General features: G+C 68.4%; 41 protein-coding genes and 6 pseudogenes (1 of these 47 running past the window's edge). 31 read left to right on the plus strand and 16 right to left on the minus strand.

Translation table 11 applies throughout. From position 1 onward, the window contains the following. Nucleotides 1-359 precede the first annotated feature (359 nt). Nucleotides 360-7,979 carry a type I polyketide synthase gene (locus P2L57_RS31290; RefSeq protein WP_275820269.1) on the minus strand — a complete coding sequence of 2,540 codons (7,620 nt, stop codon included), beginning with the start codon at nucleotides 7,977-7,979 and terminating at the stop codon, nucleotides 360-362. 177 nt (nucleotides 7,980-8,156) lie between these two features. Between P2L57_RS31290 and P2L57_RS40920 the strand changes: the two are divergent. After that, nucleotides 8,157-8,819: pseudogene (locus tag P2L57_RS40920) on the plus strand (thioesterase II family protein); the annotation flags it as partial. 225 nt (nucleotides 8,820-9,044) lie between these two features. Here P2L57_RS40920 and P2L57_RS31295 read toward each other — a convergent pair. Then, nucleotides 9,045-9,389 carry a hypothetical protein gene (locus P2L57_RS31295; protein WP_275820272.1) on the minus strand — a complete coding sequence of 115 codons (345 nt, stop codon included), beginning with the start codon at nucleotides 9,387-9,389 and terminating at the stop codon, nucleotides 9,045-9,047. 1,296 nt (nucleotides 9,390-10,685) lie between these two features. On the opposite strand from P2L57_RS31295, the gene ctaD reads away from it, so the two are divergent. Together ctaD and ctaF are read left to right on the plus strand one after the other, a co-directional pair. Next, entirely contained in the window at nucleotides 10,686-12,374 is a 1,689-nt protein-coding gene (gene ctaD / locus P2L57_RS31300) for an aa3-type cytochrome oxidase subunit I (protein ID WP_275820376.1), read from the plus strand. Beyond that, a complete protein-coding gene (ctaF, locus tag P2L57_RS31305) occupies nucleotides 12,371-12,757 on the plus strand; it encodes an aa3-type cytochrome oxidase subunit IV (protein ID WP_275820274.1) in 387 nt (128 codons plus the stop codon). The genes ctaD and ctaF overlap by 4 nt, the downstream gene beginning before the upstream one ends. 25 nt (nucleotides 12,758-12,782) lie before the next feature. On the opposite strand, the gene qcrB is transcribed toward ctaF, so the two are convergent. Next, the gene (qcrB, locus tag P2L57_RS31310; protein ID WP_275820276.1) at nucleotides 12,783-14,411 is read right to left on the minus strand and encodes a cytochrome bc1 complex cytochrome b subunit; all 1,629 of its coding nucleotides are present in this window, start codon (nucleotides 14,409-14,411) and stop codon (nucleotides 12,783-12,785) included. Between the two features lie 502 nt (nucleotides 14,412-14,913). On the opposite strand from qcrB, the gene P2L57_RS31315 reads away from it, so the two are divergent. After that, a complete protein-coding gene (locus tag P2L57_RS31315; RefSeq protein WP_275820278.1) occupies nucleotides 14,914-15,753 on the plus strand; it encodes an SAM-dependent methyltransferase in 840 nt (279 codons plus the stop codon). A 78-nt stretch (nucleotides 15,754-15,831) separates the two neighbouring features. Here P2L57_RS31315 and P2L57_RS41195 read toward each other — a convergent pair. Beyond that, nucleotides 15,832-16,387, minus strand: a pseudogene (locus tag P2L57_RS41195) (transposase family protein); the annotation flags it as partial. Nucleotides 16,388-16,786: 399 nt separating this feature from the next. Then, the gene (locus P2L57_RS31325; RefSeq protein ID WP_275820282.1) at nucleotides 16,787-17,224 is read right to left on the minus strand and encodes a MerR family transcriptional regulator; all 438 of its coding nucleotides are present in this window, start codon (nucleotides 17,222-17,224) and stop codon (nucleotides 16,787-16,789) included. Nucleotides 17,225-17,397: 173 nt separating this feature from the next. Here P2L57_RS31325 and P2L57_RS31330 point away from each other — a divergent pair, with 173 nt between their 5' ends. After that, nucleotides 17,398-18,258 carry an SDR family oxidoreductase gene (locus P2L57_RS31330; protein WP_275820284.1) on the plus strand — a complete coding sequence of 287 codons (861 nt, stop codon included), beginning with the start codon at nucleotides 17,398-17,400 and terminating at the stop codon, nucleotides 18,256-18,258. A gap of 67 nt (nucleotides 18,259-18,325) precedes the next feature. Further along, the gene (locus P2L57_RS31335) at nucleotides 18,326-19,312 is read left to right on the plus strand and encodes an SMP-30/gluconolactonase/LRE family protein (RefSeq protein ID WP_275820286.1); all 987 of its coding nucleotides are present in this window, start codon (nucleotides 18,326-18,328) and stop codon (nucleotides 19,310-19,312) included. 465 nt (nucleotides 19,313-19,777) lie between these two features. Here P2L57_RS31335 and P2L57_RS31340 read toward each other — a convergent pair whose 3' ends face one another. Together P2L57_RS31340 and P2L57_RS31345 are read right to left on the minus strand one after the other, a co-directional pair. Next, nucleotides 19,778-21,073, minus strand: coding sequence for an IS701 family transposase (locus tag P2L57_RS31340; protein WP_425574873.1), 1,296 nt, complete (start codon nucleotides 21,071-21,073; stop codon nucleotides 19,778-19,780). 82 nt (nucleotides 21,074-21,155) lie between these two features. Further along, on the minus strand, nucleotides 21,156-21,656 hold the full coding sequence (locus tag P2L57_RS31345; RefSeq protein ID WP_275820288.1) for a GNAT family N-acetyltransferase: 501 nt from the start codon (nucleotides 21,654-21,656) through the stop codon (nucleotides 21,156-21,158). 175 nt (nucleotides 21,657-21,831) lie between these two features. Between P2L57_RS31345 and P2L57_RS31350 the strand changes: the two are divergent. The 6 genes and pseudogenes from P2L57_RS31350 to P2L57_RS31375 form a co-directional block, all read left to right on the plus strand. Further along, nucleotides 21,832-22,086: pseudogene (locus P2L57_RS31350) on the plus strand (transposase); the annotation flags it as partial. Between the two features lie 599 nt (nucleotides 22,087-22,685). Then, nucleotides 22,686-23,159 carry a carboxymuconolactone decarboxylase family protein gene (locus P2L57_RS31355; protein WP_275820290.1) on the plus strand — a complete coding sequence of 158 codons (474 nt, stop codon included), beginning with the start codon at nucleotides 22,686-22,688 and terminating at the stop codon, nucleotides 23,157-23,159. A gap of 178 nt (nucleotides 23,160-23,337) precedes the next feature. Then, a complete protein-coding gene (locus tag P2L57_RS31360) occupies nucleotides 23,338-24,261 on the plus strand; it encodes an RNA polymerase sigma-70 factor (protein WP_275820292.1) in 924 nt (307 codons plus the stop codon). A gap of 808 nt (nucleotides 24,262-25,069) precedes the next feature. Next, the gene (locus P2L57_RS31365; protein WP_275820294.1) at nucleotides 25,070-25,321 is read left to right on the plus strand and encodes a hypothetical protein; all 252 of its coding nucleotides are present in this window, start codon (nucleotides 25,070-25,072) and stop codon (nucleotides 25,319-25,321) included. 356 nt (nucleotides 25,322-25,677) lie between these two features. Continuing rightward, the gene (locus P2L57_RS31370; RefSeq protein ID WP_275820296.1) at nucleotides 25,678-25,854 is read left to right on the plus strand and encodes a hypothetical protein; all 177 of its coding nucleotides are present in this window, start codon (nucleotides 25,678-25,680) and stop codon (nucleotides 25,852-25,854) included. Nucleotides 25,855-25,995: 141 nt separating this feature from the next. Beyond that, nucleotides 25,996-27,801: an alkaline phosphatase family protein gene (locus P2L57_RS31375; RefSeq protein ID WP_275820298.1), complete on the plus strand. Its 1,806-nt coding sequence runs from the start codon at nucleotides 25,996-25,998 to the stop codon at nucleotides 27,799-27,801. Nucleotides 27,802-28,126: 325 nt separating this feature from the next. Here P2L57_RS31375 and P2L57_RS41260 read toward each other — a convergent pair whose 3' ends face one another. Continuing rightward, the gene (locus tag P2L57_RS41260) at nucleotides 28,127-28,327 is read right to left on the minus strand and encodes a DUF8825 domain-containing protein (RefSeq protein WP_504987674.1); all 201 of its coding nucleotides are present in this window, start codon (nucleotides 28,325-28,327) and stop codon (nucleotides 28,127-28,129) included. Nucleotides 28,328-28,329: 2 nt separating this feature from the next. Between P2L57_RS41260 and P2L57_RS40925 the strand changes: the two are divergent. Beyond that, nucleotides 28,330-28,650: pseudogene (locus P2L57_RS40925) on the plus strand (IS5 family transposase); the annotation flags it as partial. A gap of 73 nt (nucleotides 28,651-28,723) precedes the next feature. Here the strand turns inward: P2L57_RS40925 and P2L57_RS31385 are convergent. Further along, a complete protein-coding gene (locus P2L57_RS31385; RefSeq protein WP_275820300.1) occupies nucleotides 28,724-29,488 on the minus strand; it encodes a YqjF family protein in 765 nt (254 codons plus the stop codon). Between the two features lie 722 nt (nucleotides 29,489-30,210). Next, on the minus strand, nucleotides 30,211-30,504 hold the full coding sequence (locus P2L57_RS31390; RefSeq protein ID WP_275820302.1) for a DUF6087 family protein: 294 nt from the start codon (nucleotides 30,502-30,504) through the stop codon (nucleotides 30,211-30,213). A gap of 708 nt (nucleotides 30,505-31,212) precedes the next feature. Here P2L57_RS31390 and P2L57_RS31395 point away from each other — a divergent pair. The 7 genes from P2L57_RS31395 (at nucleotide 31,213) to P2L57_RS31425 (ending at nucleotide 36,045) form a co-directional block, all read left to right on the plus strand. Continuing rightward, complete coding sequence (locus tag P2L57_RS31395) at nucleotides 31,213-31,413, plus strand: hypothetical protein (protein ID WP_275820304.1); 201 nt, start codon at nucleotides 31,213-31,215, stop codon at nucleotides 31,411-31,413. 72 nt (nucleotides 31,414-31,485) lie between these two features. Beyond that, nucleotides 31,486-31,806 carry a hypothetical protein gene (locus tag P2L57_RS31400; RefSeq protein WP_275820306.1) on the plus strand — a complete coding sequence of 107 codons (321 nt, stop codon included), beginning with the start codon at nucleotides 31,486-31,488 and terminating at the stop codon, nucleotides 31,804-31,806. 665 nt (nucleotides 31,807-32,471) lie between these two features. Beyond that, nucleotides 32,472-33,992, plus strand: a complete 1,521-nt coding sequence (locus tag P2L57_RS31405) for a helix-turn-helix domain-containing protein (RefSeq protein ID WP_308292529.1) — start codon at nucleotides 32,472-32,474, stop codon at nucleotides 33,990-33,992. Between the two features lie 460 nt (nucleotides 33,993-34,452). Then, complete coding sequence (locus tag P2L57_RS31410; protein ID WP_275820308.1) at nucleotides 34,453-35,043, plus strand: isochorismatase family protein; 591 nt, start codon at nucleotides 34,453-34,455, stop codon at nucleotides 35,041-35,043. Nucleotides 35,044-35,134: 91 nt separating this feature from the next. Beyond that, nucleotides 35,135-35,395: a hypothetical protein gene (locus P2L57_RS31415; RefSeq protein WP_275820310.1), complete on the plus strand. Its 261-nt coding sequence runs from the start codon at nucleotides 35,135-35,137 to the stop codon at nucleotides 35,393-35,395. A 43-nt stretch (nucleotides 35,396-35,438) separates the two neighbouring features. Beyond that, the gene (locus tag P2L57_RS31420; RefSeq protein ID WP_275820312.1) at nucleotides 35,439-35,729 is read left to right on the plus strand and encodes a hypothetical protein; all 291 of its coding nucleotides are present in this window, start codon (nucleotides 35,439-35,441) and stop codon (nucleotides 35,727-35,729) included. A gap of 49 nt (nucleotides 35,730-35,778) precedes the next feature. After that, entirely contained in the window at nucleotides 35,779-36,045 is a 267-nt protein-coding gene (locus tag P2L57_RS31425; protein WP_275820315.1) for a hypothetical protein, read from the plus strand. A gap of 179 nt (nucleotides 36,046-36,224) precedes the next feature. Here the strand turns inward: P2L57_RS31425 and P2L57_RS31430 are convergent, their stop codons facing one another. Continuing rightward, entirely contained in the window at nucleotides 36,225-36,809 is a 585-nt protein-coding gene (locus P2L57_RS31430; protein WP_275820317.1) for a hypothetical protein, read from the minus strand. Nucleotides 36,810-37,013: 204 nt separating this feature from the next. On the opposite strand from P2L57_RS31430, the gene P2L57_RS40930 reads away from it, so the two are divergent. The 3 genes from P2L57_RS40930 to P2L57_RS31440 are packed head-to-tail and all read left to right on the plus strand — an operon-like array spanning nucleotide 37,014 to nucleotide 37,805. Beyond that, on the plus strand, nucleotides 37,014-37,259 hold the full coding sequence (locus P2L57_RS40930) for a CYTH domain-containing protein (RefSeq protein WP_344185402.1): 246 nt from the start codon (nucleotides 37,014-37,016) through the stop codon (nucleotides 37,257-37,259). Next, nucleotides 37,211-37,657, plus strand: coding sequence for a CYTH domain-containing protein (locus tag P2L57_RS31435; protein WP_344185404.1), 447 nt, complete (start codon nucleotides 37,211-37,213; stop codon nucleotides 37,655-37,657). Before P2L57_RS40930 ends, P2L57_RS31435 begins: the two co-directional genes overlap by 49 nt. Continuing rightward, entirely contained in the window at nucleotides 37,650-37,805 is a 156-nt protein-coding gene (locus P2L57_RS31440; protein ID WP_275820319.1) for a hypothetical protein, read from the plus strand. The genes P2L57_RS31435 and P2L57_RS31440 overlap by 8 nt, the downstream gene beginning before the upstream one ends. A gap of 217 nt (nucleotides 37,806-38,022) precedes the next feature. Here P2L57_RS31440 and P2L57_RS31445 read toward each other — a convergent pair whose 3' ends face one another. Beyond that, on the minus strand, nucleotides 38,023-38,445 hold the full coding sequence (locus P2L57_RS31445) for a hypothetical protein (RefSeq protein ID WP_275820321.1): 423 nt from the start codon (nucleotides 38,443-38,445) through the stop codon (nucleotides 38,023-38,025). Between the two features lie 288 nt (nucleotides 38,446-38,733). Here P2L57_RS31445 and P2L57_RS31450 point away from each other — a divergent pair, with 288 nt between their 5' ends. Continuing rightward, complete coding sequence (locus tag P2L57_RS31450) at nucleotides 38,734-38,874, plus strand: hypothetical protein (RefSeq protein ID WP_275820386.1); 141 nt, start codon at nucleotides 38,734-38,736, stop codon at nucleotides 38,872-38,874. A gap of 199 nt (nucleotides 38,875-39,073) precedes the next feature. On the opposite strand, the pseudogene P2L57_RS31455 reads toward P2L57_RS31450, so the two are convergent. Beyond that, nucleotides 39,074-39,199, minus strand: a pseudogene (locus P2L57_RS31455) (IS6 family transposase); the annotation flags it as partial. 141 nt (nucleotides 39,200-39,340) lie between these two features. Between P2L57_RS31455 and P2L57_RS31460 the strand changes: the two are divergent. The 3 genes from P2L57_RS31460 to P2L57_RS31470 are packed head-to-tail and all read left to right on the plus strand — an operon-like array spanning nucleotide 39,341 to nucleotide 50,444. Then, nucleotides 39,341-44,911 (plus strand): type I polyketide synthase, encoded by a 5,571-nt coding sequence (locus P2L57_RS31460; protein WP_275820323.1) that lies wholly within the window; start codon nucleotides 39,341-39,343, stop codon nucleotides 44,909-44,911. Beyond that, nucleotides 44,908-49,437 (plus strand): non-ribosomal peptide synthetase, encoded by a 4,530-nt coding sequence (locus P2L57_RS31465; protein WP_275820325.1) that lies wholly within the window; start codon nucleotides 44,908-44,910, stop codon nucleotides 49,435-49,437. The genes P2L57_RS31460 and P2L57_RS31465 overlap by 4 nt, the downstream gene beginning before the upstream one ends. Nucleotides 49,438-49,460: 23 nt before the next feature. After that, nucleotides 49,461-50,444, plus strand: coding sequence for a quinone oxidoreductase family protein (locus tag P2L57_RS31470; RefSeq protein ID WP_275820327.1), 984 nt, complete (start codon nucleotides 49,461-49,463; stop codon nucleotides 50,442-50,444). Between the two features lie 259 nt (nucleotides 50,445-50,703). Here the strand turns inward: P2L57_RS31470 and P2L57_RS31475 are convergent. Then, nucleotides 50,704-51,189: pseudogene (locus P2L57_RS31475) on the minus strand (integrase core domain-containing protein); the annotation flags it as partial. 420 nt (nucleotides 51,190-51,609) lie between these two features. Between P2L57_RS31475 and P2L57_RS31480 the strand changes: the two are divergent. Continuing rightward, complete coding sequence (locus P2L57_RS31480) at nucleotides 51,610-51,807, plus strand: hypothetical protein (RefSeq protein WP_275820329.1); 198 nt, start codon at nucleotides 51,610-51,612, stop codon at nucleotides 51,805-51,807. 228 nt (nucleotides 51,808-52,035) lie between these two features. On the opposite strand, the gene P2L57_RS31485 is transcribed toward P2L57_RS31480, so the two are convergent. Both P2L57_RS31485 and P2L57_RS31490 read right to left on the minus strand, forming a co-directional pair. Then, nucleotides 52,036-52,710, minus strand: coding sequence for a response regulator (locus P2L57_RS31485; RefSeq protein WP_275820331.1), 675 nt, complete (start codon nucleotides 52,708-52,710; stop codon nucleotides 52,036-52,038). Beyond that, nucleotides 52,707-53,867 carry a sensor histidine kinase gene (locus P2L57_RS31490; RefSeq protein WP_275820333.1) on the minus strand — a complete coding sequence of 387 codons (1,161 nt, stop codon included), beginning with the start codon at nucleotides 53,865-53,867 and terminating at the stop codon, nucleotides 52,707-52,709. The genes P2L57_RS31485 and P2L57_RS31490 overlap by 4 nt, the downstream gene beginning before the upstream one ends. A gap of 595 nt (nucleotides 53,868-54,462) precedes the next feature. Between P2L57_RS31490 and P2L57_RS31495 the strand changes: the two genes are divergently transcribed. The 3 genes from P2L57_RS31495 to P2L57_RS31505 form a co-directional block, all read left to right on the plus strand. After that, nucleotides 54,463-54,681, plus strand: coding sequence for a ferredoxin (locus P2L57_RS31495; RefSeq protein WP_275820335.1), 219 nt, complete (start codon nucleotides 54,463-54,465; stop codon nucleotides 54,679-54,681). 204 nt (nucleotides 54,682-54,885) lie between these two features. Then, a complete protein-coding gene (locus tag P2L57_RS31500) occupies nucleotides 54,886-56,127 on the plus strand; it encodes a hypothetical protein (RefSeq protein WP_275820337.1) in 1,242 nt (413 codons plus the stop codon). A 451-nt stretch (nucleotides 56,128-56,578) separates the two neighbouring features. Then, nucleotides 56,579-57,671: the 5' portion of a ricin-type beta-trefoil lectin domain protein gene (locus P2L57_RS31505; protein ID WP_275820339.1), read on the plus strand. 770 nt of this gene lie beyond the right edge of the window; 1,093 of the gene's 1,863 nt are visible here — the first part of the coding sequence; the start codon lies at nucleotides 56,579-56,581; its stop codon lies off the right edge, out of view.

Genomic DNA, 57,671 nt, shown 5'->3' on the forward strand with positions numbered 1-57,671 from the left:
GCACCGTCAACGCCGCTGCCCAACACCGCAACCGACACGCCGTCAGCGTCCTCGATCAGGTGACTGCTCTTCGTGTCCATCTGGGGTCCCTTCTGATCGGGTGCCCACCTGATTCATGACACTCCCATCCGATACGCGGACTGCGCACGGCAGCTTCCCCAAGGACATCAGCGCCAGCGTGGCGGCGTTCATGCCGATGCGGGGGTTTCGCAGCAGGCCGAGCGGCACCAAGGGGTGGCGGCAGCGGTTTTGGTGCAGGAGGAAGGCCAGCAGCGGTGCGAGTTCTGTCAGGTCGCGGCAGGAGTTGAGTTCGTCGACGGGCGCGCGACGGGGGCCTGTGTGGGGCGAGGGCGGGCTGGTTATGGGCGGGCGGTCGTGCTGAGGAGTGTCAGGATGCGGGTGGCGAGGCCGTCGATGCTGCCGGCGTTGATGACCTCCATGGTGGGGATCTCGTAGGCCAGCTCGCTTTGGATGCTGACGACCAGTTCGGTGGCCATGAGGGAGTCCAGGCCGAGTGAGTCCATGCCGCATGTGCGGTCGATGCGCTCGGGAGCGCGGTGGGTGATCCGGGAGACGAGCGTGACGAGCAGGTCCGCGAGTGCGTCCTTGCTGATGTTCGGGCCGCCGTCGGCCAGGAGGCGGCGGGCTTCGGTGGCCTGGTTGCCGCCGGGCGACTGGGCAGGCAGGAGCGCGGTGAACCGCGGCGTGCGCAGGCCCGGGAGGATCGCGGCCAGACGTGTGAAGTCGAGGTGACCCACCTGCACGACGCCCGGGCCGTCACCACCACCACCGGCGGCGGCGGTCGGATTGCCCGCATCGTCATCGGGGCCGCTTCCCGAGCAGGTCATCAGCTCTTCGAGAGCGGTGAGGATCTGGGTGGTGCTCATGGGAGCGATACCCATGCGTTCCAGCACCCGGCTGACCTCATCCACGGCCGCGATCCCGACCTCTCCGGACAGGCCCCAGCCGATGGCCAGGCCGGGGAGACCGGCCGCCCGGCGGGCGCGGACGATGCCTTCCATGGTGAGGTTGGCGGCGGCGTAGGCGGCCTGGGCGCGGTGGCCGACGGTGGCGGAGATGGACGAGTGGACGACGAAGAAGTCCAGTTGGGCGTCACGGGTCAGGCGGTCCAAGACCATGGTGCCGCTCAGCTTCGGCGCGAGTACCGCCTCGGCGGTCTCGTCGCTCAGCTCGGCCAGCAGCGCGTCTCCCACGACCATGGCCGAGTGGATGACACCACGCACGGGCCGCCCGGTGGCGGCGATGCTGTCGAGCACAGTGGCCATAGCAGCCGGGTTGGCCACGTCGGCGGCGTGGGCTGTGGCAGTGGCGCCCCTGCGGGCCAGGGCGGCCAGCAGGTCGTCCGCGCCCGGTGTGGCAGGGCCGCGGCGGGAGACGAGGGCGAGATGGCGGGCTCCCCGGTCGGCAAGGAAGCCCGCGTTGGCGGCTCCCAGGCCGGTGAGGCCCCCGGTGACCAGGTAGGTGGCGTCGGGGTCGCAGACAAGACGCTGGGGGAGTTCGGTGACGTGTGGCCGGGGGGTGAGGGTGATGACCACCTTGCCGACGTGGTGGGAGCGGCGCAGCAGCGCGAACGCGTCCATGATGTTGTCGGCAGGGTAGAGGTGGTATGGGAGCGGGCGGTAGATCCCCTGCTGGACGCGGCGGGTGAGTTCGTCGAAGTGGCGTGCCGACAGCGTTGTTTGCCGGTTGAGCATCTGGAGGGCGTCGACGGCGTGGAAGGACAGGTTGTTGCGGAAGGCCCGCAAGGGCAGGCGGCCGCCGGTGTGGATGTCGCGCTTGCCGAGTTCGACGCAGCGGCCTCCGGGCCGCAGCATGTCGAGGTTGCGGGCGATGGCCTCGCCCGCAAGGGAGTTGAGGACGACATCGACGCCGTCACCCCCGGTCAGCTCGAGCACCCGGTCGGCGAAGCCGAGCGTGCGGGAGTCCAGGACATGGTCGGCGCCCAGCAGGGTCAGCAGCGTGCGCTTGGCAGGACTGCCGGCGGTGGCGACGATCCGGGCACCGACATGGTGGGCGTACTGCAGGGCGGCGAGTCCCACCCCGCCGGCGGCGCCGTGCACGAGGAGCGTCTCCCCTTCCCCGAGGCGGGCCAAGTGCTCCAAGGAGTGCTGCACCGTGAAAAAGGCGACCGGCAGGGTCGCCGCCTCGGCGAACGACAAATGGCTCGGGACACGTCCGGTACATGCGGCGGGGACCACGACGTGCGAGGCCAGGGCGCCGGGTGCACAGGCGAAGACCCGCTCTCCCACCTTCAGCGTCGTGCCCTCGCCGACAGCGGTGACGACGCCCGCGCACTCCAGGCCCAGGCCGTGTTCCCCGGGGGCGGGGACTTCGGCGCCTGGTGGTAGGGAGTCGGTGGCCAGCAGGACGTCGCGGTAGTTGAGTCCGGCCGCCCGTACCTCGATGGTCACTTCGCCTGGGCCGGGGGCGGGCGGGGCGGGAGCGGGCACCCAGTCCAGGCCGAATCCGAGCCCCGGGCGACGTAGACGCAACCGATGCCAGCGTCCGTCGGCAGTGGCAGTGGCAGTGGCAGTGGCAGTGGCAGCGGCGGCGGCGGCGGATGGTTCGCGCAGTCGTGGGACGAATCGGCCGGCAGGCGTGAGCACGATCTCGTCCTCCGCTGTCGGGGTCAGCAGTTCGCGCGCCAGCCGGGGGGCGTCGTCCTCGGGCGACGGCCCGCGTTCGAAGGCCAGCCGTCTGATGGCAGGCCGGGGCTGTTCGTTGGTGAGGCTGCGGGCCACCGCCCATGGCACGCAGTCCGCCGGGGCCGGGCGGGCCCCCGCCTCGGGCACGGCTCCCGACGGGCGGGTGATCAGCCACAAGGAGGGGTCGACCGAGCGAGGAAGCTGTGCACAGGCCTGAGCCACGGCGCGCAGGACGGCGGTGCGGGTGACGGCCTGCTCAAGGATGGTCCGATCACGGCCTGGGTCTGTCAGGCTGTCGCCGTTCGTGTCCGTGCTCCCACCTGCCAGTAGGAGGACCAGGACGGGCCGGGACTGGTCGGACCGTAGATGAGCGGCCCACTGATGGGGATCGGTGGTGGCCTGGACGACGGTCACCGGTGCGTCGTCCGCAGAACCGAGGTCGGCCGCGAGGGCTTGGGCGAGTGGGTCGTCCGGTTGCTCGACGGCGACGATCCAACTGGTCGCAGGAGCGCGGACTGCCCTCTGACTCGCGAAGCCGGTCCCGTTCGGGGGCGTGGCGTCAATTGTGCTGCGGAGAAAGGCAGGTGCGTCGGATGTCTGGGCGTGCCGCTGACTGGTCCGTCCGGGCGCACGTCGCGCGATGAGTACGGAATAGTCGGCCTTGGTGACATCCCCATCCAGCTGAGCTGTCTCGTCGAAACCATGAGCGGCGAGCAACTCATGCCACCGTCTGGCCGTCAGGAGTGGGGAATGGGGGCGCAGATCGGGGTCGTCGGCGTTCCAGAAGCTCTTCAGCGGGCCGAAACAGGGAAGGAGACGGTCGAGGTTGTGGGTCTCGGCGGCCAGCAGGTGGCCGCCTTCGCCGAGCAGGTCGGCGAGGCGGGTAAGGCTCTCGCGCAGCCGGGTGGTGGCGTGCAGGACGTTGTCGGCCACGACGAGGTCGTACGTACCCCGGGCGAACCCCTGGGGTTCGGGGTCCCGGTTCAGGTCGAGCGGGCGGTAGACGATGTGGTCGTGGCCGGAGAAGCGGGCGCGGGCGCGGGGGAAGAACGTTGCGGAGATGTCGGTGAAGGTGTAATGCGTGCGCCCGGGCGGTAAGACGTCGAGCAGGGCCGTGGTCAGTGCTCCGGTGCCGCCTCCGACTTCCAGGACGCGCATTGGCCGGCCCTCGGGCCAGTGCCGGACCAACTCACGGACGAGGGCGGCCATCCGGGCTTTGTCGTGGCGGACCCCGGCGCTGGTGGAGTAGTAGTTCTCCACCCAGTGACGGTCGCTCTCCCCGAAGAGCATGGCGACGGCGTCGTGACGGCCGAGGAGCACCTCGGGCAGCAGAGTGCCGCAGTACGTGTGCAGCACCGCTTCCGTGGCGCACTCCGGGACCGCTCGCAGTAGCTGCGCCAGAACACCCTGGGGGTCGGGGCGGGCCGCCGGCGTCCAGCTCCCGTCACTGTCGCGGTGCAACAGCCCTGTGCGTTCGGCCTGGTCGAGTGCGGCGTGCAGCAGGTGCCGGTAGACGGGGAGTGCACCGGCGCCGATAAGGCTGTCGGGTGTGTACGCGGTGGCTTCGGGATCCAGAGTGCGGAGGGCGCGGAGAGTGAAGTGCGCGCTCAGCCGGTCGATCAGACCGGTGCCCTTGGCGTAACGCACTGCGTCCCAGTCTCCGTCCCAGATGCCCTCGGCCGCACGGACCAGTTGGTGCGGGGCGGGCAGCGGCGGGGCGGGCGCGACAGGGTCGAGATCGTGGGGCGCTGCGCGCAGGACCGTGACCAGGTGTCTCGGCGGGGCGTCGGCGGTATCGAAGCGGCGCAGCCTGCAGCCGTCGGCCTCGGCGGTGACGCGGCCCTGGTCGTCCAGGAGGCGGATGTCCCAGGACACCTCGCGAGGCGTGGCCTCGCGGCGGCGTACGTATACCCAGCCCTCCGCAGGAGCCTCACCCCATACCCGCAGGGCCGTGATGGCCGACGGAAGGTAGGGGGCGTCAGGCGAACGGCCTGGCTTGGTGCCGTCCTGGCCGAGGAGGGGAGCACCCGCCTGCAGCGCCGCGTCGAGGAGGGCGGGGTGCAGCACGTACTGCTCGGGCGTGGTCGACTCCGGAGTCTTGGGGAGTGCGTACCGGGCCAGGACCTCACCGTCCCCGACCTGCAAGCTGGTGAGGACGGTGAAGGCGGGTCCGTAGGTGATGCCTACGGCGGCGGCCCTGGTGTGGGTGTCTGCCGCAGAGACGGTCTGCGGCAGACGGGCGCGCAACGCCCGGATGTCCTCCGCCGCAGGCTGTTCGCGCAGCAGACGGCGTACGACGCCTCGGGCATGCGGGCGCCAGGGCCCAGTACCGTCGCGGCTGGCGATGCGCACCGTGCCGTCGCCCGCGTCGAGCGAGGTCTGAAGGCGGACATCCATGGCGGGGTCGTCGAAGGGCAGGGCCAGGGCCCGCTCGACGGCCAAGTCCTCAAGTTGGACGGCGCCTTGGAGGTGGAGACGGCCGGCGCCCAGGGCCGCCTCGGCGAAGACGGCGGCGGGGACGACGACCGCACCGGTGACGACGTGGTCGGCGAGCCACCGGTGGCGGGTAGGATCGATCCGCAGTTGCCAGAGGGGTTCGGCGTGGGCGGCGCGCTCGCCGAGAAGCGGATGGTGACGCCCGCCGTCGCCACAGCCCTGCCCGAACCACACGGGGGAGCCGTGCCAGTGGCGTTCCCGCTGCCAGGGGTAGGCGGGCAGGTCCTGGACCCGGCCCGGCACAGGGAAGAATCCGCTGACATCGGTGCGGGCGCCGGCGGCGAGCAGGGCGGCGACGGTCCGCTCCAGGGCCTGGGCTCCGTCCCGGTCCCGCGAAATGGTGGGCAGTACCGTGGTGGGCCCGATGCCGTCCGCGGCGAGGATGCGACGCAGGTAGTGGGAGAGAACCGGGTGCGGGCCGATCTCCACGAAGGCGTCGCAGCCCGCGGCCGCCAGTGCCTGGACCGCGTCCGGTAGTTGCACGGGGCGGCGGATGTTGTGCCACCAGTACTGCCCGGTCAGTGATTCTCCCGGCTGGAGGGCGCCAGTGACGGCCGAGGCGAATGGGAGCTTCCCGGCCTGCGGGTGCAACGCGGCCAAAGCGGCGCGCAGGTCCGCCTCGATGGGGTCCATGCGTGAGGTGTGAAAGGCGTGGTCGAGGTCGAGCATCCGGAAGAAGACACCCTGCCCGGCCAGCTTCTGGGCCAGCTTGTCGAGAGCGGCCTTGTCACCGGCGACCGTCACATCACGCGGGCTGTTGACGGCGGCCAGTTCCAACAGGCCTCCGAAGAAGGTCAGTTCCTCCAGCGCCTTCCCGGGAGGCAGACCTACCGCAGCCATCCGTCCAGAACCGGCAGTACGGGCCTGGGCGCGGCTGCGGTGGGTGATGACCTGGGCAGCGGAGGCGAGGTCGAGAGCGCCACAGGCGTGGGCGGCGGCGACCTCGCCCACGCTGTGTCCGGCCACCCCGGCCGGGCGCACTCCGTACGCCGCCAGGGCGGCGGTGAGCGCCACTTGTACCGCGAACAGCAGCGGCTGGGCGATCTCTGTCCGCGCCTGCCGGACCATGTCGGTGCCGTGGGCCAACTCCTCTCGTACGGACCAGCCGAGCAGGGGCGACAAGGCCGCGTCGACCTCGTCGACGGCGTCCCGAAACGCCGTCTGCCCGGACCGGGCACCGGAGGCGGAACCACGCTCGGGCGCGGTCAGCAACCGGCGTCCCATTCCCGTCCACTGAGCGCCATTGCCGCTGTAGACAAAGGCGATCACGCCACTGTCGAGCACGGGCGCGGGCGAGGCGTCGGCACTGGTGCGCAGGTGGGCGGCGGCGGCGCGGGCGTCGGCGGCCAGGACGACGGAGCGGTAGGGGTGTCCGCCGCGCCGCATGAGGGTGGTGTGGGCGATGTCGTAGAACGTGCCGGTGTCCGCGCCTGTGGTGTCGAGGTGGTCGGCGAGCACGGTGGCGGCCTCGGCCAGGGCGGCGGGAGTGCGCGCGGAGACCAGCACCGGACGAAGGCCCTCGGGCGGGTCCTGCCGGGGGGCAGGTGCGGGGGCAGGCGCGAGGACCGCATGGGCGTTGGAGCCGCCGAATCCGAAGGAGTTGACGCCCACCAGCCCGCCGGAGACCGACGCCAGCGGCGTGGCGGCGGTCACAGGGGCCAGGCCCAGGCGAGGGAAGTCGATGTCCGGATTGACCGGCACGCCGTGCAAGGAGGGCGGGATGACGCGATGGCGCAGGACGAGGACGGCTTTGACAAGCCCGGCCAGTCCCGAAGCGGACTCCAGGTGCCCGAGGTTGGTCTTGACCGACCCGATGGGCAGCGGCAGCTCCGCGGAACACCTGCCGACCAGAGCCGTCGAGATGGCCTCGCACTCCAGAGGGTCGCCCACGGGAGTCCCGGTGCCGTGCGCCTCCATGTACACCAGCGCGCGGGCGTCCGGCCCTGATGGACCGTACACCTGGCGCAGCAGGGCGGCCTGCGCCTGGGCACTGGGCTGGGCCAGGCCAGTGGTGCGGCCGTCGCTGTTGGTCCCGGTGGCCACGATCACAGCGTGGATGCGGTCACCGTCAGCGAGCGCCCGGCCGAGTGGCTTGAGGACGAGGACCACGCCTCCCTCGGCCCGTACGAACCCGTCGGCGGCCGCGGAGAAGGCGCGGCAGCGGCCGGTGGGTGAGAGCATCGATGCCTTGGCGAAGCCGACGAACTCATGGGGCCCGATGAGAACATTGACTCCGGCGGCCAGCGCCAGCTCCCCGCCGGAGCCGAGGAACGTGCACGCCTGGTGGAGGGCAACCAGACTCGACGAACAGGCGGTGTCCACGGCCAGGCTGGGACCGCGCAGGTCGAAGGCGTGGGAGAGGCGGCCCGCAGTGTTGCCGCTCGCAAGCCCGGTCATGGTGTGCTGGTCAACGGTCTCCAGCCGACTGAACTGAAGGTGGCCGTAGGCATGGTTGGAAACCCCGACGAAGACCCCGGTGCCGGAACCTGCCAGGCAAGCCGGATCGATACCGGCGTCGTCCACCCCCTCGGCGGCCAGCTCCAGCAGGATCCGCTGCTGCGGGTCCATGCGGCCGGCCTCGCGCGGGGAGAGTGAGAAGTACTCCGCGTCGAAGCCCGCGATGTCGTCGAGCACCCCCGCCGCCGCCGTATAACTCCGCCCGGGCCGACGCGGATCGGCATCGGTGAACTCCTGTGCATCGAACCGTTCGGCAGGCATCCGCGTGACCAGATCCCGGCCTTCGAGGAGCGCGGACCACAGCGTGTCCAGGCTGTTCAGGCCACCTGGGAGACGGCAAGCGATCCCGACGACTGCCACATCGCCTCCGCGGCGGGCTTCCCCCGCGAAGCTGTCAGCTGGACAATCCATATCCGCCCCCACCGCGGCACCCCCCTCGACCGACCCTCGGGAACTTGCCCATGCCGCGAGGGAGAAAAAGGACGGGCTCCGGCCATTCCCCCGAAAGAGTGATGCAGCCCCGTGCGGCGCCCGATGATGGGTGAGCTGGCCCTACAAGGAGAGACGCACGGCGGGACCGGGAAGCGGAGGGGGCACGTTCTGACAGCGAGGGCGCTTGGTGACGGACTGCTATGGGACCTGGCGCCCGAGCGGGGGTGGCGCAGCCCGGACGCCGCCGTACTGCTCCTCCCCGGAGTGGGGGGCAGCGCCGCGGACTTCGCGCACTGGCCCCGCCACCTCACCCCCGGATTCCGGATTCTGTCCGCTCGCTATCCGGGGCGGCAGAGCGGTGGAGCGGCTCCTGCCGCCGCCCTCAGCCCGGCAACTGGCCTTACGGGACTCGCCACCCAGCTTGCCGACAGGCTGGTGCACCACGTCACGGAACCCCTACTGATCTTCGGACACAGCATGGGAGCGGCCCTCGGCTACGAGACCGCATGGGAACTCGCCCGTCGACGTCAGCCGGCCCTCGCTCTCCACGCCTGCGCAGCCTTCTCACCACCCGAATACGCGAACTTCGACCTGAACAGCCGGGCCATGAGCGACGATACCCTGACCGCCCTCGCCACCACCTTGGCCATCGCCCTGCCCCGCGAAGAACGCACACAGCAGCGCCGAAAGGCACTACGGGCACTGCGTACCGACCTCGCCTTGATCGATGCGTACGACTATGGAACTTGCCCCAGACCGCTGGAGTACCCGATCACCGTTGAGCCGAAGCGCGATAGCTGTCACAGAGGCGGGCATGTTGTCACCGGGATTTGTTCCGGCGGCGGCAGGCTCGCCTCGCATATAAACCCAGAGTGCAAGCGAAAGGCGCGCACTCGGCGGACCGCGATCCGTCAAACGCGCGCCCATGTGACGCCCTGTCAATTTGGCATCAGGTTCTCGGTACTGTGGCCACGGGCACCGAGACCGTTCAACTCAGTTGCCGGTGAAGACGATCAAGGTCAGATTCGCCCCGTAAGTGGGTGTGCACGCGCCTCGGTAGAAGTTCCAATTGCGTCCCGAGGCGTCCCGCACGTATCCCGTGTAGCTGTCGGAGCACACCCAATGGGAATTCACGATGTTCATCCAGCCTTGGTTGGCGGGCCCGCCGTCCCAGACGTAGCAGTAGTTGCCGCCATTGCCGTAAGAGACGTTGACGACGGACGACAGGTTGCACGTGGAGTTCACGACCGTGGCGCTGGCCGGGGTCGCAGCGAGGACGCCGGCGGTGGTGAGGCCGGCCGCGATGGCTCCAGCTGCCAGCTTTCGGGTGAGATTCATGTAGTTCCCCCTGAGGATGCGTGCTTGGTGAGTTGTCTCCCATGCGAGCAGTGCCGCCGAGAGGCGTGCGAGCCCCCGTGACGCGCCTTAGTGCATGACTGCTCGTTACGGGGCCGTCGTGCAAGATCGAGGCTAAGAGCTGCTGTCCTAGATCCGTCCTAGGTCCGTCCTTGCGCAGTCCGTGCACATGAGCACATGTGACAAGTCGAATGCCTTGTTGGTGACAACCAGACTGCTTCGACCGGTCCGAATCGCCAGCTCCTCCCTGCCCGCTGGTGACAACTACGGTGCTTTGGCTCAACCGTATGGAGCGCCCGCGACGACACCGTCATCCCCGCTACCTCGGCACAACGGTGGCAGCCGATGACCCGTCACCCCCTCACATGCCATGCCCTCCCCGTGACTCACCGCTGTCTCAACACTCTTCAGGCGATCGAACCGATTACCCGGGCCCTGTGCCGTGAGGGCCTGTAACGCTCCTTCTGCAGTGGCCTCTACGGGACGAGCGCAGCTACACGTCGGACGTCGTCGAGGAGTTGTCCATTGTCGTCGGCCCTGCTGAGCGCCGACCGCTTCGCGGGGCGTTCCGTGCGGCCAAGTCGGCTCATCCGGGGGCGGCGAGTGGGTAGTCGCTGCCGCCCAGGACGGTCATGCGCAACGCCAGCGGTAGGCGCTGACGGTAGCTGTGCTCCGCGCCCAGCGGTACATCGGCCCGCACCCGTTCCCGTACCAGGCCGACGAACTCCGGGTCCTCGGCGGCCGCTGTCAGCTCGCCGCCGCAGCAGCGGCAGATACACGAGGGTGCTTCCGGGGTCGTCCGGGTCGACCGCCGGGCGGAATCCGCACTGGGGCGTCACCCGGCCGGAGACCATGAGCTCGTCGGGGTCGAGTGCGCGGGCAGGCCAGCGGCTGGGGTGCTTTCGCACATATACCGACGGGCATTCACGGTCCTGGACACCCAAGCGGTCCCTGACGTCACAGCGCCGACTCTGCCATCAAGCCCCTGCCCCTCACCGGCAGAGGACGCCACAGCCATGAAGATCACGATCTACGGCTGGAGTACCAGTAGCTTTGCTGAGCGGCGTCCCGAAGAGATGTTATTTGCAATATAGCTATATCTCGTCTTATTGGTGCGGCTATTCAGAGGTGGGTCATAGGGTGAGGGAAGCTCTTCCTCCAACACTTGCGATCATTTCACTGGTAGCATCCGCCAACGATTATCGAGGAAGGTGCCGTTCACTGGCGAGCGATGCACCCTCGCCAACTGGAGGGCACATGGCCCAGGTTGACCAGGAAATGACCGGCCAAACGGTCCGCACCAAGTCAATCCGCACCGGCGTCATGGTACGAAAATGGCTCACCACGACCGACCATAAGGTCATCGGGAACCTCTATATGGTGACCGCGTTCGGCTTCTTCCTGTTCGCCGGGCTGCTGGCAATGATGATGCGCGCCGAGCTGGCGCGCCCAGGGCTGCAGTTCTTCACCACGCTCCAGTACAACCAACTGTTCACGATTCACGGCACGATCATGATGTTGCTGTTCGCGACCCCCATGTTCGCCGGTTTCGCGAACGCCGTGATGCCCTTGCAAATCGGGGCTCCGGACGTCGCCTTCCCCCGACTGAACGCCCTGACGTACTGGCTTTTCCTCTTCGGTGGCCTGATGGTTCTGTCAGGGTTCCTCACTCCCCAGGGAGCCGCGCAGTTCGGCTGGTTCGCATACGCGCCGCTCAACGAGGCCATCCGCACGCCGGGGGCAGGTGGGGACCTGTGGGCCATGGGACTGGTGGTCGCCGGCCTGAGCACCACTTTGGGCTCCGTCAACTTCATCTCCACGATCATCTGCCTGCGCGCTCCGGGCATGACCATGTTCCGCATGCCGATCTTCACCTGGAACATCTTGTTCACCTCCATCCTGGCGCTGCTTGCCTTCCCGGTGCTCACGGCGGCACTGCTGGCCCTGGAGGCGGACCGAAAGTTCGGTGCGCACGTCTTCGACGCGGCCAACGGCGGAGCCATTCTGTGGCAGCATCTGTTCTGGTTCTTCGGACACCCCGAGGTGTACATCGTCGCGCTCCCCTTCTTCGGTGTGATCAGCGATATCATCCCGGTTTTCAGTAGAAAGCCGATGTTCGGTTACCTGGGAATGGTGGCGGCCACGGTCACCATCACCATGCTGTCAGCCTCCGTTTGGGCGCACCACATGTTCGCCACCGGTTCGGTGCTGCTGCCCTTCTTCTCGCTGATGTCGTTCTTCATCGCGGTACCGACAGGGGTGAAGTTCTTCAATTGGATCGGCACGATGTGGAACGGCAGCCTGTCGTTCGAGACTCCCATGTTGTGGGCGATCGGATTCCTGGTGAGCTTCCTCCTGGGTGGGCTCAGCGGGGTACTGATCGCTTCGCCGCCGTTGGATTTCCATGTCACGGACAGCTACTTCATCGTGGCGCATCTGCACTACGTACTGTTCGGGACCGTGGTCTTCGCGATGTTCGGCGGATTCTACTTCTGGTGGCCCAAGTGGACCGGGCGGATGCTTGATGAGCGGCTGGGGAAAATCCATTTCTGGACACTCTTCGTTGGCTTCCAGGGAACCTTTCTGGTGCAGCACTGGCTGGGGCTGGCTGGCATGCCTCGCCGCTATGCCGACTACCTCGCCGCGGACGGCTTCACCACGCTCAACACGATCTCGTCTACCGGAGCGTTTCTCCTCGGTCTGTCCACGCTGCCCTTCCTGTACAACGTGTGGCATACGGCCAGGTACGCACCGAAGGTCGAGGTCGACGACCCTTGGGGGTTCGGCCGTTCGCTCGAGTGGGCGACCTCGTGTCCACCGCCGCGGCACAACTTCAATTCCCTGCCACGGGTACGTTCTGACTCGCCCGCATTCGACGTGCACCATCCGGAGTTCATGAAGACCGAGGCCGCACGGACCGGAGAGAGTGAACCCACGCCCGACACCTTCGGAAAGCGGGGCAAATGAAGGTCGAAGCATACCTGTTCACTGGGGTCTCGCTCTTCTTCTTCGTCACGGACATCATCTACGCATGGCTCTCCGGGGATCCGACGGGGACGGCCGTGCTGACGGTCGCCTTCATCATGGCCGCGCTGATCGCATTCTTCTGCGCGATGAACCAGCGCAGAAAGGGAACCCGCCCCGAGGATCGGCGCGATGGCGACGTACGGGACCGTGCGGGTCTGCTGGACTTCTTTCCGCCGCAGAGTGCGTACCCGCCGCTGACCGCCCTGGGGTTCGCCCTCGGTGCCTTGGGCGTGGTGTTCGGCCTGTGGCTATTCCTGCTCGGGATCGGCATCCTCGCCACGGGGATTCTGGGTTTCGCATTCGAGTTCCTGGACCGAGGATGAAGTCCGACTCCCTCGCCCGGACCTGTCAGTCCTTCGTCTCCAGGGCGGGCGGTGCGGTGCGGGCGTTGATCTGGTCGCGTTGTTCGGCGGTGGTCGGCATCTCAACGCGGTCCCGGTAGTACCATTGGCTCGCCATGGCTTTGAAGCGACGGACACGTGAAACCCCGCCTGCTTTGTGCAACGGTTTCGGGATGTCGCGTAGCAGAATTCTGTAGCGTTCACGCGCGGACAGCGGCCGATTGCTCTCGATGAACTTCCCGTAGATCTCCTGGTGGATATTTCCTGTTTCCCGTCCTTCCACCAGCAACTGCCGATCGCGGGCCTGAAGCGCCAGGCAGATCCGCTTCGTGATCACGAACGCGAGCACCGGTGCGACGATCACGGCGACCCTGAACAGCCATGTCAAGCCGTTGACGGAAATCCTGAAGGAATAGGCGATCACATCATTTCCGCCGGCCATTAGGAGTACTCCGTAGCAGACCACTGCCGCCACGCCGAAGCCAGTCCTGGTGGGTCGGTCGCGCGGTCGATCGCATAGATGGTGCTCGGACCGTTCGTCGGAGATCCATTCTTCGAAGAACGGGTAGAGAAAAAGCAGAAGGAAGAGCACCCCGGGCAGGACGACCGCAGGTAGCAACACGTTCCACATGATCGTGTGGCCTACCACGTTGGTTTCCAGCGGCGGCATCAGGCGAAGCGCGCCCTCAAGGAACCCGACGTACCAGTCCGGTTGGGCGTCCGTAACCACCTGATCGGCGCGGTACGGCCCGTAGAGCCAGATCGGGTTGATCTGAGCCAGTGCACCGAGAGCGCCCAGTACGCCGGCGACCATGAAGAAAAAGCCGGACGATTTGGCCGTGAACTGGGGGAACATAGGCTGCCCGACGACGTTGCGGTTCGTTCGGCCGGGCAAGTTCCACTGAGTGTGCTTCAAGTAGACGACAAGGAAGAGGTGAACGGAGATGAGGGCCACCAACGCACCCGGAACCAGCAGGACATGCACGACGTACAACCTGGGAATGAGCGCGTGGCCAGGAAACGAGCCGCGGAACGTGAAGAAGCTCAAGTACGTTCCCACCAGCGGGATGGATCCGATGATGGTGTCGGCGGTTCGCAGGCCGGTCCCCGACAGAAGGTCATCCGGGAGAGAATATCCGCAGAAGCCTTCGAGCAGCCCCAGCAGGAAAAGCGTCACTCCCACAATCCAGTTGACCTCCCGCGGCCTTCGGAAGGCGCCGGTGAAGAAGATGCGCAGCATATGCACTCCGATGGCCGCGACGAACAGCAGCGCAGCCCAATGGTGAACCTGACGGATGAGCAACCCGCCCCGGACATCGAAGGTGATGTCAATCGTCGAGGAGTACGCCTGGGTCATACGCAAGCCGCGCAGCGGAGCGTACGCGCCGTGGTAAACGCCTTCGCTCATACTCGGGTCGAAGAACAGGGTCAGATAGACACCGGTCAGCAGCAGCACTACGAAGCTGTATAGGGCGATCTCGCCGAGCAGAAAGGACCAGTGGTCGGGGAAAGCCTTCCGCAGCAGTTGCCTGCCAGAAAACGCTGCCGGGAACCGCCGATCCAAGGCCACGAAGCCGCCCGCGGCGAGCTTGCCAGCCTTGGCCTTCAGCTCTTCCTTCCGCTTCTGAAACAGCATGCGGCCTATCTCCCCTCACCCATGGATGCACTTCGCGGTCAATCGCGGCTGATGGGTAACCCGTCACCGCAAGGCTCAACCCCACGCGTGGAGCAGATCGGCCAATCAAGTGAGCGGAGCTGTCGGCATGCCGGGCCTCTCTTCGCTGCGGGTTTCCGAGTCAGCCGCCGATGGTCAGTGGGGTGGAGAGGCCGCCACTGAGGTCGTCGCCGGTACGGGCCACGGCTACTGGCCGGGCCACGTTCCGCGCACACGTCGAAGCGCTACAGGCGATCGTCGACCAAGCACCTCGCCCTGCCGTCGAGGGCAAGACCGGCGGGTAGTAGCCGACCGGCCCGATGACCCGCACGGCGTGAACCGCCCGTCCGGGTATCCCTGGCGACAACTTCCGACAGCGTGCCGTGGGACGTCCTGCCGTCGTTGGCCTGGACCGCCCCCACGCGGTGAGTGACGTGACCGGGCCTGAGGTTTGCGCTCCCTGAGCCGTGCAGAGGATTGCGGTATGGGTGATGACGCGACCATGCACGCAGCGGATGCGGCCCGCGACTACTACAACTCCGCCGACGTCGACGGCTTCTACACTTCTGTGTGGGGCGGCGAGGACATCCACACCGGTATCTACGAACACCTCGACGAGCCGGTCGCCCGGGCAACCCGGCGGGCCGACGCCCAGGTGGCCGCCCGGGTGGCCGACCTCCTCGGGCCGGGCCGAACCGTCCTCGACCTCGGCTCGGGCTACGGCGGCGCGGCACGCCACCTCGCCCAAAGCTTCGGCTGCCGCGTCGTCGCGCTCAACATCAGCGACGTGCAGAACCGGCGGCACCGCGAGCTCAACGCCCGCCACGGACTCGACACGCTCATCGACGTCATCGCCGGATCCTTCCAGGACATCCCCGCGCCGGACGGACGGTTCGACGTCGTCTGGACCCAGGAAGCCCTCGTCCACAGCGGCGACCGGGCGCACATGCTCTCCGAGGCGGTCCGCGTCCTCGCCCCCGGCGGCGCCCTGGTCCTCACCGACGTCATGGCGGCCGACGACGCCCACCAGGACGCGCTGCGCCCGGTGTGCGAGCGGCTCAACGTCACCGACCTCGCCACGCCCAACTTCGTCCGTGAACAGCTCGCCCGCCTCGGACTGGGACAGGTGCGCTTCGACGACCTGAGCGAGAACCTGCTCCCGCACTACGCCCGCCTCACCGCGGAGGTGCAGCGGAACAGCGAGGAACTCACCGGCGCCGTCGGCGAGGAGTACTTGGACCGGCTGCGTACTAATCTGCCCCTGTGGGTTCATGCCTGCGAGAACGGCCTTCTCTCCTGGGGGATCTTTCACGGCCGCCGCTGAGCAACACACGGTGCGCACATTCGCGCGAGTACCCTTGGGCCCGCTCAAGACGTCGCCCGCACCAGGAAGGCAAGCGAACTACCTTACACACACCGACCGTTCACCGCTGGACGAGTCATTCCGATGTGATTGGTAGCCGTAGGCGATCAGAGATCGCATGACCGGCTGCCGGGTCTTGTGGTTGTGCCAGATCGCCGTCGCACAGCGCGAGGACGCGCTGCGCGACGCGGACGGCGACGCCCTCGAAGGTCCGGTCGGCGTGCTGTTCCAAGTCGAGCTGGCCCTTGAGGGTGTCGTTCACCGACTCGATCAGTCGTCGCTTGAACGATGGCCGTAGTATCTCCGCCCCGCGCAGGGCCAGATCGGCCTCGAACTCCTTGGAGGCAAGCCCTTGTCCGTGGTCAGTAGCAGGCCAGGCCGGTAGGTGCCCCCTTCCGGTTCGCGGTCCAGCAGCGCCATCAGCACCTCGTGCTCGTCCAGCTTCGGGTTCGCCAGGGCCCACAGGATTGGCATGCCGGTCGGGAGGCACACCAGATACTGCCGCAGGCCCCAGAAGAAGCGGGAGTGGGTCGGTGTCCGTTGCGAGGAGCCGTATGGTCCGCTTGATCAGCGGTAGCGCGGCCCGCAGCCGCTTGCGCCGCGAACGGGTGACGCACCCCTCGACGCCGACGCGGATCGGGCAACAGCCGCAACCGATCCACCAGCGACACCCCCGCCACACCCTTCAAAGCGGGCGACTTGATCACGCAGACGGTGGCAGACTGACGACACATCGAAGCTCCGGTGGTATGAGGCGACTTGGGAAGGTCACCCCGTTCAACCGGAGCTTCGCTGCGTTCGTGACGGCCTGACCTGCACTCCTTGCACCGCCGCGACATGCGGACTCACATGATCACCGGGACTCCGAAACGCCCCTGCAGCAGCCAAGCCGAGGCACGCAGTCTCAACCATCAGCTGGGACCGAAGTGTCAAGCATCTCCCGGGACCGGGCAGGCTCCTTGACGCGTCGTGAGGAACAACCTTCTCTACGGGTTCAAGGCGGCCCGCATGCGCTGCCGACTTGCCCGGGCAGAGAAGTCTCGTCGATTGTCACAGCCACACGAGTCCGCTGTTCCTGCGCCCGCCCGGCCTGGAGGGCGCGGGCCATGGCCGCGTCCAGCGCGTCGCGGGTGTTGATGAGGTCTGTGATGTGGGACGAGAGCTTCTCGCGTTCCTGAGCCATCCGCTCCACCGCAGCCCGGGAGTTTTCGAGACTCGGCGAGTCCACACAGGGCAACAGCTCCAAGATCGTGCGGCTGGACAGCCCTGCTCCGTAGAGACGCTGGAGGAACAGAACCCGCTCGACGTCCTCCTCCACGAAGTGGCGTTGCCCGCGTGGACTGCGCTCGCTCGCGAGCAGGCCCTGCTGTTCGTAGTAGCGCAGGGATCTGACGCTGACGCCGCTGCGTTGGGCGAGCTCTCCGATACGCATATCCGTTACTCCTTGCAGTGGCGTTGTCCCGTCCACGTGACCCTTGTCGCGCGACTTGCCTCTGACATCAATGTCAGGTTCTAGCGTAGCTCGCAGGCCCGGAACACGGGAATCGCGGGGCAACGGCTGGGTCCTTTGGAACGGCCATGCCATTGAGAATGGGGTTATAGGACATGTCAATTCTCGTCACCGGAGCGACTGGACAGCTCGGGCGCCTTGTCGTGGAAAGCTTGCTCGACGCCGGCACACCCGCCAACGACATCATCGCGACCGGTCGGGACATCACCGGGATCAAGGACCTGGCCGACCGCGGTGTCGTGACGCGCCGGGCCGATTTCGCCGACGCTGACAGCCTTACAGCCGCCTTTGAGGGAGCTGACAAGCTGCTGCTGATCTCGGCCTCGATCCCCGTGGACGAGCGCTTCGCCAACCACCGGCGTGTCATAGACGCCGCCATGGCTGCAGGTGTGTCGCTGGTGGCGTACACGAGCATGGTGCAGGCCGACACGGCGACCACGATCCTCGCCGCCACCCATCGCGTCACTGAGGAGTACCTGCACGAGCGCGGCATCCCCAGCGTGGTGCTGCGCAACGGCTGGTACCTGGAGAACTACACTGCCCAGTTGCCCATGGTCCTGCAGCACGGCACTGTCGTCGGGGCCGCGGGCCGGGGAAGGGTCAGCGCCGCCGCCCGCGCCGACTACGCCGAGGCGGCTGCGGTCGTGCTGACCACTGAGGGCCACACCAACGCGGTGTACGAGCTGGGCGGCGACGAGGCGTTCACCCTGGCCGAGCTTGCCGCGACGGTCTCCACCGCCACAGGGAAGCCGATCACCTACACCGATCTGCCGGTGGACAAGTTCCGCGAGGCGCTGATCGGCGCGGGCCTGCCCACCGCGATGGCGGATGCCGTCGCCGACACCGACCTCGGCCTGGGCCGCGGTGAGCTGTTCACCGACTCCGGTGACCTGAGCCGCCTGATCGGACGGCCGACCATGCGCCTGTCCGAAGCGGTCGCCGACGCGCTGCGCTGACACTGCTTCCTTATACCGAAACCACTCAGCCTGCCCTATCCCCAACCAGCCGGAAAGGCACTTCACGATGTCTACCCGCACAACCACACACGCCGCCCTGCGGCGGTCGCTGCTCACCATCACCGCGACGTCCACCGCCCTGGCAGCCCTCGCGCTTCCCGCCACCGCCGCGGCGACCCACGACCGTGACGACAGCGGCTATACGATCACGATCAACGGCAGCAACGCCTACCCTGAGAGCATCACGGCCGACGACCACTACATCTACACCGGCAGCATCGACGACGGCACTGTCTACCGCGGGCGTCTGGGCTCGAAGAGGCTCGACCCGTTCCTGCCTGGAGGCCAGGACGGCCGCACGCAGGTCACCGGGGTCAAGGTCACCGGCAACCGCCTGCTGCTCGCTGGCGCCTTCACCGGACAGTTCTTCATCTACACCACCGCCGGCAAGCTCGTTTCCAGCTACACCGTCCCTGACACCGGCGAGAAGACGCTCGTCAACGACGAGGCGATCGCCCCCAACGGGGATGTCTACATCACCGACTCCTTCCGCGCCGTGGTCTACCGGATCCCGGCCGACGAGGTGAACGCCCCCGCCACCGGCACCCACCGGACGCTGCAGGTGGCCTACCAACTGCCGGACTACGTGGCCGGAACCTCCAACAGCAATGGCATCGTTGCCACTCCTGACGGCAAGTCCCTCATCATCGGCTACTGGTACAGCGGCGCGCTCTACCGGCTCACCCTCGCCACCGGCGAAGTCCGCAAGATCGACGCACCAGCTCTGACCAGCGCCGACGGCATCGTCCAGCGTGGCCAGACCCTGTACATCGCCCGGTCGGTCAACAACGAAGTTGCCACGGTGCGGCTCTCCGACGACGACACCCAGGCCACCGTCATCTCCGAACGCACCTACCCGGGAGCCGACACGACCACCGGGGTCACCGTCAGCGGAGACCGACTGCTGGTCACCAACTCCCAAATGAACAACTACCTGTACGGCGCTCCGCTGGAAAGCTCAGTATTCACCGTGGAGGACCTGCCGCTGCACTGACCTCGACCCCAAAGGGGTCCAGGTTCAGAGACCGCCGACACCGCCACCCCTACGAACGCCCCTCGCACCCCTCGGCCTCACCTGGCCGACAGCGATCCAACATCAAACGACTTTGCAATCGCCCTGGCCCGATGGGTGTGACACCTTCCTCGCGAGGGACGCTGAGGTGGAGGTCGCGGGATGCGAAGAGGGCACTGTGGCGTTCCGGTTCTGTCGCCGGCAACGGCACAGCGCTGGACATAGGTCTGCCTCCGCTACTCCGCCGACCCCCTCCTTCGCCTGACCAGTGATCGGGCGTGCCCGCCGGCCGAACCTTTTCGCTCGCGTGCTGAAAATGCTCGCTCCGTCGGTGAGCCCCGCGTACCATCGCCGCGCTCGGTGCCGCACCAGCCGGACGGGCTCGGCTAGCGACTCGCACCGGGTAAAAGAGGGATCAACTAGCACTCCAGCCGTAGTTCGTGATCTTCACGCTTGATTCGTGGCTTGCCGGCGGTAATGGCTGGCCTGGGCTCGGGCCTGATGGCGGCGTCGCCAGGCGGACCAGCCGAGCCGGTGGACCGCGTCTCGCACGGGCCGGGCGACGAGTGCCGTGAACAGTCGCTGGATCTCGTTGCAGGTGAGCGGGATCAGCCCATCCGGGGCGGGTTGGCGGGTGTGTTCGTCGGCGCGGACGACGGCGAGAAAGGCGTGGGCGAGCATGGCCAAGGTGACCCAGCGGGACGAGGAGGTGAAGCGGCGGACCTGGTGCTCGTCCAGTCCGGCCAGGCCCTTTCCGGATTGGAATGTCTCCTCCACCCGCCACCTCGACCCGGCGACCCGCACCAGCGCGGCCAAGGGCTTCGGGGCGGGCGACCAGCAGCGGTAGTAGGCGAGTTCGCCGGTGGTGCGGTTGCGGCGGATCGGCAACTGGTGGCTGCCGGGGCGGGGTTCGGCCAGGTCGATGACGGCCCAGTCGTAGAAGCGGTGCCCCTTGGCGCCGGTCCCTGCCGACAGCTTCTGCCAGGCCCGCTTCGGCACCTTCGCGGCCAGGGCATCCGCGCGGAACTTCCCGGCGCGGGCGGCGACTTCATGCGAGCTGGCTACGGCGAGCACGTAGCCGACCTGGCGCTCTTCCAGCGCGGCCCGCAATTTCGGGTTACCGCCGTAGACCTCGTCGCCTGTGACCCAGCCCACGCGGTGCCCGGTGTCGAAGAACCGGCCGATCATGCGGGCGGCCAGCTCCGGCTTGGTCGCGAAGGCGGTCTCCTCGGCCATTCCGGCGGCCCGGCAGCGCTCCGGGTCGCACGTCCACGAGCGGGGTATGTACAGCTCACGGTCCACCGCCGCGTGTCCCTGGAATCCTGCGTAGACGAGGTAGACGGCGACCTGCGCGTTTTCGATTCTTCCGGCGGTGCCGGTGTACTGGCGCTGGACGCCGACGGTGTGCCTGCCCTTCTTCACGTCCCCGGTCTCGTCGACGACCAGGACCGCGTCGTCGTCGCGCAGATGCTCCAGCACGTACGCGCGCACGTCGTCGCGCACGGCGTCGGCATCCCACTTGGCCCGGCCAAGCAGGTGCTGCATGCCGTCCGGGGTGGCCTCCCCTGCCCACTCGGCGATGCTCCAGCAGTTCTTGCGCGGCAGGTCCGACAGCAGCCCCATCACCAAGCCCCGTACCCGACGCCGGGGTTCAACCCGCGCGAACCGGCCCGCTATCCGGGACATCAGGAGCTCGAATGCCTCCTGCCAGCGGGCAGGGTCTACGCTGTGACCCGCGGCCATCGCATGATCTTCAGTCTTCACACACCGATGATCAACGGTGGCCGCAGCCTTCCCGCAGCCACTCCACCAACAAGATCACGGTCTACGGCTGGAGCACCAGGTCGCGCTGGTACCAGGTGCCAGCCTTACCACCGAGGTCAACCGGGTCGGCCGGGCCAACCGGAACGAACCCGGCCCTGGCAAGCACCCTCTGGGACGCGGCATTGCCGTGGGAGGTGGCCGCCCGCAGTGTGCGCAGCCCGTGCCGCGCCGCCGCCAGCCGGCATAGCTCCCGGACGGTCGCGGTCGCCACACCGCGACCGGCAACTTGCTGCGCGACCCGGTAGCCGAGCACAGCAGTGCCGTCCGCTAAGTCGTACAGGTTGAACCGGCCCAGAACCGAGCCATCCTCGGCGACGAGCACGTAGAAGGCGCTGATGCCGGCCTCTTGCTCAGCCAGCAAGGCGCTGTGCCGGCCGGTGAACTGGTCGAAGAACTCGTCGCCGCGGTCGGAGATCGAGGCAGCGAAGTAGGCGCGGTTCGCCAGCTCGAAGGCCAGGACCGCCGGGGCATGGTCAGCATGCAGCTGTTTCAGCTCGGGCATTGCCCGACTCTACCCAGCCGGTGCGCTGCGGCCACTTGAGTTTCCGCCAGCAGCCGACAGTTCCAAGACCAGGGCACCTAACGATCTACGGCTGGAGTACTAGGGTCTGTGTGGTGTTGTGATCAATCTTCGGGTCCGTCCCCGTACGAGGGCGGGACCCGGTAGGACGGTGGTCGTGACGCGCAGGCAACTCGCCGAGGACCAGTGGAAGTTCGTCGAGCTCTACCTGCCGATCGGCGGGTTCGGCCTGTACCCCGAGCGGCTGCGGGAGCAGTTTGAGGGAGTGATCCGGCGGTTTAGGTCCGGCGCCCAGTGGCGGGATGTGCCCTGCGAGTTCGGTCCTTGGCCGACGGACTACGGCCGTTTCCGGGTCTGGCGGGACGCTGGCGTCTTCACCACGCTGTTGGAATGCCTGATCGGCGAGGCCGCCGCATAGGCACCGCCGGCGGCCGCGGCGAGCACCACGCCGAGCGCCGAGTTCATCAAGACGGCCCTGCGCCGCCGGGGGAGCACCATTATGGTTGCGATCCTGGCCACCCGGTCCCTTCGAACTCCGGGCAGCTGTCTGGGATTTCCCTGGGAGTGCGACCCGCTGTACCGCCCCGTCAATCCCCCATCAGTGCCCCCGAACCGGACCATCGGACGGTGTGGCGCCGCACGCCTTCCCAGGAAACTCACCGATCGTTCCCAGGGCGCCTCCACCCGCGTGGGGTTCAGTCGTTTTGTGTCCCTCATGGTCGGTGAGTCTGTGGACTCGAACCGGTGCTGCCACCAGGCCCCCTGACGCTGGATCGGGTCGATACCCGTCCGCCCAGTCTCATCGGCGACCGCTCAGGCGACTGCGAAGCTCATGGGTACCACCCACAGCCCGCTGGCCGCCGTCGTCGGTGCGGGAGAGGGCGCCGAGCCTGGGCTGCCGGAGGCTGTCACCTTCCCGGGGAGACCCAGGTCACATTCGTCGATGTCACAGGGGGGCGGGCTACCTCGTCTGAGGGGGTGTAGCCACTGACGACCACGGAGGAGCACACCATGGACGCGCGACTGAACTACTTCGCCAGCCCGACCGCCGGCAAGGCGCTCAAATACTTCATGTCGGCGGGCAAGGCGCTCAAGGACTCGCCGCTGCCGGCCGCGACGCAGGAGCTGGTGGCGCTGCGCGTGAGTCAGATCAACGGCTGCGCCGTCTGCATCGACATGCATACCAAGGAGGCCGCTGCTGCCGGCGAGACCTCGGTGCGGCTGAACCTGGTGGCGGCGTGGCGGGAGGCCACGGTCTTCACCGAGGCCGAGCATGCCGCGCTTCAGCTGGCGGAGGAGGGGACCCGGGTCGCGGATGGGGCCGGTGGGGTCAGCGACGAGGTGTGGGCGTACGCCGCCAAGCATCACGACGAGGAGCAGCTCACCGCCCTGGTGGTCCTGGTCTCCTTCATGAACATGGTGAACCGGGCGAACATCATCGCCCGGCAGCCGGCCGGCAACTACGAGCCCGGGCAATTCCACTGAACGGCATCAGCGACTGGCTCTTCGGTCCGGCTGCGGGCTGCGGGCTGCGGGCTGCGGGCTGCCAGCCCCGGGCTCAGGGGGCGTTACTCTGGCCTGCCGGGGTCCGGATGATCACCAGAAGGTGTCTGCCCCGGCGAGTACGGCCGGGCGGGAGGGCATCTGGGGGAGGGAAGTCGGCGTGAGCAAGGTCGAGGAGTTCGAGGAACTGCGGCCGCTGCTGTTTTCGATTGCCTACCGGATTCTGGGCAGTGTGGGTGAGGCTGAGGATGCGGTGCAGGAGACGTGGCTGCGGTTTGACGGCTCGGTGACCCGGCCCACGTCGACCAAGGCCTTTTTGTCGGCCGCGGTGACGCGGATCTCGATCGATGTGCTGCGTTCCGCGCGGGTGCGGCGGGAGGAGTACGTGGGACCGTGGTTTCCCGAGCCGCTGCTGAGCGATCCGTATCAGGATCCGGCGCGGTCGGCGGAGCTGGCCGACTCGGTGTCGATGGCGGCGCTGCTGCTGCTGGAGCGGCTCAGCCCGCTGGAGCGGGCGGTGTTTGTGCTGCGGGAGGTGTTCGCCTTCGGGTTCGACGAGGTCGCCGCGGCGGTGGGGCGTTCGCAGGCGGCATGCCGACAACTGCTGGTGCGGGCGCGGCGGCATATGGAGGCCGGGCGGCCGCGGTTCGCAGCCGACTGTCAGGAGCGGCAGGAACTGGCGACGCGGTTCTTCGACGCGCTGAAGGACGGCGATGTGGGCGGGCTGCAGCATCTGCTGGCCGCCGACGTGCAACTGGTCGGGGACGGCGGCGGCAAGGCCCCGCAGCTGGCCAAGGCTCTCATGGGCGCGGAGAACGTGGCCCGGGTGCTGGGCACGATCTTCCCCTGGCTGATCCGGATCGGCGTGACGTTCGAGCCACAGGAGGTCAACGGCCAGCCCGGCGCGATCTTCCGTAACCGGGACGGCAAGATCGTGCACACCCTGGCCCTCGATGTGCTCGACGGGCAGATTCAGACCATCCGCGTGGTGATCAATCCCGACAAGCTCGCCCACATCGGGCCGGTCGCCGACGCCTGGGCCGTCGACCGCGAGTGGAGGCAGGCCCGTCGGCAGATGAACTGACCTCGACAGTGGTGCACGGCCGGCTCGTTCACCGGCAGATCATGTCAGCGGCCACAGGGTGCTCATGATCTTCTCGACGGTCGCCTCGCAGATCGCGTCCTTCACATGTGCGTGGATGGGGTGGACGCGCGGTGGGCCTGACCTGGGCGGTGAGCCCGAACACCGCCGACGGCGAGGTGTCAGCGCGCTGCGGGCGGAGCCTGGCGCCCGGCACTGCCCAGGCGCCGGGCCCCGTGTGTGTCAGCGGCAACCGGTAGACGACGTGGACCACGCGGTACCCGGCCGCGCGAAGGCCTCGATGCCGGCCATGTTGCCGATGGGCACAGCGAGTTGGACCGCCGTCAGGGCACCACGGGATCGCTGGGGTTCTTTGGCGGCTGCGACTGGGTGTGCAGAAGGCGGACCATCGGCGCCCGGTGCGGCGTGCAGCCAGCTGCTGGCGGAGCCCCCGGTTCTGAAGCGTGAGCTGGTTGACCACCCGGACCAGGTGCTCGACATCGGTCTGCAGGGGGCGAGTTGCCGGCCGTCCCGTTCGCGGAGTTCCTTCAGCTTGGTGACCTGCTGGCGCAGGCGCTTTTCGGCGTCTGCGGGTTGCCCGCGTTCTGTGACCTTGGCGTAGAACTCGCTCATGAGGTTTATGCGGCGCAGAGTGAGCGCGTTGCGGGGGACCTGGGCTTCCTGGGCCAAGGCAACGATGGCCAGGCAACGATGGCCAGGCGCCGATGGTCAGGGCACCGTTGGATTGCTGCGGGGTGCCGCCCGGTGGGCCGCAGCGCCGACGTCGCCGGCCAGGTCCTCGTGGAGGGCGGTGAGGCCGCTGAGCAGGAGCCAGCGCCATGGGCGTCTGGCGCTGGATACCGATCAGCCGGGTCAGCGGACCTTCCAGGCCATGCTGTGGGACTGCTTCTCCAGCCGAGATCTGCAACACCCGTGGGACCGCGACGGCGGCCGCTCGTTCCGTGATCTGATCCTGTACTTCCCCTACATCGCCCTGTGGGCGGACGGGTTGTTCATCAGCACCAACACATCCGGTCGTGTGTCCAGCTACCTGCTGCCGTGAGGCCGGACCTTCTCCGACGGTTCATACGAGCACAGTGGCATCCCTGGACCAGGGGTCGTCGCGGACGGCAAGCGGACGCTCGTGCCCTGGCACCTGCCGACGGGCGGCCCGCTCGTGCTGCAGGACACCAACTCCAGCCTGTCGGGCTCGCATGATGCGCTTTCCCCTCGAGGGCGAAGCCGAGGTCAGCCGCCGCGACGAAACTGGCGACGGCCCCCGGGTGGTGTGGCGCGAAGACAGGCTCACAGCCGAGGAGGAGGCCCCCGCCGGGCCGTCCTGGGTCACCCGCAAGACACAGACCGCGGCGGCTTCGGTGCCGAAGCAGACGGAGTCGACCCTGAGTCAAGTGGGGCTTGGTGTACCGGTGTTGCCAGCTCTCCTGCCTTCGCCTGATCGGCGGCCACGTCACGGCGGCGCTGGGTGAGGGCTGGACGCTGGTGGAGACACGCGAGGCGGTCGTCGGCGACGCGTGGGCGGCTCGTAAGCCGAAGGGGGAGCGGTCGGGTGTGCCCGTCTGCGCCGCCTACGGCTGACGCAAAGTTGTCTAGTCAAGTTTGGTCCTGGTTCCCCCACTCGACAGCGGCGCCCGGTACCTATGTCCCGCTCATCGCGCACAGCCAGGCCGTAACAGCATCACCCTCACGGCACCCTCACCAACGGGACGAGGTACACGAATGAAACAGCGCTGGAGATCCCTCGGCGGCCTACTCGCCCTCATCGGCGCACTGATCGTCTGGGCCCCCGCCCCTGCCCAGGCGGCGGTCAGCAGCGGCAACCTGATCGTCAACGGCGACGCGGAGGCCGGCGGCTACTGCACCAACGACTGGGGCGCGGCCACCACCGTGCCCGGCTGGACCACCGAGGCCGGCGGCCCCAACGTCATGTGCTCCACCGCAGGGTCCTTCGGGCTGCCCAGCGACGGCCAGACGCCCGGTAAGGCATTCTTCGGGCCCGGCAACTTCGGCGACGGCGCCATGACACAGACCGTGGACGTCTCCTCGGCCGCCACGGCCATCGACGGCGGCGCGGTGAACTACAACCTCTCCGGCTGGCTCGGCGGCTGGACCGTCTACAGCGGCTACGTCGCGGTCAGCCTGCACTTCCACGATGCGAACGGCCGCCCGATCGGCGCGACCGCCAAGCTGCCGACGGTCTCCGCGACCGACCGCGGCCTGGCCACCACGTTCCTCTCCCGCAGCACCACCGGCTCGATCCCCGCCGGGACCCGGTCCATCCAGGTCGAGGTGCAGTTCCTGTCGACGTCCAACGAGACCGGCTACCTGGACAACCTCTCGCTCACCGTGAACACCCCGGTCACCGCGCCGGCCCCACTCGCCCCGCCCGCATCGAGCGTGCCCGGCTACGACCATGTGTTCATGGTCATGATGGAGAACACCGACTACTCCGAGATCATGAACGATCCATCGGACACCCCCTACATGCACAATCTGATGGGCCAGGGCGCGACGCTGACCGACTACCACGGCGTCTACCACCCCAGCGACGAGAACTACCTCGCCGTCGCGGGCGGCAACACCTACACCAAGGGCGCCACCTACTGGCCCAACATCAACTCCCCCGAGCGCAACCTGGGCGACACCCTGGAGGCGACCGGCAAGAGCTGGAAGGCCTACGAGCAGGGCATGGGCACGCCCTGCAACACCAACAACAACTACGACAGCTCCTACATGCCCGACGACGCGCCGTTCATCAACTACACCGACATCAGTGGCAACGCGTCCCGCTGCGCGGCGCACCTGTTCGACACCTCGCAACTGACCACCGACCTGCAGTCGGCCGCGACCACACCGAACTTCTCCTGGATCGCCGCCGACGACTACTACGACGGCGAGGGCTCCGGCAACGGCAACTCCACCAGCCTGAAGACGCAGGACGGCTGGCTGAAGCAGACCCTCGCCCCGGTGCTGGCCTCCCCCGCCTGGACCCAGCAGCGTTCACTGCTCATCCTGACCTGGGACGAGAGCGAGAACGAGGCGTACAACCACGTAGCCACCGTGGTCCTCGGCTCGCAAGGCACCGTATCGGCCGGGACCAGCAGCCCGAGCCATGACGACCACTACGGCATCGCCCGCACCATCGAGGCGGCTCTCGGCCTGCCCGGTCTGACAGCCAACGACAGCTACGCGACACCGCTGAACGCCGCCTTCGTGCCGTCCGCCGCCACGACGCCGACGCTCACCGGCGACCTGAACGCGGTCGCGAACGGCGGCAATGTCACCTTCCGGTACACGGTGCCGTCCGCCGCGCAGGTGAGTGCGAAGAACTGGATCGGCATCTACCCGGCGGGCGTCACCCCCGGCCAGCAGTCCGCGCTGACCTGGGCCTACGCCCCCAACGCCAGCGGCACGGTGACCTTCTCCACCGGCAAGCTGTCCGGCGCGGGCACGTACGACGTGTACTACCTCGCCAACGACGGCTACTCGGTGCTGGCCGGACCTTTCTCACTGTCCGTCGGCTGATCCGCCGGTAGCGGTCACAGGCCTGCGCGCTCAGCCCCACTCGATGTCGCCGCCCAGCGGCGCTCGACCTTGGCCAGGCGCCAGTAGCCGAGCGCGCAGGCCTGAAACCAAGAAGCGGGGCGGCCAACCGCCCTTGAGCACGAGTCGCTCATCGGCGGGCTTCCCAGCGTCTTCGGCCACCTGTCGCTGGAGAGATCACAGGTCAGTCAGCGGCTGTCCGGCGCTCTAGGCACGGTGCGATTGCCGCCGAAGGGGATCGCACCATCCCCGGGCGACCCCGCTTGCGGACTTCCCCGATCGCGGCGCCCCAAACCGAGCCCATCGGCTACGTGCCTGAGCCGCCCCACGGCGAAGCCCTGTCGTGCGAGGCGGCGTTGTAGTGCCTCAGCACCATGCGGGCCCGGGTGACTTGCGGGCCTTCCAGTGTCGCGAAACACGGATGAGTGCTGAGGGCATGGGCCACCTCGCGCCGCCGTGCCCATAGGGCCTCGGCGGACAGCTCATCACGCGCTTCGGCCTCGAACACCCCTCCTCACCCGCCTCGCCACCACCCACCTCACCGTCACCAAAGCGTGGGTCGACACCGGCTACAAGAACCAGGCCGTCGAACACGGCGCCCAACTCGGCATCGACGTCGACGTCGTACCACGAAACAGGCAGGTCAAAGGCTTCTCGGTACTACCACGACGCTGGGTCGCACAACGCAGCTTCGACTGGCTCATGATGCACCGCCGACTGGCCCGCGACTACGAAACCAAACCAACACACTCCAAGAGCGTGATCCGCCTCGCCGCGATCTCCGACCTCGCCAAACGGGCAACCGGTGAAACCATCACAACCTGGCGAAACGCATATAGCGCAATCACTCGCGAACTACGCGAACCAGACGTCCTTCAAAGGCCCGGCCACCGCCTGCGGGGGCTCAGGGGGTGGGTAGGCCGCCCGGGTGGGCAGGGCGGCCGAAGCGGACTGGCACCCCGGGGGAGTACAGCACGCTCGCCGGCGGCCCGACCGGCGACGGTAGCCCGGCGGCAGTTACCAACTCATCCTCGCAGTACAGGAGTTCGGCCCGGTGCAGTGGCCAGTGCGGGTGGGTGTTGGGCAGATACACCGGTCGGCTGAAGAAGGCGTGGTGCATTCCCCAGCGGGCGGTCAGGAAGTGTTCGAGGGCGGTCGGCTCCTCGATCCGCTCGCCGACCCGCACCCCGATCCGGCAGCGCACCCCGCGCGGCCCGGGCCAGCGTCGGCTGCTGGTGTAGCTGATGGTGTCCGCGTCGCGGTGGATCGCCATGCTGGCCCACATGTAGGGGAGCCGGAAGGCGCTGCGGGCGATGGCCACCGGCAGCAGACGCGATGCCTCCAGCGAGCGGAACACCACGCCGCGTCGGCCGTGCCGGTCCACCGAGTAGAGCCGCACGTTGGTCTCTGAAAAGGTGCCGAGGTACGGGATACCCGGCATCTTGAACCAGCCCACCCGGTACATCCGGAACGCCACCAGGCCGACGTAGGTGAGCCCGTCGTGCGTGTCCGGCACGGTCCCGGCCGGCAGCAGCGGCGCCACGTCCGCAGGGTCGGCGGCCCAGTGCAGGAACGACAGGTCGAGCCAGGACTGGGTGAGCAGTGTGTCCGGCACCTCGCGCACCGGCTCGGGCGTTATGGGCTCCGCAGGGGCAGGGGCGAGCGACATCGCATCAGCGTCGCACATCCGTCCGGCCGTCGACGCGGGGACCCCCGGCCAGCCCGTCGTAGCGCATGCCGCGCCGCTCCCGCTCCCACGCGCGTCTTCCGTGCATCTGGCGGAACGGGCCCGCTCCCACGCGCGCGTCTGGGCTGTCGCGAGCGGGGCCGGCGCCTTGGTCGACGCGGCGCGGTGCATCGAACCGATGCCTACTGTTACTGCGGTTATCGTGACTCAGGGATCCGGGATTGCAATCAGGTACTCAGCCAGCCCAGCAGTCGGCAGAAGATCAAGTACAGCAATGGTAGACCCACGAACCGGGATCATGCCCGGGGCGCGGCCGTTCGCAAAGCCGCTGGTCAGTCGCTGTACGGCAGTAAGGACACCCTTCAGGGCGGGCCTGGTCGCCGCGGGTTCGCTCTGCTCCCCCTCCAATCCGTTGGGAGCGGGAGGGGGCTGACGGGGTGAGCGGCACGAGGGCGGGGTCGATACTGGCGGCGGTTGACGCCCGGCTTTGGGATAAGGAGCGCGGTCTTGCCCGGCCGTACCCGTTGGTGTGCCGGGTTGTATGACTAGGTGATGGGCCGTCGCGAGGCTAATGCGCCGAGAATGAGCCGTCCTGGGCTCGGGGGAGGGGCCTGGGGTGGTGCACGAGGGGGACAGGCGGCCAGGGCAGGTTCGATCAATTCATTCATTCACGGCGTTGATGCGACGACGGAGCGCGTCCTGTTCTACGCCTTGCGGTGTCGGCCGCGCCCTGGGGCCATTGGTCGGAACGCAGGCTCGGCTGGTTCCAGGCCCGCAGGCTCGTTCTTGGGCGGGTGCAGGATCTTCTGCGCCTCTTTGAGGTCGGCGGCCAGCGCGGCGAACTCCCAGGCGGTTCCGTTCCACCGCTGGATCAGCCGAGGCTGGTCTGGGTCAACATGCTGGCCGCGAAGTGGCCCGTAGGCGTGAACGGCCTGTAGGCGGCCGATCTTCGCGTCGTGGCGGGCCAAGTAGGCGTCCAGGGGCTCTTCCTCGTGCATGTCGCGCTTTCTCCTATTGGTGACTCGCGTATCGGTCCCCGCCTGGAAGCGGCTAGCTCGGGGGATGCTAGTCGCTCCGACGGTACGCGAGGTCCTGATCGTGCCTTTCCCGTCAGATAGGGAGCTGCCAGGAAGGGCCATCCGGCTTGCGGTACCAGACCTGCTGACCGGCCGGACTGATCGTGAGGCCGAAGTCCTCTCGGGAGGGAGTTTCGTCCGGGAAGGTCGACGCCAGTTCCTCAACCGTGTCCCAGAGCCTATGAGGACCGATCTGCCGGACCTTCCCCCGACATGGGCACTGGCCGTTGAGCCGTTATCCGTCCACAGCCCCACGCCGGTGAGGTCGCCGTTGTCGTCGCGCCAGGAACACGAGTTGTATCCGGGGAGCGCGAGAGACATCGGGAACTTCAGACGGTCGAGCACTTCCTTCACGGGCACAGCAGTTGTCTCGGCGGATCGGACTTTGAGGCTCCCCAACGACTTTGCTGCTCAATTCCGTGTGCGGGTTGTCGTGTTGAGGAGATGATCGCTTGTGTGGTCGTTGTCCTGTCGTGCCGGCCGCGGGAGTGGTGTGGATGTCGATGCAGCCGAAGGGGTTGCCGCAGGTCCCGGAGCAGACCGTGGCGGTGGCGCGGGCAGCGTTTCCGAAGGGCAGCCTGGCCGCGTGGGAATCTGGACTGACGCGTTTATCGGCCCGCTGAGTCGGCCTTGCTCTCGGTCGAGTGTTTCGGGCGCCTGCTGGCCGACCTGGCCCGCGAACGGATCGTCCGGATGCCCTGGACACTGGTGGCAGGCGATCTCTGCGTCAACTCCGAGTTGCTGCGGGTCGGTGTCGTCGAGCAAGCACGCTTTGACAACCTTCGCCCCGGCACGCACCTCGCCTCCGACGAACTCCCCGCGTGGTGGTAGGACGACCCTCCGCCGTGGGGACTGTCCCGCGAGCAGGCGCGCGTACTGGCGAGGGGGGATGCCATCCTCGATGTGCTCCCCGCGCTGCGTGAGGCCCCGTACGGGACTGAGGACATCGCCGTTGCCTTCTACAGCTTGGACTTCACCAACCCCGCCATCCTCGACCCCTACTGGGTCGAAGACGGCCGAACCGTCCTGGCCTGCTACGCCCTGGCCACCGCGCAGTTGCGCCCCGTGGACTTCAACTCCACCGGTGAACCAGGGGGGCCGACGCACCCTGTTCAAACATGCGTGGTCAACACCTTCAAGCTCGTTGACCGCGGCCCCTGCCCGGCGATCGAACAGGTTGTCTCCCGCCACTTCGGCTACGCGCTGGTCTGCGGCCAGACGTGAGGCTGAGCGCCACCAGCCGCTATGCGGCACGCCGTCCGTCTTCGGCTCAAAGCCCGGCCAACCCAGATGCGCTCGGTGTGGGAAGCAGCGCGCGCAGCACTGAGCGACAGCTGAGCCGCGACCTTCTCGATGGCTCCGCAGGACGACGGAGGCATACCGATATAGCGCTGTCAGAAGGCCACCTACCGCAGGAGTTTCCGGCATGACGGTCAGTCACCCACTTCACCGGCTCTCAGGGGCGTTAGCCGTGAACATCAACAACTGCCAGTATCCGGGGCTGGCGTGGGCTGTCCCGGTGCCCAGGTTGATCACGGTAACGGCGGCCGCTGTCGCCAGCAGGCCCCGAACGCTTCTCGGAATGCGCGTCGATTCCTCAGCCCGCTACAAGACTGACGGCCCGGGCGATCGAGCATGCTGCGAATCGAGTTGTCGGCACAGGGCCTGGCAAGAATCCAGTTCGTATCCGCGCCGGCATCGTTACCGCGGTGCCCCGCCCGGTGCCGGGCAGACCAGAACCTATGACGGCTGCGGGCGGCGCGAAGGTCCTCGTTGCACTGTGAAGCGGTCCCTCCGTGCCGGATCGCACAGCGAGCCCGTTGTTCACCCGCCGGGGCCCGGATAGTCTCCGGCCGAACGGCCTTTCGGTCGTCTTTCGGGGGGATGACATGTACGGTGATGATCCGCGTGCGGACACGGCGACCGCAGGCGGGCGGACTCGACGGGCCGACGACGTGCTGGACATGCAGCGTGTCGCCCGCCGAGGTGGCACTGCGCAGTTGCTCCAATGGCTGGCTGTCCGTACCGGGGCGGCCGCCCTGCTGGTGAATCGGTCGGGCGTCGTGGCCTCTCCGCCCTCGTTCCCCGTTGGCGAGGCCGAGCGTGATCTCGTTCTGCGCGGGGTCCGAGAGATCACGGCGCGGGGACTGAAGTCCGCGGCGATCGACCAGGAAGGCCTCGCTTGCGTCGTCCTTTACCTCGACGGGCCGCCAGGCGCCTGCGTGCCCCTTCTCGCCGCCGTGATGCCGCGGCCGGCACCGCCTGAACTGCCGCTGCTGCTCGCGGATGCCACATCCGTCCTGAGTCTGTGCTGGCAGGTGGAACACGCCAGGCGGCAGCAGCGTCGGCTGCGGATCGCCGATGCTCGAACCCGGGAAGCCGTCCTGCACCTGCTGATGAACGGTCATACGACCGCCGCACGCCAAGTCGCGGGAGCGCTGCGACCCGCGCTGCCCGACGTGGTGCGGGTGTACGTCATCGAGGGACCGCCCGCGGCACGCGGCACGGTGGCGGGCGCGCTGGCCAGGGTGGTCGTGGACACGTGGATCGTGCCGTGCCCCGTGTACGCCGACCACATGATGGTGCTCGCGCCCGCCAGCTCCGAGGCCCACACCGACAGCCCTCCGCAGTGGGCATGGCCCTCGTCCGTGGCGGATACCTGCTGGATCGGGGTGAGCGACGTCGTGCCGTTACGCGATACCGCCACCGGCTACGCCCAGGCCTTCCACGCCCTCGCCGCTGCGCGCCACCGCACCGAACGGCTCGCCTCGTTCGCGGGCCACCCCGACCTGGCCCTCACCATCGGGCCGGCCGCGGCGGCCTGGGCCGGGGTCTTCCTTGCGCCGCTGCACGCCCACTGCGCCCGTCGTTCGCAGGACCCGGACGGCACGGAACTGCTGGCCACCGCAGCGTCATGGCTCAGTTTCTCCTCCCGCGCGACGGCCCATCTGAAGATCCACCGCAACACCCTGACGGCGCGTCTCACCCTCATCCAGGACCTGCTGGGGCTCGACCTGAACCGGCTCGCCGACCAAGCCGCACTGGCGCTCGCACTACGCACGAGCGCCGCAGACATCCAGCCCCGCCCGCATCATCGCACGAGAGGGGGTGGGGGGACGGCACCGTCCCTGGACGAACTCCTCGCGCTACCCCATGTCGTGGCATGGGCACAACGACAGTTCCATCCCCTACAGACGCCCGGCATCCCAACCTGCATCGCGCAGACGCTCACCACCTGGCTGCGCCTCGACGCACGCATCGGCCCGACAGCCGCTGCGCTGTCCCTCTCGGCATCCGCGGTGCGCAAACGCCTGACACGGAGCGAAGCACTGCTCCAACGCTCCCTGCTGCGGTCCCCCAGCGCCATCCACGACCAGTGGCTCGCACTACGGGCCCTCGACCTCGCCTAGCCAAGCGAAGTGCTGCGTTCCACTTTGCCGGCCGGTCCGGGAGCGCATGATGAGGCTACTTGCGGCGGGGCGGGCGCGGCCGTCGGGTGGGCCCAGGGCGGCTCCCGGCGCTGACCTGCCCGTTGGGGTTCAGAAACGGCGGCTTCTAAGCTTGGCTTTAAGCCCCACCAAGAAATGATCTCGGTGGGGTTTCCCCTGTTGCCGCTGGTTCTGGCGGCTGTCCGCCGCACAGCCGCACTTGGCAGCGTTGTCTTTCGGTCGAATCATCTTGATCCCCACGCCCCGACCAGTCACTCCGTCAGACCGTCCGGAGGGCGACGAACTGGCCGAACTCGCGTGACAGCGAGGACCGAGCGCGTCGGGCCGGGCCGATCAGGTGAATGACCGGCCTGCGGTGCACCCGTTCATAGCGGACGGGCAGGCATACGGGCACGGGTTCCTGCGAGGAAAGGATTGTTCTGTGCGCCGTGCTCTGATCGTCGTCGATGTGCAGAAGGACTTCTGCGAGGGAGGCAGTGTTCCGGTGAAGGGCGGCGCGGACAGGGCTGTCGCCATCGCCGGCCTGGTGCGGCGCGCTGACGGGGGTTACGCGCATATCGTCGCCACCCGCGACCACCACATCGACCCGGGGGCTCACTTCTCCGAGCACCCGGACTTCCAGGACTCCTTCCCCGTGCACTGCGTCGTCGGCAGCGAGGGAAGCGAGTTCCATCCGAACTTCGAGCCCGCCGTCGACTCCGGGGCCGTCGACGAAGTCTTCTACAAGGGGGCGCACTCCGCCTCGAAGAGCGGTTTCGAGGGTTCGGCCCAGGACGGCACGTCACTGGCCGACTGGCTGCGTGCCCGCGACGTCAGCGATCTCGACGTCGTCGGCATCGCCACCGACCACTGCGTGAAGGCCACCGCGTTGGACGGCGTACGCGCGGGCTTCGCGGTACGGGTCCTGCTCGACTACACCGCCGGCGTTGCCGCCGACACCACCAGCACGGCGATCAGCGAGCTGCGCCACGCAGGTGTGGCGCTGAGCGGCGAGCCCGTCGTCCTCGCCTGAAACAGTTGCCACTTCTGCCGTGGGACCGGCAGGTCCCTCGCGGCCGCGTGAGCCGTTGCCGAAGGAGGCTGACGGTCCCTGGTGGTTGTCTGTGCCCGACAGGCTCCGGGGTCAGCGCACCACGGCCGCGGTGCAGGGCATCTGCCGCCGCCACGGCGAGAAGGAGTTCGCCGGATGGCTGGCCGAACAACGGCAGCAAGACCGGCACTTCGGCGACCTCAAGCGCGCCGATGCCCTGGCGGCCTTGCGCACCGCGCTGGACAGCTGGGCACCGCGGGCCGGCGCCCAGCTGCCGATAGCGACGACGTACTTTCGGCGGTGGTCCAACGCCTTTTGCCCGTCAGTGAGTTGACGGGCTGGAGCTGTCCACCCAGGACCGCCTCGTCTACCAGCAGGTGTTCGACCCGGAGTTTCCGCAGCCGTGGTCCGCCTACCTCGAACACCGCTCCCAGTATCCCGCCGACGGCGCGCCGGGCCTGCCGCTGGCACAGCGGCTGGCCCACGCCACCGGCGGGGGCCTGCCCGCCCATCAGGTGTTCCGCCCGGCGGTGGATTTGCGGGATGAGGCGAGCGTGGCGCTGCTGCTGGCCGACGAGATCCCGCAGGACCGGCAGCGGTCGCCCGGTACGCCGAAGCCCTCGCGCTGGCTCGCCGCAGTCGCCCCGGGTTCTCGACCGCGGCCGTGACACGGACGCGAACCCGTACAACCTGCTCGTAGGTCCGGACCGTGCGTGGTTGGTCGACTGGGCGATGCCCGCAGCCGGCCCGGCGTGGGTGGACGTGGCGTACACGGCGGTGCGGCTGATGGAGGCGGACGTGCCAGCGCGGCACGCGCTCTCCTGTGCGTCGCAGTTCCGTTCCTGGCGGGACGCGAATCCCGAAGCGGTGGAGGCGTTCGTAACCGGCACGTGCCGTCAGTGGGAGGCGCGCATCGGGTCGGCGGCGGCCCGGCCGTCGAACGCCCGGTTCGAGGCGCTCCTTGAGGGGACGCCCGTGTCGTAGCACCAGCAAGCAGCAGAACGGCTCCTACACCGCCCGGCCGAGTGACCAGAGGGATTGTGGCCCGCTGGTTCACGGCACACCTGACCAACCCAGTGAAGGAAGGCCCGGGAACCGGCGAAGGGCCGCAGTCGTGCGGTGCTCCGGCTCCCCGAACGGGGCCGGTTCGCCGACTCAGAAGGTCACTCTTGGCCTGCCGCGGACCGGCAGTCGTTCCACAGGGCGGCGAGGCGGGCCGGGATCTGGGCGATGGCGGCACACCCCCGAGGACCGGCGGGGAAACTGTCGCTGGCCACATAGCGCCAACCGGCGCCCGGGCGATCGACGAAATACTTCATCGCAGCTCCGTCATCCTGCAGGGCGACCTGCTCCGCCTCCGTGCTGCCGGGAGTGAGCTGGACGCGGGTTCCGGCGTAGAAGACCCCGTCGCAACTGCCGTAGTAGAACGTGCCCTTGACCGGGGCGATGTGGGCGAGGGGCGGTTGAGCCTGTCTGCGGTAGGCCGCCGTGACGCTCGCCTTGACGGTGGGTGACGCTGGCAGCGACCGGCAGCCGCCAGCCTTGGCCGAAGAGCCGACGGCAGTGTGCCTGGCCGAAGTACCCACCGCCGGGGACGCCACGGCCGACGAAGAAGGCGTCTGCGCCGCGTTCGGACTGCTGCTGTTCGCAGTGCTGCTGTTCTGCGTGCAGCTCGTGAGCAGGGCCACCGCGGCAGCGGCCATCCCCAGAGCGGCACCGCGGTACAGGGAACGGTTCCGGCGTGTCATTTCGAACCAACCTCTCTCGATACGTTCACATAGGCCCGAGATGGCGTAACTCGGATACGTTCTCCCGGCCTTGGACATCAAGACGCTGCGCCATGCGCTGCGGGTTCACCGCGTCCGTGTCAGCTCGCCGGCTCACCCGGCCGGTACAGCACGTTCCGCCGCCGCGGGCCGTCGGGCCTACGCCAACTGAATCGGCGAGACGGAATGAAGCGCATCGAAGTGGAGCGTAAGCGCCAACTCTCCGACGGCGGAGAGCGCCTGGCGGGACTGCTCGTCGAACTCGGGCGGCAGGCCTCTGGGCCGGTGACCGAGGTGGACACCTACTTCAGCCGCCGAGACGTGGACTACACGCAGACCGTGGAGTGCCTCCGGGTGCGGCAGCGTGGCGGTTCGCAGAGGTCATGTACAAGCCGCCGTCTGACGAGGCGACTCACGGCGCGACACATGTGATCTCGAAGTCGGAGACGAACGTGACCCTTGGCCCCGGGCAGGCCGCGCAGGCGGAGCAGTTGCTGGAGTGCATCGGCATGCGGCAACTGGTCCGGGTGGAGAAGACCCGCGTCGTGTACCGGCATCCGGCGTACCGCGAAGTGGTGGTCGCCGTCGACACCGTCGCCGGGATCGGGTCGTTCGTGGAAGTCGAGGTCATCAGCGCGGACGCGCCGGAGGCCGCTGAGCTGGTGGGGCAGGTCGAGGCGCAACTCGACCTGCAGGACTGCCCTCCGGTGGACCTGCTGTACCGGACTTGGCGCTCGGGCGGTTCCCGACTGGTTTGTGAAGTTGCCGCGTGGGACCCCTTTGGGAGGAGGTGTGTCAGTGGGGCGTGGCAGGGTCGCATCCATGAGTGAAGAAGCAGCGGAACGCCTGCCCGACTGGCTCGGCGGCTCGGTCATTCGTCAGCCTGGCAAAAGCTCATCTACGCCGGAAATGTCGTCTGAGGCGTGGGCTAGCCAGCACAACGCCGCTGAAGCGCAGCTGAGAGGCAACATCAACTGAGACGGCGGCCCGATGCCGTCTCACAAACCGTTGCATCTGCCCACGTCAGGACGTCGAACACAGGCAAGATCGAATGAGACGGGACAACGGCTGTGCGACTCCATGAGCCAGTAGAGCTCCCTCCCGCAGAGGCTGGAGGACGAAATCGCAAGGCAGGCACGGAACCGCGCGGCCGCGGGCAGTGGCCGTGCCGGCTGCCCGCGGCCGCGCCGCTGGCTCAGCGGACGTGCACCGTCACCACTTCGGAGCCGTGCAGGCGCACGGGGTGGTGGTCGTGCTTGCTGGTCAGGCCGTAGAGCACCGCACGGAATTTCAGGTCGCCGCGGCGCGCGGACGTGCCGTGTGCGGTGACGCGCGCGTCGCCCTTGGCCGGGGCACTGCAGTTCTCCTGGTGCCATCCCTCGCCGAAGCCGTTCTCCTCCAGGCACAGCTGGTGCAGGTAGCCGGCGCTGTCGTCGGTGCCGTGCGCCGTGACGGTGATGGTCTTGCCGACATGCGCCGTGTGCGGCGCCGTGATGCCGACACCGCCCTTGGCGAACGCCGGCGCGGCGGCCAGAGTCACTGAGGCCAGACCCAGCGCACCGATCACGGCCACACGGCCGCCCCGCGCCTTCATCCCGGTCTTCTTCGTCCTGGTCATGGACTTCCCTCCCGTGGGATCTCCCCGGTGAGACCCACCTCTTCGCCAAGGCGCCCGGTGCGCCTCGCTGATCACCCACACGAGCCGGCCGTCCCGCCCGGTTGCACCTCGCCCGGCGCCGTTACGGATCCACGACAAACCCGCCGACCAGTCCTGATGCCGTCAATGGCCGCCGAATCGCTTCTCGGGAGCGGAAGCCCGCGACCTACGCGGTCCGATATCGCGAACAGGCAGATACTGCCTCGCCCCCTGCCGGAAACGTGGTGGCAAGCACGGCGAGCCGTTGCTGTGCTCCCCGCGCTGCGGGCGGCCCCCTACGGGGCCGAGGACATCGCCGTCGCCTTCTCCAGTCTGGACTTCACCAACCCCGCCATCCTCGACCACCAGTGGGTCGAAGCGGCCGAACCGTCCTCGCCTGCTGCCACCTGACCACCTCACAGTTTGGTGGTTTTGCCGGTTTCTGGGCCGGCGTCGGCGCCGACGGTGGATCGGGGCGCGACGGGCATCGCGCTGGGTTCGGGTACGTGCGGCCAGCAGTTGATGTCCGAAAGGGCAGACATGTATGAAGCGTTCGGGTTCTGCTGCGAGAATGTTCGTCGCGTATGAGGTGCAGAAGGCGTTCCATCTTGCGAGCCGGCATCAGCTTCTCGACCTCACGAAAACCGAGCGGAAAGCGGTAGTGCAGCCACACGCAATGCGAGATGATCTCCGCCGGGTGCCGGAACCCTTTGTGTGACGGCACTCCAGCCCCCACGACAGCCCCTCCCGACAATCCGTGACCTGCCCAGCGATCATCCTGCCGAAGAGCCCCAGCCAAGTTGACAACGCCCTCGAAGCGTCGGGCTGATGGGCGACTGCGGCATGCACTCGCCAATTTTTGAAGGGGGCCCCATATATGTCAACGCGCGCTGTGCCGCCGTCCGAAAGTGCTGCCAAGGAGCAGGAGCCGATTGCCATCGTCGGGATCGGATGTCGGCTACCTGGCGGTGTTGAAGGGCCTGAGGCATTCTGGGACCTGCTCACGGCGGGCGATGATGCCATCGTCGATATCCCCCGTGATCGCTGGCTGGCGGACAAGTTCTATGACCGGAATCTTGGCCCCGGCACCAGCCGGGTGCGGCGTGGTGGATTTCTGCAATGCCCTGTCGATGAGTTCGATGCGGGGTTTTTCGAGATATCGCCGCGCGAGGCCGAGCATATAGATCCGCAGCAGCGTCTTCTCCTTGAAGTCGCCTGGGAGGCGGTGGAGGATTCGGGAACACCCTTGGAGCGGCTCTCGGGCACCTCGACCGGTGTCTTTATAGGCGGATTCACGCTCGACTACGGGCAATTGCAGTTCTCCGGCGGCGACCGCAGCAATGTCTCCGCGCACACCGCCACCGGAGTGGTCATGACGATGCTGGCCAATCGCATCTCCCATGCCTTTGACCTGCTCGGCCCGAGTGTGGCGCTGGACACTGCATGCTCCTCCTCGCTGGTGGCGGTCCACTTGGCCTGCCAGTCGCTGTGGTCCGGTGAGAGCACGGCGGCACTGGCAGGCGGGGTGAATCTGATGCTCACCCCCAACTTCACTGTCGCGGCCTCCCAGGGCGGCTTCCTGTCCCCGACCAGTCAGTCGCATCCCTTTGACGCCACCGCCGATGGCTATGTGCGGGGCGAAGGCGCGGGGGTCGTCGTCCTCAAACGCCTGAGCGAGGCCCTGAGTGATGGCGACCGTGTCTATGCCGTGATCCGCGGCACGGCGGTCAGCCAGGACGGGCGTACCAACGGGATCACTGTCCCCAGAAGTGAGAGCCAGCAGCAGGCGATGCGCGAGGCACTCGCCAGAGCCGGTGTGGACGCCTCATCCGTGGTCTATGTCGAGGCACATGGGACCAGCACGCCGGTCGGGGACCCGGTCGAGGTCGGCGCGATCGGCGAGGTCTACGGTCGCGGCGCGAACCGCCGTGCGGATGAGGTGTGTCTGCTCGCCTCAGTGAAGGCGAACATCGGCCACCTCGAGGCCGCGGCCGGCGTCACCGGACTCATCAAAACGGCACTTTGCGTCCACCACCGTATGGTTCCTCCGCAGTTGCATCTGTCCACGGTCAACCCGAACATCGACCTGGAAAGCCTGCGGCTGCGGATCCCGGTTGCCGGAGAGCCGCTCCGGGAGCGCGACGGAGTTGTACGGGCTGCCACCAACTCCTTCGGTTTCGGCGGCACCAACGCCCATGTCGTCCTGGAGTCCGCCCCTGTCGGGAACGCGTTCCCCGCCCTGGCCGACACCAGGCGGAGCGAGCCGCTGGAGTCGGTGTTCCCGCTGGCCGCGCGGAGCACAGCAGCCTTGGCTGCCCTCGCCGGGCACTATGCCGAGGCCATGGAGTCCATAGATCACACCGCGCTCGGCGCAGTGGCCGCACATCGCCGTACACACCACCGCCAAGCCCGGCTCGCCGTTGTCACCAACTCTGTCCAGGAGTTGTGCGACGGGCTGGACAGCCTGCGCCAGGGTGTTCCGCACCCCGCCGTTCACCTGGCGGAGGGGCCTGCGGTTCCTCCCCCGCTGGCGTTCGTCTACACCGGTATGGGGCCGCAGTGGTGGGGGATGGGCCGACAACTGCTGACCGGCAACCGGGTCTTCGCCGAGGCGATCGAGCGCTGCGACGCAGGCTTGCGTCCGTACACCGGCTGGTCACTGGTCGATGAACTCATGGCCGACGAGGCGCACTCCCGGATGTCCCAGACCTCGGTGGCCCAGCCGGCGAACTTCGCGCTCCAGGTCGCACTGACCGAACTGTGGGCGTCCCTCGGCATCCGTCCGGACGCGGTGATCGGGCACAGCGCCGGTGAGATCGCCGCTGCCTACGCGGCCGGCTGCCTCACCTTCGAAGACGCCGTGCAGGTGATTTACGAGCGGGCCCGTCTACAGCAGTTGACCGTTGGTCAGGGGCGGCTGGCCGCAGCGGCGATCTCCCTGGAGCGCGCCCTTGAACTGCCTGCTGTGCGCAGGGGACGCCTGGTTGTCGCCGCGGTCAACAGCCCGGAGTCGGTGGCGCTGGTCGGCCCGACCGCTGATCTCAAGGAACTGCTGGCCGCGCTGGAGGCCGAGGGGGTTTTCTGCCGGCTTGTCGACGGCGATGTGCCCTTCCACAGCCCGATGATGGACCCGCTGGAGGACGAACTGCGCCGATGCCTGGCCGGTCTGACGCCCTCGGCGCCGACTGTCCCGCTCTACTCGTCCGTGGGCGGAGGGCGGTTCGGCGGCGTCGACCATGACGTCCGCAACACCCATGGCGGCCATAACGCGGAGTACTGGTGGCGCAATGTCCGCGCGCCGGTCCGGTTCGCGGACGCGGCCATGGCGATGATCGACGACGGCATCGGCGTGTTCGTCGAGATCGGCCCGCAACCCGTGCTCGGCCGCTCGCTCGCCGACTGCCTCAGCGCCCGGGGCCGCAGCGGTTCCACCGTCGCCTCCCTGCGGCGCAACGCCCAGGACGGATCCGTCATGGCGCATGCCTGCGCGGAGCTCTATGTCCTGGGCTATGCACCGGACTGGACGGTGTTCCATCCGGGCCACGCCGACGCCTCGTTGCGGCTCCCGACGTATCCATGGCAGCGGGAGCGCTACTGGAAGGAGTCCGAGGCCACTCGACTGGACCGGCTCGGGGAACTCGACCATCCGCTGCTCGGAGCCCGGCGCGACACGCCGACTCCGTCATGGCGGCGATACCTCGACGGCAGCCGCCCGGGCTATCTCGCCGACCACACGGTGATGGGCGGCAATCTGTTCCCGGGAGCCGGGTACATCGAGATGGCGCTGGCGGGCGGACGAGCCGCGTTCGGCGCCAGCCCCTGCGTGGTCGAGCAGATCCGGTTCGAGGCGCCCACCGTCCTCAGCGCGGGGCCGGTCTACCAGCTCGACACGACCGTGGACCGCACCACAGGCCGAGTGGAGATCCATGGGCGTGCGGCGGGATCCAAGAGCTGGGTCAGGCACGCCACGGCCCGCCTTTCGCCACCCGCCGTCTCCGTGCCGACCGTTGACCTGGCGGCGGTTCGCGCCCGGTGCACCGACGAGTGGGACGCGCAGACGTGCTACTCGGTGTTCGAGCGGCAGGGTTTTGACTACGGTCCGGGTTTTCAATCCGTCGAGCGCCTGTGGCTCGGCGAAGGCGAGGCTCTGGGACTGCTCTCGCGCGACGCGGTCGCCCGGAACGCCGGCGTGGACCATGTGGTGGATCCGATCGTGCTGGACGGCTGCTTTCAGATGCTCCTGCCCCTGATCGGGGTGTCGACCGAGGAACCAGTGATGATGATGCCGGTCGGCGTGGACCGGATCGTCGTCAACGGTCGCATCGACGGAGCGCTGTGGGTGCACGCCACTGCTGACACATCCTCAGCTTCCGGCTCGGTCTCCGGCGGTGAACTCGCCGGTGACGCCGTGCTCCTGGATGAGGATGGTCGAGTGGCCGCAACGATCCAAGGGTTCCGGGTCCGGCTGCTCGGCCCCGGGCGCCAGAGTCGGCCGCAGCTGGGCTCCACCTGGTTGCACGAGGTGGTCTGGGAGGTGCAGGACGATGTGCCCGGAACCGTTGCCACCTCCGGGGCTGGCCGATGGCTGGTGTTCGCCGACGCCGCGGGAATCTCCGATGCGCTCGCCGACCGCCTGGCAGCCCTGGGCCACCGCGCAGTCCTGGTCCGGCCCGGCGATGAATTCGCCGCAGGCCAGGACGAGTTCCGGATCCGGCCTGACCAGCGCGCCGACCTGGACGAGGTGATCCGGCAGGTCGCGGGCCAAGCCGACCTGCCGGTGCTCGGCATCGTCCATGCGTGGTCGGCCGGTGCCAGGGACGCAGAGCTCACCGCTGACCGGCTGGCGACGGCGGTCAGCCAGGGCCCGCAGCTGCTGCTCAACCTGGTGCAGGCGCTTGAGGCCCAGGGCGTGTCCTGGCCGCTGGATGTCGTCACCGTCGGGGCCCAGCCGGTGGACGGCCGGGTCTGGGCGGCCGGGCTGCTGCAGTCCCCGTTGTGGGGCATGACACGGGTCCTGCACCAGGAGTCCTTGCCGCTGCGCGCTCGGATCATGGACCTTGATCCGGACCGGCCGCTCGACGATGTCCCCTCGCTGCTGGCCGAACTGCTGGAGGCCGACCCCGACGAGGACCAGATCGCCTGGCGGAAGGGCGAACGCCGGGTGGCCCGACTGCACCCGTCCCGACGGGCGTCCGGGTCGGTGCCCTTCACCTACCGGCCGGACGCCGGCTACCTGATCACCGGCGGCCTGGGGGCGCTCGGCCTGGTATTCGCCCGACACCTGGCCGCGCGCGGGGCCCGGCGGATCGTGCTGCTCGGGCGCACACCGCTGCCGCCCCGGTCCACCTGGGCGGCCCTGGCCCCGGACCACCCGCAGCGCGAACAGGTGGACGCGGTCGTCCAAGTGGAGAAGCTCGGCGCCGTCGTGGAGACCGCGAGCCTCGATGTGACCGATCCAGCGGCGCTTCGGGACTTCGTCGAGGGGCGCCGCAGGTCCGCCCTGCCGCCGATCCACGGCGTCGTTCACTCCGCCGGTGCAGTGAACGATCAGATCCTGTCAAGGATGACCCGGGAGCAGTTCGACAGCGTACTGCGGCCCAAGACCCTGGGCGCCTGGGCGCTGCACGAGGGGCTCGCCGACGAGCCGCTGGACTTCTTTGTGGTGTTCTCCTCGGTCGGATCCGTCGTGGCGACGGCAGGTCAGGCCAACTACGCCGCTGGCAACGCGTTCCTCGACGGGTTCGCCCACTACCGCCGCAGCCGCGGCCTGCCGGCCCTTTCTATCAACTGGGGGGCCTGGGACGCCGGGATGATTGCGCACTTGGGCCTTCAGTCGTTCTACCAGCGGCGCGGCATCGACCTGCTGACTGAGGCATCGGGGACCGCGCTCTTCGACGAACTGCTCGGCTCCGGCGAAACCCAGCAGGTCGCGGTCTCGGCCCACTGGCCGACGGTGATCTCCAACTATCAGATCGTGCCCCGGTTGATCAGGCATCTGGGCCAAGACCAGCATGACGCTGCCGAAGGCGCGAGCAGGGAGTCGGTCGCCGACCGGCTGGCCGCCGCGCCCGCCGGAGAGCACCGGGCGATCATTGCTGACGCCTGCACGGAGATCATCGGCAGCGTGCTGCGGACGCCGCCGGATCGGCTTCCGCGCCAGGAGGCGCTCAACCGCCTCGGACTCGACTCGATGCTCGCTGTCGAGCTGCGGATCCGGTTCGAGCAGGCATTTGGTGTCACACCCAAGGTTGTGTTCCTGCTCGACGGCGCCACGGTCGAGGACATCGCCGAGGTTGTCCACCAGGAAAGGCCGATCGAGGAAACCGCTGCCGCCCCGGAGTCGCCGGACGACCTGGCCGAGTTGTTGAGCGGGCTGGACGCGGAGAGCGCCGAGGCGCTGCTCGCTGACATCGAGCACATCGCCATGAAGGGATCAGAGCTGTCATGACAGACTTCGCGGCCCGGATCGCACGGCTCTCGCCGGAACAGCGTGAGGCCCTGCTCAAGCGGTTGAAGGACAACGCCCCTTCGGACAATGCTTCTTCGAACAAGGCCTCTTCGGACAGGGCATCCGCTGGCATCGTGGCCGCGAAGCGGACCGGGGACACGGTTCCGCTCTCCTACGCCCAGGAACGCATCTGGTTCCTGGAGCAGTTCACCCCGGGCACGCCTTTCCACAATATGTCCGGTGTGACGCGCATCCCGTTCCCCGTCGAGCCGGACGTGTTCGCGGAGTGCGTCGACCAGGTGGTCGAACGCCATGAGGTGCTGCGCACCCGGTTCGTGCTGCGCGAAGGAGCGCCGGTCGGCGTGGTCGCACAGCATGTGCAGGTGCCCGTTCGGGTGCTGGCGGACCTCGGGCCGCAGGAGCGGGAACAGCTGTTCCTGGAGGACGCCCGCGTCCCTTTCGACCTGTCGGTCGGGCCGCTGTTGCGAGTCACTGTCGCACCGGGCGGCTCCGACGAGTGCTTCGTCCAGTTCACCATGCACCACATCGTTTCCGACGGCTTCTCCATTGCCGTCTTCTTCCGCGAGCTCGGCGAGCTCTACCGTCCTCGGCTGGCCGGCATGCGGATCGAACTACCCCCGCTGAAACTCCAGTTCGCGAACGTCGCGGTCGCTGAGCGCGCCAAGGAGCAGGACGGGGAGTTCGCGGAGTCGGTCGACTACTGGGCCCGTCACCTTCGAGGTGCGCCATCCCACCTGGCGCTGCCGGCCGACCGCCGTCGCCCGGCCAGGGCGACCAACCGCGGTCGCCGACTGCCGGTGCGGATACCTGCTGAACTCGTCCAACAGGTCCGGAAACTGAGCCTGGAGCGCTCGGTCACCCCTTTCGTGACCATGCTCACCGCGTTCGCGACGGTGCTGGGCCGCTACAGCGCACAGGACGACCTGGTCATCGGGGTGCCGGTGGCAAATCGTGAAATGCCTGGAGCGGAACGGCTCATCGGCCCGTTCCTGAACACGCTCGCCCTCCGGCTGGACCTTGGCGGTCCGCTGACCTTCGCCGAACTGCTCGCCCAGGTGAACCGGACCGTGCTGGCCGGTTTCGAGCACCAGGCGGTTCCCCTCGAACGGGTCCTTCAGGCCGTCCAGTGCGTGCGGGACCCGAGTCGCAGCCCGCTGTTCCAGGCGGTGTTCAATTTCCAGGTGGACCAGTCCCGGACGCCGGGCGTCCCGGACTCGCAGCTGCGGGGCCTGCCCAACGGAGGCTGCCAGTTCGACCTGCTGTTCGACATGATGGCCACTCCGGACGGGATCACCGCGCATATCGACTACTACTCCGACGTCTACGACGAAGCGAGTGTCGTCCGGTTCGCCGACAGCTTCCTGGCAGTGCTGCGAGCAGGCGCGGACGAGGCCGAGCGCCCGGTCCACGAACTGCCGCTGCTCTCGCCCCAGGGCAGCGCCCACCTCATCGAGCAGGCGCTGCGTACGACGGGGCGGGCCTACGACCGGACGCAGTGTGTGCACGAGCTCGTACTCGCCTCGGCGCGAAGCCACCCCGACCGGGTCGCCCTGGTCGAGGGCTCCCGTCTGATCACCTACGGCGAGCTCGACGCCCTTTCCGGCTCCATCGCGGCGGCACTTGCGGACCGCGCCCCTGCGCTGCCCGGAGCACATGTCGCGATCTGTCTGCCGCGCTCGGCTGAAACGATCACCGCCATCATCGGTGTGCTGCGGGCCGGCTACGCCTACATACCGCTCGACCCGGACTACCCGCCGGAGCGGACAGCCTTCGTCTACGACGATGCCGACATCGCCGCGGTCGTGACCCACGGCAGCCTGCTGGACGCACTGCCCCCGACGGTTGCGCCGGTCATTCTGCTGGACGGGCCGCTCCCTGAAGGACCCTTCCAGGACCCGGTCGGCAGTGACGCACCGGAGCGGTCCGAACGGTGTGCCTACACGATCTACACCTCCGGATCCACCGGGCTGCCCAAGGGCGTGCGGGTCTCCCACCGCAATGTCGTCAACGTCCTGACCGCCATCCGGGAGCGCCCGGGTCTGACGGCTGCGGACACCCTGCTCGCGGTGACGAGCCCGTCCTTCGACATGTCGGTAGCGGAGATGCTCCTCCCGCTGGTGTCCGGCGCCCGAGTCGTGGTGGCCCTGTCCGAGGACGTCGTGGACGGGCGCCGACTGGCAGCGCTCCTCGACGAGCACCGCGTGACGGTCATGGCAGCGACCCCTTCCACCTGGTACCTGATGGTGGAGAGCGGGTGGCGGGGCCGGCCCGGCCTGCGGGCCTGGAGCGGCGGCGAGGCGCTGCAACCTGCCTTGGCCGAAACACTGCTGCGCAGTTGCGATGAGGTGTGGAACCTCTACGGACCGACCGAGACGACCGTCTACTCGACCGTGCACCGGGTCGGGCCCGAGGATGTGGCCGAGGGTTCCATACCGATCGGCCGGCCAGTCGCCAACACCACGGCGTATGTGCTCGACCACGGCGGGAATCCGCTGCCGTACAACGTTCTCGGCGAACTCTGCCTTGGCGGGGACGGTGTGTCCCTCGGCTACCAGCGCAGGCCCGAACTGAACTCCGCCGGCTTCGTCACAGAGCCGTTCCTGCCCGGACAGCGGCTGTACCGGACCGGCGACCTCGTACGGATGCGACCGGACGGCGAACTCGTGTACGCCGGTCGCCGGGACCACCAGGTGAAGATCCGGGGAGTCCGGATCGAGCTGGGCGAGATCGAGGCCGTGCTCGGTTCGCACCCGCAGGTCACCAGGGCGGTCGCCGTGGTCGAGGGGGAGGCCGGCGGCACCCCGTCCATCGTCGCGTACGTACAGCCGACAGCCGAGGCGGTCACTGCGGCGCAGCTCACCGACTTCCTGCGGGAGCGCCTCGTGCCCCAGCTGGTGCCGGGCCGGATCGTCCGGCTTGCCGAGCTCCCGCTCAACGCGAACGGCAAGATCGACCGAAATGCCCTGTCCCGGAACAGCCAAGAGCAGGACGGCCAGGACCGGAACGCGTCGGCCGAACCCGGCACGCCGACCGGCTGCCTCGCCCCCCGCGACGAGACGGAGGAGCGGATGGCAGTCATCTGGCGGGAGGTGCTCGACCGGCCGCAGCTCGGGGTGCTCGACGACTTCTTCGAACTCGGCGGCAACTCCCTGCTGGCGACCAAGCTCGTCTTTCGGATCCGCGAGGCATTCGGGGTCGATCTTCCACTGCAGGCACTGTTCGAGAGCCAGGCCACCGTGGCCGGGCTGTCCGCCCTGGCCACCCGTCAAGCGACCGCCGCCGAAGCCGTCCCGCCGGACCTGGCCGCTGAAGCACGCCTGGCCGACGACATCAGACCAGTGCCCGGCGCCCATGTGCACTCGGTGCGCCACCCCCAACATGTGTTCCTCACCGGCGCCACCGGATTCATCGGCGCCTTCCTGCTCGCCCGGCTGCTGCAGCGCACTGACGCGCGGATCTTCTGCCTGGTGCGGGCCGCATCGGCCGACCAGGGCTACGAGCGGATCCGCAGCACCCTGACCGGGTACGGCATCTGGGATCCGGCGTTCGGCGACCGGATCATCCCGGTGACCGGCACGCTCAGCAGCCCGCGCCTGGGCCTCAATCCTCCCCAGTGGCAGCATCTGGCAGCGATGGTCGACGTCGTCTACCACTGCGGCGCCGAGGTGGACTTTCTGCGGTCGTACTGGTCCCTGAGGCCCGCGAATGTGCTCGGAACCGCCGAGGTCCTGAGGCTGGCCTGCGACGGATCGACCAAACCGGTGCACTTCGTCTCCACCACCTCCGTGTTCTCCCGGCCCAACTATCCGGCGGGTACCTGTTTCACCGAGGAGATGGAACCGGTCCACGACCTGCGGACCACACTCGGCTACACCCAGACCAAGTGGGTCGGCGAGCAGTTGGTGCGCGAAGCCGGCCGTCGTGGGCTCCCGGTGTACATCTACCGGGCCGGGCGGGTGGGCGGCCACAGCAGCACCGGCGCCTCCAGGACCGGCGATTTCGTGTGGCAGTTGGTGAAGGTCGGGATCGAGCTCGGAGCCGCCCCGCTTCTCGACGTGCGACTGGATGTCGTTCCCGTGGACTTCGTGGTCGACGCCATGCTCCATCTCTCCCGCCAACCCGAGCTGCGGGGCACGGTCTTCCACCTCGTCCAGCCGCAACCCGTGCCGCAGCGCCAACTCGTCGCATGGCTGGAGGAGTACGGCTACGGAGGTGAACGAGTCGCTTTCACCGAATGGTGCAGGCGTGCCGGCGAGCTGTCCGACGAGACCGCTGCGGTGCTGGCGCCGTTCCTGTCCGGCACCCTGCCCCAGGGCGACTTCGTGTCCGGTGGCTTCGACCGCAGCAATGCGGACCGCGGCCTGGCCGGATCAGGCATCGGCTGTCCGCTGATCGACGACCGGCTCCTGCGCACCTATGTCGGCTACTTCGTCGAGACCGGCTACCTGCCTGCCCCGCACCCCTTGCGCTCGACGGCTCCGCAGCGAGCCGTACGGCCGAACTGATTCGGAGACCAGCGATGAAAGCGATGCGCATCCACGAGACCGGTGGCCCGGAAGTCCTGCGGCTGGACGAGCTCGACACCCCGGTGCCCGGCCCAGGACAGCTCTTGGTCCGTGTCGGAGCCGCCGGCGTCAACTTCTCCGATGTGATGGCACGTCAAGGTGTGTACCTCAACCAGGACACCGCCCCGGGGCTTCCGGTGACCCTGGGCACCGAGGTCGCCGGGGTGGTCGCCGCCGCAGGTCCCGGAGTCGACGGCCAGATCGTCGGGCGACGGGTCATCGCCTTCGTCCAGGGCGGGTATGCGGAGTACGCCGTGACCACTCCGGACCTGGCCGCCGAGCTGCCTGTCGGCGTCGACCTCGCCGAAGCGACCGCCTATCTGGTCCAGGGGGTCACAGCCTGGCAACTGCTCCGGGACTGCGCCCGGATCGAACCTGGCCAGTCTGTGCTCGTACACTCCGCAGCCGGGGGCGTCGGCACCCTCGCCCTGCAACTCGCCCGCGTCTTCGGCGCATCCACCGTCATCGCGACGGCCGGCTCGGCGGACAAGCGCAAGCTCGCCCTGGAACTCGGCGCCGACAGCGCAGTCGACTACACGACACCGGAATGGACCGAGGAGGCGCTGGCCGTGACCGGCGGCCGGGGCGTCGACATCGTCCTCGACGCCGTCGGCGGAACCACCGGCGAGCAGAGCCTCGACTGCCTGGCCCCGTTCGGGCGGCTGGTCGTCTACGGGGTCTCCAGCAGTCGGCTCGCCTCGTTCGCGGGCGCACAGCTGATACGCAAGAACCAGTCAGTCATCGGCTACTGGCTGGCCGGCCGAATACCGCGAGGCGGCGCGACCGGTTCCCCGACTGCGCACATCGTTCCTGAACTGCTGCGCTTCGCCGAGTACGGCCGACTCCGCGCAGTGGTCCGGCACGCCTTCGCCCTATCTGAAGCGGCGGAGGCCCATCGCGCGGTCGGCGCCCGGCACACCATGGGAAAGGTGGTACTGGCGGTATGACACACTCATGACCTGGTCCGCGCCATCCCGCGACCCTGCCATTCCGCGGCGGACGCGCCGCCCGCCAGCCGCTGGGCGGCGCTCTCCGCGTGGTGTGTGCGGACGATCACGTACGTAATTCCCCAGGGGCTGTGGTCAAGTAATTCCCCAACCTGTGCCGCTCGAAAGGTCGTAGCCGCATTGTGGGTGCCGAAAAGTACGTCCGCGTAGGTCAGACAGTCATGTGCGCGCGTGGGGAGAGTCGCGAAAGTCGGTCAGCCCCGGAGCGCCGCGGGGCCGGGTGGATGCCGGCGGCGTGCAGGATTTCCCAGACGGTGGACGGGGCGATGGGGTAGCCGAGGCGGGCGAGTTCGCCTTGTGTCCGGCGGTGGCCCAAGGTGTAGTTCTCCCGGGCCAGGCGCAAGGTGAGTTGCTTGACCGTGGGCGCGGTGGAGGGCCTGCCCGGTCGGCGGTGCCGGGGGAACGTCCACTTGCGAGCAAGGAGTTGCCGGTGCCAGGCCAGCAGCGTGGTCGGGGTGACCGCGAAGACCTGACGCCAACGCTCACGCGGGACCAGCCGGGACAGGACCGCGAACCAGATCCGGTCAGCGGGCTCGTAGCGGACCCGGGCGATCTGACGGCGCAGCACCGCATTCCCGTGCCGCAACGCCAGCACTTCCGCATCCTCGGCTACCCGGCTGCGCAGTACGGCGCCGGGCAGCGTGATCAAGTTGCGGACCAGCGCGGCGACGATGGATAGGGGCATCGAAGGATCGTCCCAGACACCGTGCAGGCCGCGGCATCGGATTGAGCAACCCCAGGTCAGGAGCCGAGTCGTATTTTCGAGCGGCACAGGCCCCCAGCCGGGGCAAGTGGAGCCGGTGCGCGACAAGCTCAGGCGCCTGGCGGACCGGGGTTGGCTGCACCGCACCCCCGCCGGCCACTTCACTACCCTGTCACAATCTCCCGCATGACCGATCTCGGCGGAATCCCGGCGTAACGGTCAGGCCATCGATGGGAGTTGGGGTGTCCGTGCGAATGAACAACCGCCCGCCGAGGGCACTGAAGGGCTTGTCTACCAGTGCCGCCTGCCACTGTTGAGCGCCACCTTGGACCTGGTCTCCGGTCTGGTCCGCGGCCATCTGACGGCAGCACGCGACGCGATGCCTTCGACCACGTCCTCATCATGAACGAGGCCCACGCCCGCCAGGTCCTTACGGCCTACCAGCGACACCACAACGAGCACCGACCGCAGTGGGCCCGAGACCAGCTACCACCCGGCGCTCACGAACAGCGCGCCACGGTGCATGACATCGACACCCGCAAAGTCCTGCGCACCCGGATCCTCGGTGAACTCATCAACGAGTACCGATATGCGGCGTGACATGAAGTGACGACTTTTCGAGCGGCACACGCAGCCGCGGCGACAGGTGAACTTCTCGCGGGCGGTGATACCGGCCTCCTGCAGAGCGGGTGAACGCCGCGGGTGAGGCGCTCAGGGTCGGTCTCGCCCTGCCACTCGGACTGCCCGCGGCCGCTTGGTCGTGCCCGCCCGAGCGGCGCAGGGCGGTCTGCGGCGGCGGCGAACTGACCGCAGCCCGTTCGGCCGCCGCTATCTCTGATACTCCGGCCCGGAGCGCTGGTTGCGCAGGGCGTAGCGGACCGCGTCGGCGCGGGAGTGCAGATCCGCTTTGGCGAACAGGTTGTTGATATGCGTCTTCACGGTGGCCTCGCTGATCACGAGCTTCGCCGCGATCTCCCGGTTGCGCAGGCCCTCGCCGATCAGCCCGAGGATCTCTCGTTCCCGCGCGGTCAGGGCGACGCCCAGGTCGTTGGGCGGCGCGGCCGGCGTGGCCCGGGAGGCCAGGGTGAGCAGGCGGCGCTGCACCTCGGGGGCGAGCACGGCCTGGCCCTGCGCGGCGGTGCGCACGGCGTGCAGGATCGTTGCGCGGTCGGCCTCCTTGGTCAGGTAGCCGCTCGCGCCCGCGTGGAGCGCGGCCAGGATCGACTCGTCGTCGTCGAAGGTGGTCAGCACGAGGATGGCGGTGTCCTGTTCGGCCCGGTGGATCCGTCCGGTCGCTTCGACCCCGTCCATGACGGGCATGTTCAGGTCCATCAGCAGCACATCCGGGTGGTGCAGCCCGGCGGCCTCCACGGCTTCCGCGCCGTTGGTCGCGGTGGCGACGACGGCCACGTCCTCGGCGAGACCCAGCATGACCGCCAGCGCCTCGCGGACGGTTGCCTGGTCGTCGACGACGACCAGAGTGATCGTGCGGTCCTCGGTCATCTGGGCAGCTCCAGTTCCACGGTCCAGCCGCCCTCCAGGGTCGGCTCGGCTTGCAGGGTTCCGCCCAGCAAGGCGGCGCGTTCGCGCATGCCGGCGAGCCCGACCCCGGTGCCGCTGGCGAGTTCGGTGCGGCGGGGCTCGGTGGCGGGCCCGTTGTGCACGGTCAGGATGACGCGGTGGTCGGTGAAGGCAAGACGCATGGTGCGCGCCGCGCCCGGCGCGTATTTGGCCGCGTTGGTCAGCGCCTCCTGCGCGGCCCGGACCATCGTGTGCGTCGCCTCAGCGCCGACCTCGGCGACCTCTTCAGTGATCGCGAAGTCGACCGCGTTGCGCTCGGCGAGTCGGCGCAGGGTGTCCGGCAGCGACAGGGTGTCCTCACGCAGTGCGTGCACGGCGCGCCGGGTCTCGCTGATGCTGTCCACGGCGAGCGCGCGGGCCCTGCGGACGGCCGCGGTCGACTCCTCCTCGCGGCCGCTGTCGCGCAGCGCGTCGGCCATGTCCAGTTGCAGCGCGATCCCGGACAGCGCGTGGCCGAGCACGTCGTGGATCTCGCGGGCGATGCGGCCGCGTTCGATCAGCGCCGCCTCGCGCGCCTCGGATTCCTTGGCGCGCTGGGCCTCCTCGGCGGCGCGCTGGGAGCTGTGCAGGGCGTTGAGTTGGTCCCGATGGGAGATTCCGATGTAGACGGGCAGGCCGACGGTGAGCGCGAGCCACCACGGCCACTGCGCAGGGTCGGGGGAGAGCAGCTGAACCAGCCAGGTCGCCCCGGCCGCGACGAGCGCGCCGGTGACGGCGACCCCGGTGGCGGCCCTGCGGGAGGCGAGTTTCCCGCCCGCTGCGGCCGCAGCGACGTACGGGAACAGGGCCGTGGCCGTCGTCGAGTGCGCGAGCGGCATCAGCAGCGAGCCCAGCAGCATGTAGGCGGTCATCGCGGCGAGTTGCCGGCGAGGGCTCAGCCGCTTCCACGGTAACAGCGCTCCGACCGCGGCGATCGAGGCGAGCACGAACAGCGCCAACGCCACCGGCCGAAACAGGATGCGGCTGTAGGGCCACTGAACGATCGTGCAGGCAATCGTGGCGAGTACGAGGAACGGCCGGCGCGGCTCGTCCCGGATACGTTCGGGTCGAACCGCCGGTCGTTGTTCCGCCGTGGTCATGGTGCCGGGGTTCCGATCGTCATCGACGGTAGTCGCGAAGCTGGCCGTGCCCAGTGTTCCACCCCGACGCATGGTGGTCGCCGTACGGATTTTCGCCACAGTCGGTCGGACTGCGCTGCATGTTGTCCAGAACCGGGAACATCCGGTGCGGGGCGCCATCCTGACCCTCCGTCCACATCACCAAAACCACGGCTGGCGGCCATCGGTGTCGTGCGGCGAGCGCTGTATCTCCGGCTGGAGAATCGTCTCCACCCGGGGGGACTCCGGCGTGCCGCGCCTCGGCATGCCCGGCGCGATCCCGATCTCCACCGGGACTCGCTGATCGGCCGCGCGGCGGCCGCGCCCCACCGCCGGCCGATCAGGGACACGACGCAGAACGCGATCCAGGGCGCCGGCCGCGCCCACACCGTGACGAGCTCCGTTTCCGCAGGGACGGGTGCGCCGCCGGAGCGGGGTCTCTCCAAGCCGATGCGGAGCCGTGGGTGGAGTCGGTTCTCCACCCGGTTCTCCACCCAAGATACGGCGGCGAGATCACGACAGGGCGACGGGTGCGGCCCTAGCGTGCCAACCACAGGACAGGGAAGGGAAGTTGGGCATGCGAGTCCTTGTCGACCAGAACCGCTGTCAGGGATACGGGCAGTGCGTGTTCGCGGCACCGGCGGTGTTCCGGTTCCGGGGCGTCGAGTCGCTGGAGTACGACCACGTACCGGATGCGGAGTCCGACCGGGCCGTGGAACGGGCCGCGCTGGCCTGTCCGGTGCAGGCGATCACGCTCGGCCGGGGGGCCGAGGCCGGCGCCGGGGAGGTGCGGTGATGGTCGGGTCGAGCGGACGGATTTGCCGAACATGCTGCTGCGCGGACCCGAGGAGCTCCGATTCGCCCACGACGGCATCACCGGCCGACCGCGGCCACGTCATACGGGCTGAGTGCCTCGCCCGCGCTTCGTCGACAGCACATCGCCCATGACGGGCCACCGCGTCCAAGACGGGCGTCCGCCCCCGTACGGAAAGGGAGTTCTGTGGAAGACCGCACCAAGCCGAGGTCCGCGGCTACCGGCCGATTCTCGCGACGACGCGTTCTGCAACTGTCCGGCTCGCTCGGGATTGCGGCGCTGAGCGCGGCAGGTTCGGCCGTCACGGCCAGCTACGCCACCACGCCCGGACCAGGCCGGAATACGAGCCGCGTCAGCGCGCCGCCGCCACGTGGCGCGCTCGGCACGAACTTCAACGGCGATCCTGACTGGGCGAACTTCGCCGAACTCCAGGCGCTGTCTGCGACCTGGCTCCGTGGGTTCTTCGCCATGCCCGACGCCGATCACGGGGCAGTGGCCGGCCAACCCGTGATCCGGACACTGCTGGCGGCCGGCGCACGCGGCTACCGCACCGTGCTGTCGCTGAAATTCCCCTACTTCACCGAACCCGTACCCACTCCGGGAAGCCCCGCCATGGCGACCGCGCTGAGGCGGCTGGCCGATGCGCTGCCCGTCGTGATGGGCAAGGTGGACATCCTTGTCGTCGGCAACGAACCGTTCATCGAATGCCTCGCCAATGACCGTGACACCAACCAACTCAACGTGTTCTACGAGACGATGGCGCGACACGTCATCGCCTACCGCGAACAGAACGGAAGCCCGAACCGCAAGACCACGCTCTACATGGGCGCGCTCAACCACCTGGACCTACCCGCCTGGCGCACGGCCGCCACCGACCGCTGGATGGCCTATGTGCGGGGCACCCCGGCCCTAGACGGTGTGGACATCCATCCGCATCTGCCCGACGTGGCCGCCGGCCAGGCGTACCTCGACTACATCCTTCCGCGGCTGCGATCCGACCAGACGTTCCTGGCCACCGAGTTCTCGCTCGTGCTGTTCTGGCGCAAGCACCCGCGTGACCCGGTCTCCCGTGAGTTCACCGCTCGATACGGTCTGCCGTCCGGGACCTTGGTGTGGCAGGTCATCAAGGACGCCATCCAGCACCCGTTCAGCCAGCAGAAGTGGAACGACTTTCTGTCGATGTCGCCATGGTTCGCGAACAACCGCGATTTCCTGCGAGACCAGGTCGAGAAGTTCCGCGCCACCGGACGACTCGCAGTCGCCACCTACGGCGTGACCCAGGACGCCGCCATGGTCTCCCACTTCGGGCCGGACTCGACACCGTGGCTGCTGGACAGCCTGTTCTGTCCCTACACGGTGCAGTCCGGAGCACATGGCCTGCCCGGCCGGACGCTGCCATGGACCGAAGAATTCCGGGCACTCCAGTGACGGTGGCGCCGTGGCCACAGCGCCCAAAGACTGCTCCTCGCCGTCGCCCGGGCCCATGAGGCGAGGGGAAGAACGGCTGCACGTACCGGACGCGGACGTGCTGCGCGACCGGCAATGGCCGACGAGTCGGGGCGTGCCGGTAGTGGCGGGAAAATCCGTGAACCGTCGCTGAGCGGGGTCGTTACCCCGCTTGGTGCCCTGTGACCGCCTGGCCGCCGGGCCAGCCCATCAGCCACCGCGGACATCGCCTGGAAGGACCGCTCATGCCGCTGATCGACGTGCTCACCACCGTGGTGCGGCGATGTGCCGCCGCACCACGGCGGTCGCGCGGGGCGTGGGCGGTGCGGCGGGCTGCTGGTGCGGCAGCTGGGTGGCGCCACGGAAAGTCCGTGGCATTAGCAGTCCCCCGGGCCGCTTGGCGCGGGGGTCGACGTGAGAGGACGGATCATTGATGAGACACGACCATCTGACGATGCGGGAGGGGCGACGGCGGTGGATGGCCGCCGTGGTCGCCGTCCTGAGCGTGCTGGCGGCACTGGCCACGAGCGTGACGCTGACCGCCACGGCGGCGCAGGCCGTGAACGACGACGGCACTTCGCCGTTCGCCACATATAACATGCATGGCTCTGACAACGGCTTAGCCTGGCGGTCGGAGATCGCGCCGCTGGCCGCAACTAACCACGTGGTGGCGCTGCAGGAGGTCGGTGCCGGGCCGCCCATGCCGGTGGACGACCACCGCAGCAACTACTACCAGATCCGGCTCACGCCGAGCCGCGCCCCCCAGCCCAGTTCCGTCACGCGAGTGACCTGGCCGGCCGGCCCCAACGGCAGCAGCCGCTACGTGTACTACCTGCAGACCGACCCCCGCAGGGTCGCCCACACCGGCCAGGACACGTGGGACGGCGGCCAGATGAACCTGGCAACGGTCACCGACACCCTGGCCAATGACGTCCGTGTGCTGGAGAACCCGGCCTACAACCCGGACCCCAACGCCCCGAACAACCGTTACCGGGCGCGCCCCCTGCTCGGCCTGCGGTTCGGCAACACCTGGTACTGGAACACCCACGCCCGCGGCGAGGACGTGCAAGGACTGCTCGACGAGGTCCGCGACTTCGCGGCTACCGACCGCCGGAACTGGGTCCTGGTCGGTGACTTCAACGTCGACATCCTCAACCGCACCAACGACCAGGCCCGCAACTCGCTGCATCTGCGCGCCGACGAGACCCTGGTGCGCAACGGTCAGCCGACGTTCATCAACGGCAACACCCCCAGCGAGCTGGACTACGCGGTCACGCGCGGCCTGCCTGCAGGGTTCACCGCGACCGTTCCCCAGGGTGGCGGATCCGACCACGTGCCCGTGGAGTTCGCCCAGACGCCGCCGCCGGCCAGGGCGGCACGTCCGGCCCATGCCTTCCGCACGGTGCTGGCCACCCCGACCGGCCATCTGCTGACGGAGAGTCCGGACCGTGTGATCACGGTCGCGGACGCCCGCTACGACAGCAACCAGACCTTCCAGATGTACACCACCAACGCGCTCACCCACT

The sequence above is a fragment of the Streptantibioticus ferralitis genome (assembly GCF_029223525.1).
Classification (GTDB): domain Bacteria; phylum Actinomycetota; class Actinomycetes; order Streptomycetales; family Streptomycetaceae; genus Streptantibioticus_A; species Streptantibioticus_A ferralitis.

Bases quoted from the DNA above. Each gene is read 5' to 3' on its own strand.
- P2L57_RS31480 (WP_275820329.1), top strand. From the start codon at position 51,610: ATGAACGAGGCCCACGCCCGCCAGGTCCTTACGGCCTACCAGCGACAC.
- P2L57_RS31445 (WP_275820321.1), bottom strand. From the start codon at position 38,445: ATGACCAGGACGAAGAAGACCGGGATGAAGGCGCGGGGCGGCCGTGTG.
- P2L57_RS31430 (WP_275820317.1), bottom strand. From the start codon at position 36,809: ATGACACGCCGGAACCGTTCCCTGTACCGCGGTGCCGCTCTGGGGATG.
- P2L57_RS31315 (WP_275820278.1), top strand. From the start codon at position 14,914: ATGGGTGATGACGCGACCATGCACGCAGCGGATGCGGCCCGCGACTAC.
- ctaD (WP_275820376.1), top strand. From the start codon at position 10,686: ATGACCGGCCAAACGGTCCGCACCAAGTCAATCCGCACCGGCGTCATG.
- P2L57_RS31485 (WP_275820331.1), bottom strand. From the start codon at position 52,710: ATGACCGAGGACCGCACGATCACTCTGGTCGTCGTCGACGACCAGGCA.
- qcrB (WP_275820276.1), bottom strand. From the start codon at position 14,411: ATGCTGTTTCAGAAGCGGAAGGAAGAGCTGAAGGCCAAGGCTGGCAAG.
- P2L57_RS31355 (WP_275820290.1), top strand. From the start codon at position 22,686: ATGGACGCGCGACTGAACTACTTCGCCAGCCCGACCGCCGGCAAGGCG.
- ctaF (WP_275820274.1), top strand. From the start codon at position 12,371: ATGAAGGTCGAAGCATACCTGTTCACTGGGGTCTCGCTCTTCTTCTTC.
- P2L57_RS31375 (WP_275820298.1), top strand. From the start codon at position 25,996: ATGAAACAGCGCTGGAGATCCCTCGGCGGCCTACTCGCCCTCATCGGC.
- P2L57_RS31495 (WP_275820335.1), top strand. From the start codon at position 54,463: ATGCGAGTCCTTGTCGACCAGAACCGCTGTCAGGGATACGGGCAGTGC.
- P2L57_RS31385 (WP_275820300.1), bottom strand. From the start codon at position 29,488: ATGTCGCTCGCCCCTGCCCCTGCGGAGCCCATAACGCCCGAGCCGGTG.
- P2L57_RS31465 (WP_275820325.1), top strand. From the start codon at position 44,908: ATGACAGACTTCGCGGCCCGGATCGCACGGCTCTCGCCGGAACAGCGT.
- P2L57_RS31340 (WP_425574873.1), bottom strand. From the start codon at position 21,073: ATGGCCGCGGGTCACAGCGTAGACCCTGCCCGCTGGCAGGAGGCATTC.
- P2L57_RS31490 (WP_275820333.1), bottom strand. From the start codon at position 53,867: ATGACCACGGCGGAACAACGACCGGCGGTTCGACCCGAACGTATCCGG.
- P2L57_RS31325 (WP_275820282.1), bottom strand. From the start codon at position 17,224: ATGCGTATCGGAGAGCTCGCCCAACGCAGCGGCGTCAGCGTCAGATCC.
- P2L57_RS31390 (WP_275820302.1), bottom strand. From the start codon at position 30,504: ATGCACGAGGAAGAGCCCCTGGACGCCTACTTGGCCCGCCACGACGCG.
- P2L57_RS31440 (WP_275820319.1), top strand. From the start codon at position 37,650: ATGAGTGAAGAAGCAGCGGAACGCCTGCCCGACTGGCTCGGCGGCTCG.
- P2L57_RS31435 (WP_344185404.1), top strand. From the start codon at position 37,211: ATGTACAAGCCGCCGTCTGACGAGGCGACTCACGGCGCGACACATGTG.
- P2L57_RS31345 (WP_275820288.1), bottom strand. From the start codon at position 21,656: ATGCCCGAGCTGAAACAGCTGCATGCTGACCATGCCCCGGCGGTCCTG.
- P2L57_RS31470 (WP_275820327.1), top strand. From the start codon at position 49,461: ATGCGCATCCACGAGACCGGTGGCCCGGAAGTCCTGCGGCTGGACGAG.
- P2L57_RS31295 (WP_275820272.1), bottom strand. From the start codon at position 9,389: ATGAATCTCACCCGAAAGCTGGCAGCTGGAGCCATCGCGGCCGGCCTC.
- P2L57_RS40930 (WP_344185402.1), top strand. From the start codon at position 37,014: ATGAAGCGCATCGAAGTGGAGCGTAAGCGCCAACTCTCCGACGGCGGA.
- P2L57_RS31330 (WP_275820284.1), top strand. From the start codon at position 17,398: ATGTCAATTCTCGTCACCGGAGCGACTGGACAGCTCGGGCGCCTTGTC.
- P2L57_RS31460 (WP_275820323.1), top strand. From the start codon at position 39,341: ATGTCAACGCGCGCTGTGCCGCCGTCCGAAAGTGCTGCCAAGGAGCAG.
- P2L57_RS31335 (WP_275820286.1), top strand. From the start codon at position 18,326: ATGTCTACCCGCACAACCACACACGCCGCCCTGCGGCGGTCGCTGCTC.
- P2L57_RS31405 (WP_308292529.1), top strand. From the start codon at position 32,472: ATGTACGGTGATGATCCGCGTGCGGACACGGCGACCGCAGGCGGGCGG.